Source organism: Arthrobacter sp. GW460-12-1-14-TSB2, from assembly GCF_059423525.1.
Window position 1 is genome coordinate 1 of the sequence record NZ_JBWKYC010000021.1, and the last position, 56,576, is coordinate 56,576.

General features: G+C 67.1%; 53 protein-coding genes (1 of these 53 running past the window's edge). 19 read left to right on the forward strand and 34 right to left on the reverse strand.

The annotated features are described in order from the left end of the window. On the forward strand, positions 1-765 hold a 765-nt coding region (locus tag AC07YR_RS19675), incomplete at its 5' end, for an HNH endonuclease signature motif containing protein (protein WP_494734972.1). Positions 766-894: 129 nt separating this feature from the next. Then, complete coding sequence (locus tag AC07YR_RS19680) at positions 895-1,962, forward strand: quercetin 2,3-dioxygenase (protein ID WP_494734973.1); 1,068 nt, start codon at positions 895-897, stop codon at positions 1,960-1,962. A gap of 115 nt (positions 1,963-2,077) precedes the next feature. Here the strand turns inward: AC07YR_RS19680 and AC07YR_RS19685 are convergent, their stop codons facing one another. From AC07YR_RS19685 to AC07YR_RS19745, 13 genes are all read right to left on the reverse strand, one after another. Further along, positions 2,078-3,322 carry a DUF3500 domain-containing protein gene (locus tag AC07YR_RS19685; protein ID WP_494734974.1) on the reverse strand — a complete coding sequence of 415 codons (1,245 nt, stop codon included), beginning with the start codon at positions 3,320-3,322 and terminating at the stop codon, positions 2,078-2,080. Beyond that, the gene (locus tag AC07YR_RS19690) at positions 3,300-5,117 is read right to left on the reverse strand and encodes an FAD-dependent monooxygenase (protein ID WP_494734975.1); all 1,818 of its coding nucleotides are present in this window, start codon (positions 5,115-5,117) and stop codon (positions 3,300-3,302) included. The genes AC07YR_RS19685 and AC07YR_RS19690 overlap by 23 nt, the downstream gene beginning before the upstream one ends. Continuing rightward, the gene (locus AC07YR_RS19695; RefSeq protein ID WP_436056396.1) at positions 5,117-6,004 is read right to left on the reverse strand and encodes a fumarylacetoacetate hydrolase family protein; all 888 of its coding nucleotides are present in this window, start codon (positions 6,002-6,004) and stop codon (positions 5,117-5,119) included. The genes AC07YR_RS19690 and AC07YR_RS19695 overlap by 1 nt, the downstream gene beginning before the upstream one ends. Before the next feature lie 73 nt (positions 6,005-6,077). Beyond that, positions 6,078-6,959: an alpha/beta hydrolase fold domain-containing protein gene (locus tag AC07YR_RS19700; protein WP_494734976.1), complete on the reverse strand. Its 882-nt coding sequence runs from the start codon at positions 6,957-6,959 to the stop codon at positions 6,078-6,080. Between the two features lie 101 nt (positions 6,960-7,060). Continuing rightward, on the reverse strand, positions 7,061-8,053 hold the full coding sequence (locus AC07YR_RS19705) for an alpha/beta hydrolase fold domain-containing protein (protein ID WP_494734977.1): 993 nt from the start codon (positions 8,051-8,053) through the stop codon (positions 7,061-7,063). Next, positions 8,050-10,677 carry a glycoside hydrolase family 78 protein gene (locus AC07YR_RS19710; RefSeq protein WP_494734978.1) on the reverse strand — a complete coding sequence of 876 codons (2,628 nt, stop codon included), beginning with the start codon at positions 10,675-10,677 and terminating at the stop codon, positions 8,050-8,052. Before AC07YR_RS19710 ends, AC07YR_RS19705 begins: the two co-directional genes overlap by 4 nt. Positions 10,678-10,779: 102 nt before the next feature. Then, complete coding sequence (locus AC07YR_RS19715; protein WP_494734979.1) at positions 10,780-11,139, reverse strand: VOC family protein; 360 nt, start codon at positions 11,137-11,139, stop codon at positions 10,780-10,782. Positions 11,140-11,191: 52 nt separating this feature from the next. Next, positions 11,192-12,151, reverse strand: a complete 960-nt coding sequence (locus AC07YR_RS19720; protein WP_494734980.1) for an alpha/beta hydrolase fold domain-containing protein — start codon at positions 12,149-12,151, stop codon at positions 11,192-11,194. Then, positions 12,148-14,877 carry an alpha-L-rhamnosidase gene (locus AC07YR_RS19725; RefSeq protein ID WP_494734981.1) on the reverse strand — a complete coding sequence of 910 codons (2,730 nt, stop codon included), beginning with the start codon at positions 14,875-14,877 and terminating at the stop codon, positions 12,148-12,150. The genes AC07YR_RS19720 and AC07YR_RS19725 overlap by 4 nt, the downstream gene beginning before the upstream one ends. A gap of 11 nt (positions 14,878-14,888) precedes the next feature. Next, on the reverse strand, positions 14,889-15,896 hold the full coding sequence (locus AC07YR_RS19730; RefSeq protein ID WP_494734982.1) for an oligopeptide/dipeptide ABC transporter ATP-binding protein: 1,008 nt from the start codon (positions 15,894-15,896) through the stop codon (positions 14,889-14,891). Continuing rightward, positions 15,893-17,932 (reverse strand): dipeptide/oligopeptide/nickel ABC transporter permease/ATP-binding protein, encoded by a 2,040-nt coding sequence (locus AC07YR_RS19735; RefSeq protein ID WP_494734983.1) that lies wholly within the window; start codon positions 17,930-17,932, stop codon positions 15,893-15,895. The genes AC07YR_RS19730 and AC07YR_RS19735 overlap by 4 nt, the downstream gene beginning before the upstream one ends. Next, entirely contained in the window at positions 17,929-18,882 is a 954-nt protein-coding gene (locus AC07YR_RS19740; RefSeq protein WP_436056387.1) for an ABC transporter permease, read from the reverse strand. The genes AC07YR_RS19735 and AC07YR_RS19740 overlap by 4 nt, the downstream gene beginning before the upstream one ends. Before the next feature lie 75 nt (positions 18,883-18,957). Continuing rightward, positions 18,958-20,511: an ABC transporter substrate-binding protein gene (locus AC07YR_RS19745; protein ID WP_494734984.1), complete on the reverse strand. Its 1,554-nt coding sequence runs from the start codon at positions 20,509-20,511 to the stop codon at positions 18,958-18,960. A gap of 290 nt (positions 20,512-20,801) precedes the next feature. On the opposite strand from AC07YR_RS19745, the gene AC07YR_RS19750 reads away from it, so the two are divergent. From AC07YR_RS19750 to AC07YR_RS19760, 3 genes are all read left to right on the forward strand, one after another. Then, positions 20,802-22,055, forward strand: a complete 1,254-nt coding sequence (locus tag AC07YR_RS19750; RefSeq protein WP_494734985.1) for a glycoside hydrolase family 1 protein — start codon at positions 20,802-20,804, stop codon at positions 22,053-22,055. Between the two features lie 136 nt (positions 22,056-22,191). Beyond that, complete coding sequence (locus AC07YR_RS19755) at positions 22,192-23,061, forward strand: IclR family transcriptional regulator (protein WP_055801697.1); 870 nt, start codon at positions 22,192-22,194, stop codon at positions 23,059-23,061. Continuing rightward, positions 23,058-23,186: a hypothetical protein gene (locus tag AC07YR_RS19760; protein WP_494734986.1), complete on the forward strand. Its 129-nt coding sequence runs from the start codon at positions 23,058-23,060 to the stop codon at positions 23,184-23,186. The genes AC07YR_RS19755 and AC07YR_RS19760 overlap by 4 nt, the downstream gene beginning before the upstream one ends. Before the next feature lie 107 nt (positions 23,187-23,293). Here the strand turns inward: AC07YR_RS19760 and AC07YR_RS19765 are convergent, their stop codons facing one another. Together AC07YR_RS19765 and AC07YR_RS19770 are read right to left on the reverse strand one after the other, a co-directional pair. Beyond that, positions 23,294-24,787, reverse strand: coding sequence for an FAD-dependent oxidoreductase (locus AC07YR_RS19765; RefSeq protein ID WP_494734987.1), 1,494 nt, complete (start codon positions 24,785-24,787; stop codon positions 23,294-23,296). Between the two features lie 74 nt (positions 24,788-24,861). Then, entirely contained in the window at positions 24,862-25,446 is a 585-nt protein-coding gene (locus AC07YR_RS19770) for an HhH-GPD-type base excision DNA repair protein (protein ID WP_494734988.1), read from the reverse strand. Positions 25,447-25,592: 146 nt separating this feature from the next. On the opposite strand from AC07YR_RS19770, the gene AC07YR_RS19775 reads away from it, so the two are divergent. Beyond that, positions 25,593-26,399 (forward strand): MBL fold metallo-hydrolase, encoded by an 807-nt coding sequence (locus AC07YR_RS19775; RefSeq protein WP_055801705.1) that lies wholly within the window; start codon positions 25,593-25,595, stop codon positions 26,397-26,399. Between the two features lie 5 nt (positions 26,400-26,404). Here AC07YR_RS19775 and AC07YR_RS19780 read toward each other — a convergent pair whose 3' ends face one another. From AC07YR_RS19780 to AC07YR_RS19825, 10 genes are all read right to left on the reverse strand, one after another. Further along, positions 26,405-27,457 (reverse strand): HoxN/HupN/NixA family nickel/cobalt transporter, encoded by a 1,053-nt coding sequence (locus tag AC07YR_RS19780; RefSeq protein WP_494734989.1) that lies wholly within the window; start codon positions 27,455-27,457, stop codon positions 26,405-26,407. Continuing rightward, positions 27,457-28,287 (reverse strand): urease accessory protein UreD, encoded by an 831-nt coding sequence (locus AC07YR_RS19785; RefSeq protein ID WP_494734990.1) that lies wholly within the window; start codon positions 28,285-28,287, stop codon positions 27,457-27,459. The genes AC07YR_RS19780 and AC07YR_RS19785 overlap by 1 nt, the downstream gene beginning before the upstream one ends. 83 nt (positions 28,288-28,370) lie before the next feature. Next, positions 28,371-28,988 (reverse strand): urease accessory protein UreG, encoded by a 618-nt coding sequence (ureG, locus tag AC07YR_RS19790; protein ID WP_390249295.1) that lies wholly within the window; start codon positions 28,986-28,988, stop codon positions 28,371-28,373. Between the two features lie 12 nt (positions 28,989-29,000). Further along, positions 29,001-29,702, reverse strand: coding sequence for an urease accessory protein UreF (locus AC07YR_RS19795; RefSeq protein WP_494734991.1), 702 nt, complete (start codon positions 29,700-29,702; stop codon positions 29,001-29,003). Beyond that, entirely contained in the window at positions 29,683-30,168 is a 486-nt protein-coding gene (ureE, locus tag AC07YR_RS19800; protein WP_436056374.1) for an urease accessory protein UreE, read from the reverse strand. Before ureE ends, AC07YR_RS19795 begins: the two co-directional genes overlap by 20 nt. 23 nt (positions 30,169-30,191) lie before the next feature. Continuing rightward, positions 30,192-31,937: an urease subunit alpha gene (gene ureC / locus AC07YR_RS19805; RefSeq protein WP_494734992.1), complete on the reverse strand. Its 1,746-nt coding sequence runs from the start codon at positions 31,935-31,937 to the stop codon at positions 30,192-30,194. Then, positions 31,934-32,278 (reverse strand): urease subunit beta, encoded by a 345-nt coding sequence (locus tag AC07YR_RS19810; protein ID WP_436056372.1) that lies wholly within the window; start codon positions 32,276-32,278, stop codon positions 31,934-31,936. The genes ureC and AC07YR_RS19810 overlap by 4 nt, the downstream gene beginning before the upstream one ends. Positions 32,279-32,288: 10 nt before the next feature. Next, a complete protein-coding gene (locus AC07YR_RS19815) occupies positions 32,289-32,591 on the reverse strand; it encodes an urease subunit gamma (protein ID WP_011690112.1) in 303 nt (100 codons plus the stop codon). Between the two features lie 112 nt (positions 32,592-32,703). Further along, a complete protein-coding gene (locus AC07YR_RS19820; protein WP_028270561.1) occupies positions 32,704-33,006 on the reverse strand; it encodes a DUF4193 domain-containing protein in 303 nt (100 codons plus the stop codon). Positions 33,007-33,137: 131 nt separating this feature from the next. After that, positions 33,138-34,175: a LacI family DNA-binding transcriptional regulator gene (locus tag AC07YR_RS19825; RefSeq protein WP_494734993.1), complete on the reverse strand. Its 1,038-nt coding sequence runs from the start codon at positions 34,173-34,175 to the stop codon at positions 33,138-33,140. Between the two features lie 236 nt (positions 34,176-34,411). On the opposite strand from AC07YR_RS19825, the gene AC07YR_RS19830 reads away from it, so the two are divergent. The 7 genes from AC07YR_RS19830 (at position 34,412) to AC07YR_RS19860 (ending at position 42,316) form a co-directional block, all read left to right on the forward strand. After that, complete coding sequence (locus tag AC07YR_RS19830; RefSeq protein ID WP_494734994.1) at positions 34,412-35,737, forward strand: extracellular solute-binding protein; 1,326 nt, start codon at positions 34,412-34,414, stop codon at positions 35,735-35,737. A 98-nt stretch (positions 35,738-35,835) separates the two neighbouring features. Continuing rightward, positions 35,836-36,681 carry a carbohydrate ABC transporter permease gene (locus AC07YR_RS19835; RefSeq protein WP_051628832.1) on the forward strand — a complete coding sequence of 282 codons (846 nt, stop codon included), beginning with the start codon at positions 35,836-35,838 and terminating at the stop codon, positions 36,679-36,681. A 2-nt stretch (positions 36,682-36,683) separates the two neighbouring features. Beyond that, positions 36,684-37,580 (forward strand): carbohydrate ABC transporter permease, encoded by an 897-nt coding sequence (locus tag AC07YR_RS19840; RefSeq protein ID WP_436056369.1) that lies wholly within the window; start codon positions 36,684-36,686, stop codon positions 37,578-37,580. A gap of 20 nt (positions 37,581-37,600) precedes the next feature. Next, a complete protein-coding gene (locus AC07YR_RS19845; protein WP_494734995.1) occupies positions 37,601-38,836 on the forward strand; it encodes a Gfo/Idh/MocA family protein in 1,236 nt (411 codons plus the stop codon). After that, positions 38,833-39,531 carry a ThuA domain-containing protein gene (locus AC07YR_RS19850; protein WP_494734996.1) on the forward strand — a complete coding sequence of 233 codons (699 nt, stop codon included), beginning with the start codon at positions 38,833-38,835 and terminating at the stop codon, positions 39,529-39,531. Before AC07YR_RS19845 ends, AC07YR_RS19850 begins: the two co-directional genes overlap by 4 nt. After that, complete coding sequence (locus AC07YR_RS19855) at positions 39,516-40,646, forward strand: Gfo/Idh/MocA family protein (protein WP_494734997.1); 1,131 nt, start codon at positions 39,516-39,518, stop codon at positions 40,644-40,646. The genes AC07YR_RS19850 and AC07YR_RS19855 overlap by 16 nt, the downstream gene beginning before the upstream one ends. Positions 40,647-40,870: 224 nt before the next feature. Continuing rightward, on the forward strand, positions 40,871-42,316 hold the full coding sequence (locus AC07YR_RS19860) for an HNH endonuclease signature motif containing protein (RefSeq protein WP_436059237.1): 1,446 nt from the start codon (positions 40,871-40,873) through the stop codon (positions 42,314-42,316). 60 nt (positions 42,317-42,376) lie between these two features. On the opposite strand, the gene AC07YR_RS19865 is transcribed toward AC07YR_RS19860, so the two are convergent. Together AC07YR_RS19865 and ilvD are read right to left on the reverse strand one after the other, a co-directional pair. Further along, positions 42,377-43,012 carry a DedA family protein gene (locus tag AC07YR_RS19865; RefSeq protein WP_494734998.1) on the reverse strand — a complete coding sequence of 212 codons (636 nt, stop codon included), beginning with the start codon at positions 43,010-43,012 and terminating at the stop codon, positions 42,377-42,379. Positions 43,013-43,070: 58 nt separating this feature from the next. Next, entirely contained in the window at positions 43,071-44,933 is a 1,863-nt protein-coding gene (gene ilvD, locus AC07YR_RS19870; protein WP_436056366.1) for a dihydroxy-acid dehydratase, read from the reverse strand. 75 nt (positions 44,934-45,008) lie between these two features. Here ilvD and AC07YR_RS19875 point away from each other — a divergent pair, with 75 nt between their 5' ends. Together AC07YR_RS19875 and AC07YR_RS19880 are read left to right on the forward strand one after the other, a co-directional pair. Further along, on the forward strand, positions 45,009-45,860 hold the full coding sequence (locus AC07YR_RS19875; protein ID WP_494734999.1) for a helix-turn-helix transcriptional regulator: 852 nt from the start codon (positions 45,009-45,011) through the stop codon (positions 45,858-45,860). 108 nt (positions 45,861-45,968) lie between these two features. Further along, positions 45,969-46,931, forward strand: coding sequence for a 1-phosphofructokinase family hexose kinase (locus AC07YR_RS19880; protein WP_055801751.1), 963 nt, complete (start codon positions 45,969-45,971; stop codon positions 46,929-46,931). Positions 46,932-46,969: 38 nt separating this feature from the next. Here AC07YR_RS19880 and AC07YR_RS19885 read toward each other — a convergent pair whose 3' ends face one another. The 6 genes from AC07YR_RS19885 to AC07YR_RS19910 form a co-directional block, all read right to left on the reverse strand. Next, positions 46,970-47,404, reverse strand: a complete 435-nt coding sequence (locus AC07YR_RS19885) for an SRPBCC family protein (protein ID WP_436056364.1) — start codon at positions 47,402-47,404, stop codon at positions 46,970-46,972. Positions 47,405-47,446: 42 nt separating this feature from the next. Continuing rightward, positions 47,447-47,776: a YciI family protein gene (locus AC07YR_RS19890; RefSeq protein WP_055801753.1), complete on the reverse strand. Its 330-nt coding sequence runs from the start codon at positions 47,774-47,776 to the stop codon at positions 47,447-47,449. Next, positions 47,773-48,255: an SRPBCC family protein gene (locus AC07YR_RS19895; RefSeq protein ID WP_494735000.1), complete on the reverse strand. Its 483-nt coding sequence runs from the start codon at positions 48,253-48,255 to the stop codon at positions 47,773-47,775. Before AC07YR_RS19895 ends, AC07YR_RS19890 begins: the two co-directional genes overlap by 4 nt. Before the next feature lie 40 nt (positions 48,256-48,295). Beyond that, positions 48,296-49,273 (reverse strand): TIGR03086 family metal-binding protein, encoded by a 978-nt coding sequence (locus AC07YR_RS19900; protein ID WP_494735001.1) that lies wholly within the window; start codon positions 49,271-49,273, stop codon positions 48,296-48,298. Then, positions 49,260-49,592 carry an ArsR/SmtB family transcription factor gene (locus AC07YR_RS19905; RefSeq protein ID WP_028270391.1) on the reverse strand — a complete coding sequence of 111 codons (333 nt, stop codon included), beginning with the start codon at positions 49,590-49,592 and terminating at the stop codon, positions 49,260-49,262. The genes AC07YR_RS19900 and AC07YR_RS19905 overlap by 14 nt, the downstream gene beginning before the upstream one ends. A gap of 100 nt (positions 49,593-49,692) precedes the next feature. Further along, positions 49,693-50,976 (reverse strand): MFS transporter, encoded by a 1,284-nt coding sequence (locus AC07YR_RS19910; protein ID WP_494735002.1) that lies wholly within the window; start codon positions 50,974-50,976, stop codon positions 49,693-49,695. Between the two features lie 300 nt (positions 50,977-51,276). Between AC07YR_RS19910 and AC07YR_RS19915 the strand changes: the two genes are divergently transcribed. The 4 genes from AC07YR_RS19915 (at position 51,277) to AC07YR_RS19930 (ending at position 56,169) form a co-directional block, all read left to right on the forward strand. Further along, positions 51,277-52,005 carry a GntR family transcriptional regulator gene (locus AC07YR_RS19915; RefSeq protein ID WP_436056361.1) on the forward strand — a complete coding sequence of 243 codons (729 nt, stop codon included), beginning with the start codon at positions 51,277-51,279 and terminating at the stop codon, positions 52,003-52,005. Between the two features lie 134 nt (positions 52,006-52,139). Continuing rightward, a complete protein-coding gene (locus AC07YR_RS19920) occupies positions 52,140-53,486 on the forward strand; it encodes an L-fuconate dehydratase (RefSeq protein ID WP_494735003.1) in 1,347 nt (448 codons plus the stop codon). Then, positions 53,483-54,955, forward strand: a complete 1,473-nt coding sequence (locus AC07YR_RS19925) for an aldehyde dehydrogenase (NADP(+)) (protein WP_494735004.1) — start codon at positions 53,483-53,485, stop codon at positions 54,953-54,955. Before AC07YR_RS19920 ends, AC07YR_RS19925 begins: the two co-directional genes overlap by 4 nt. Then, a complete protein-coding gene (locus AC07YR_RS19930; RefSeq protein WP_494735005.1) occupies positions 54,952-56,169 on the forward strand; it encodes a fumarylacetoacetate hydrolase family protein in 1,218 nt (405 codons plus the stop codon). Before AC07YR_RS19925 ends, AC07YR_RS19930 begins: the two co-directional genes overlap by 4 nt. On the opposite strand, the gene efeB is transcribed toward AC07YR_RS19930, so the two are convergent. Continuing rightward, positions 56,162-56,576, reverse strand: partial view of an iron uptake transporter deferrochelatase/peroxidase subunit gene (gene efeB, locus AC07YR_RS19935; protein WP_494735006.1) — the 3' end only. It continues 986 nt past the right edge of the window; the window shows 415 of its 1,401 coding nt (coding positions 987-1,401); its start codon lies beyond the right edge, outside the window; it ends in the stop codon at positions 56,162-56,164. The genes AC07YR_RS19930 and efeB overlap by 8 nt on opposite strands.

The following is a 56,576-nucleotide window of genomic DNA, read 5'->3' on the forward strand; positions in this document are numbered from 1 at the left end:
TTCCTCCGCCAGCCCCGCCGCGGACTCCAGCGGATGGAAATCCTCGCCACCACGGAGCAAACCGAACACCTGCTCACGGCGATGAACACCGCCACCAACCCCCGCACCCAACCAGGCGAGCAGGACCTGGACCAGCGGACCCGCCCGCAGCAGCTCCTCGACGGCCTCGTCGGCGCCTGCAAAGCAGCCCTGACCACCGGGGCGCTCCCGGCTGCGGGCGGGCTCCGGCCCCAGGTTATGGTCACCATCGACTACCGCGACCTCCTCGACCGGCTGAAGAACCTCGAGCACGCCACCTCGGCCTCAGGCACCATCGAGAGGACCGGCACCGCCCGCATCCCCGGCACAGGCTCGTTCACGTTCACCGGTCCCGTCACCGCCGCCACCGTCCGCAAGATCGCCTGCGACGCGGACATCATCCCCGTCCTCCTCGGCAGCCAGGGCCGGATCCTGGACATCGGCCGCACCACCCGGGTCTTCCCGCCCCACATCCGCAAAGCCCTCACCGCCCGCGACCAGGGCTGCGCCTTCCCCGGCTGCACCATCCCCGCCCCGTGGTGCGAAGCCCACCACATCACCTACTGGTCACACGGCGGAACCACCAGCACAGACAACGGCGCCCTGCTCTGCAGCCATCACCACCACCTGATCCACAAGGAACAGTGGCAGATCCACGTCAAAACCGGGATCCCCTGGTTCACCCCGCCACCCCACATCGACCCACGACAGGTCCCGCGAAGAAACAACTACTTCAGACTCGAGTGACCCTGTCGTGCTCTGACGGAGTGCCGAAATGTATTTCACTCATTGGAAAGCCTGACACCCCGACCCTTCGTTTGAGGGCATGCTGGTGACCACGCCACGGCGAAGCTCCGGACTGGAAAGAAGGAACCAATGTCCCTCAGCGTTGAGGAAATGAATACACAACTCCCGGTGGCGAACGCGCTGCCCGGCGAGGTTGTCCCCTACTACATGGCTTCCGGCGAGGGCGCCCGGTACGAAATCAACGGGCAGCTTGTCACCGTCATCGCCCGTTCGGCGGACACCGGCGGCATCTTCAGTGCCGCCTACGTCTCGGGCGGGATGGGGGCCGAATCTCCCTTCGTCAGCCACAAGGTGGAGCACAAGACCTTGTACGTCTTCGACGGCATCCTGCACGTCTGGCTGCCCGGCGAAAGCCGCATCCTCACGCCCGGCGACTCCGTAGTCATTCCTCCAGGAACCCCGCACGCCTACCGCATGGCCAGCCACTACACACGGTTCCTGAACTGGATGACCCCCGGCGGGGCCGAGGCCTACTACGAACGCGTCGGCACCCCCATCGATTCGCATGTTCCGCCGGTGCGCGCGGGCCACAAACGCAGCGCACAGGAGCAGACGGAAGTGGGGGCCGAGTTCGGCATCACGTTCCCGGACGTGCAGCGCGTTGCGCCTACCTTCCAGCAGGACGCCGGCCTTCCGCCCATCCAGAGCCCGTACTTCCTCAGTGCGGGCGAAGGTGAACGCCTGGTCAGCTATCAGACCATGTTCACCTACCTCTCAAGGCCGGCGAACACCGGCTCAAACTACTTCGCAGTGCACACCAAGGGAGCCAAGTCGCCCTACATTCCGCTGCACTTCCACTCGGAGCACACCGAGAACTTCCTGTGCACGGAGGGTCGGATGTGGCTCTACGCCAACGGCCGCGAGATGCTCCTGACCAAGGGCGACTTCGTGCATGCGCCGGCCGGAACCGTCCACTCCTTCGCGTTCGACTCCCACAACACCCAGATGGTGGGCTTCCTGACGCCGTCGGTCTTCAACGGCTTCTTTGAGTACTTCAACAAGCCCACCGAGGATTACATGTACACCGAAGGCGGGACACCGTACATGGACATGGAAGGCTTCGGCCGCGCCCAGGCGGAGATGGACCTGACCGTCGTCGGTCCCCCGCCGCAGCGTCGCACGGCCCTGGACATCTGAGAAGAACCAACGAACGCCAATGGCCCGGACTTCCGAAAGGAGGTCCGGGCCATTTCTGGTTCCGGGGGGTCATCGATTGCTCCGTACGCGCCTTTTTCGCCCCGGAAAACGGCTGTTACGGAGCAATCGATGGGTATTGGCGCACCAGTTCGCGGCCGTAATCGTTGCCGTTGGGCGTGCGCAGGACCGTGTGCATGTGGAACGGCGCCGGCTCGTCGTTGCTGAGGAAGACCCCCGTGTGGTGGTCCAGCTCCATCACCACCACCGGGCTCTGCAGCCGGAAGTAGAAGGCCTCCTGCCCCTGCCAGCCGCCGATCCAGCTGAACCAGCTCTCGCCGTAGTGCTCCCGGATCTCCCTGCGCCGCGCAGCCCTGGGTCCGTCCGGCAGGTATGCGATGAAATCCTCCACCACGTCATCCAGCACGGCTAGCGCCTCGGGCGGCATCGAGCCGACCGCAATGCCCTCATAGGGAATCACCCGGTTGTCCTGGAAGCAGCCGCCCAGATGGCGTTCATCCCCGGGGTGGATCCGACCCTCAGGCATGGCCGGGTCCACCATCGCGTCATACACCGTTGCTTCCTTTCGGAGCCTGTCCGGCAGGGCACCCATCAGTTTCCGGGCCAGCGCGATGCGTTCCTTGAAGACCTTGACGCCCCGGTGCGGACCGGCGTCGATGACGTCGGGTTCCGCTCCGAGGAACACGGGCGAGATCACCAGCTGCGTGCCCGCGACCAAACAGTTGAGCGCCACGTGGTGGCCGAAGAGCTGCCAGCCCCAAGGTTCCGTCTCGGACGGCTCACCGAACAGGGCGAAGTTGTAGCTGAACTCATTCATCAGCAGCGGAAGCTCCACCAGTTCACCCAGGAATCCGTTGATCCGCATGAGGTTCCTGGCTAGTTCGAAACCGGCAGGGCTCAGGCTCGCCTCCACCACGGCCAGCGCGGCATCCCGGACCGGGGCGTCCAGTTCATCAAGGCGCAGTCCGGTGTCGTGCTGCATGAACTCGGGGTTCGCCCAGCTCTGCCACTCGTGGGCGTACACGCCGTAGCTCAACCGGGAGACTTCATCGAGGGTTGCAGCAGACAGCAGCTTCCGGCCGGCTGCCACCATCGCCGCTGTGGGCGCTTCTTCGCCGGCCCTGGCCGGTTCGAGCGGATAGAGCCCCGAGCGTGGGACGCCGTCGTTCGTTATCCCCCTGAAAGGTTCCGGGTAGAGCACGTCCCAGCCCTTGATCATGGGGCCGGCAAAGGAGTCGGTTTTGGCCGCTTCGGCGTAGTCCCGGGCGGTGAGGCCGCGGATCCCTGCCACCCGCGGATGGTCCGGAGCGAACAGGAATTCACGGAATGACGGCGCTGACACGGGAGTCCCTTTCGGTGGGCTGCGATGGGTTGTGCTGCGATGGGTTGTGCTCGAAAGAATGCCGGGGCGCTGCGCTCCAGCCGGCGGCCACGGCTAGCGCTGCCGCGGCAGCCTCAGCGGACGTACCGCGCCAGGCAACGTGCTGGTCCGGACGGACCAGCACCGCGTCGGCTCCCCACAGGTCCGCCATCGGCGTCCCGTCGTCGGAAGGCCCGACGGCGGTGATGGTCACCGGGATGCCCTGCCGGGCCGCAGCATGGACGACCGGCGCAAAAACCTGAACCTCAGGCACACCGCCCAGGGCGGCGGCGTCGGCCAGGAGGGTGAAGCCTGTGCCAAGGAGGCTGTAGAGGGAGGTGGAGTCATCCAACCAGGCGTGCGGCAGCAGGGCCCCAGGGCTGGCCGAAGCGACGTACCGGATGGGGTCCTCAGCGGGAACCGGCGAACCGTCAGGCACCACGAGGGGCGAATCCGCGTAGGCGTAGCCGAGGACCAGTCCCAGCGAATCGAACTCGCTCTTTTTGACCGCGAGCGCCCCGTAAGCCGCCTGCCTGGCCTGGATGCCGTCGCCGCCGGCGCTGCGCAGGGCCGGATCAGCGAAATGGTAGGCGAGCGCCTCGCCGTTGGTGGCGGCGTCGCGGATGGTCCGCGCCGCCACCGGACGGCGTTCGAGCCCGTAACTGGCCAGGAGTTCCGGGCCGCCCCACCCTCCCAGGCTGGCCGCGATCTTCCACGCAAGGTTCGCTGCATCGCCGATGCACGTGTTGAAGCCGTGCCCGCCCCACGGTGGATTCAGGTGCGCTGCGTCGCCCACCAGGAACACGCCGTCGCGGCCGTAGTCGGGGGCAAGAAGCATGCGGGCGGTCCAGGGATCGGTGGCCACCACGTCGACGTCCACCTCTGTGCCCACCAGTTCGCGGACCATGGCGACGGCGGCGTCATCCGCCAGCGCGGCCGCAGCCTCTGCGTCCACGCCCTGCACGATGGCCCACCACGTATCGGCCAGGTCCATCCGGCCCACCATTCCGGCGGTTTCCCCTCCCACCACCCAGTACTGGACGGCAGGTGGCAGCGCGATCCTGGGGCCAAGGTCCTTCGAGCGGAACATGATGCTGATGTTGGACAGCTCCGCGGAACCGCCTTCCAGGCGGATGCCCAGGCCGCGGCGCACGGCGGAGGAACCGCCGTCGGCCCCGACCACAAAGTCGGCGGTGATGGTGCGGGTCCGTCCGGTATCGTCCGCGACCACGACGGCGGTTCCGGTACTGGCGGTTCCGGAAGGAACCGACCCTGAACTACCACTTCCGGAATTAACACTGACGTCCTGCACATGCCACCCGGTCAGCAAGGTAACCAACGGGGCCTCGGACACCGCAGCGCGGAGGACCTCCTCCAAAACGGGCTGCGGAACCTGCTGGCCGCATTCGGGCTGCGGCCCGTAGCGGCCCGGCACCAGCTGGAACGCGTGCCGGAACGTCCGGATTTCATGGGCCGCGGGACCGGCCAGGCCGGTGCAGAAGGTGACGTCCTGGGCGTAGTCCACGGGAAGCGGTGCCGCGGCGCGGAGTGCGTCCGCCAGCCCCAGCCGGCGGAGGTGCGTCATGGTGCGGGCGTTGGTGGTCTTGGCCCGGGTCCGGGCCGGATCCACGGTGGTCCGTGGCTCGATCACCGTGCTCGGGATACCGCGGGATGCGAGGTCCAGCGAGAGGAAGAGTCCACTGGGGCCGCCGCCGGAGATCAGGACCTGCACCTCCTCCGGCAGCGTGTCAGGAGAGGCGGTTTCCAGGGTGACCATCAGGCACGGCCACGGAGCGAGATGTCGCCGACGGGAGTAGTGAGCGTGCCGAGGCGGTCGATTTCCACTTCAACGGTGTCGCCCGGCTGCAGCAGCCACTGCGGTGTGCGGGCGTACCCCACACCCTCCGGGGTTCCGGTGGCGATCACATCGCCGGGATGGAGGGTGAGGGTCTGGCTGATCAGCGAGATGATGGCCGGCACGGAGAAGATCATGTCCCGCGTGTTGCCGTTCTGGACCTCGGTGCCGTTCACCCGCGTGCGGACCTGGAGGCCGTCACGGAGGTCGCCCACCTCGTCCCGGCTGACCAGCGGACCCAGCGGTCCGGTGAAGTCGCCGTTCTTGCCCAGGGTCCACTGCGTGGTGAGCTTCTGCGCCCGGCGGGCCGTGAGGTCGTTGAACGTGGAGTAGCCGAAGACCGCTTCGGCCGCTTCGGCCTCGTCCACGGATTCCACACGCCGGCCGACGTACGCCGCCACTTCGCCCTCCCAGTCCAGTCCCGCTTCGCCGGAGGGTACGGGCACGGGCACGTTCCCAACTGACAGCGAGGCCGTCCAGCGGCCGAACAGCGTGGGGCACGGAGGCAGGTCCTGGTCCTTGTAGCTGCCTTCCGCGGCGTGGGCTTTGTAGTTGAGGCCCACACAGATGATGCGGGCCGATGCGGGCACCAGCGGCACTTCGGTAACGCTGGCGCGCTCAAGCCAGCCGCCGTCGTCGGCTGCTGAAGCACCGGATGCTGAGGCGCCGGCAATCAGGGAGACAGACTTGTCTTGCCAGCCGGCGGCGTCCGCCCAGAACTCGCCTACGGGCGCCAGCGGGAAAACGCGGGAGTCCACCAGGGCCGCTGCCCAGGTTTCCCCGCTGTGGTTGATGCCGATGTACTGCATGTGGAGCCTTTCAGGTCTAGCCCGGGCACAAGGAATGCCGGTCAGGCTGGGGTCAAAGTCAGGAAGTGCCGGGTCAGGTGACCTGGGCTTGCCTGCGGAAGAAATCGATGGTGGCGTCCAGGACCTTCTGCGCCGCGGCCGGGCTTTTGTCCGGAAGCGACCACATGTGGTCGGCGCCTTCAATGAGGAGAAGTTCGACGTCGGCGCCAGCGGCTTCCAGCGCCGCGGCGAACGTGGCGGCCTGGGCTGGCGGGACGAACCGGTCGGCGGTGCCATGGGCCAGGAAGAACGGTGGTGCATGGCTGCCCACGTAACTCAGCGGGCTCGCAGCAGCCGCCATGCCCGGGGCATCCGCGGGCTGCGCTCCGAGGAGGAGCGCTTCGCGGGAACCGGGGTCGTCCGCCGTTGCCACGGCATCCGGCAGGGCCTGGCTGCCCATCCGGACAAGGTCGGTGGGCGGGTACCAGGCGGCGACGGCAGCAACAGGTTTCACACCGGACGCCTGGGCCCCCGCACCGGCGCCGGAACCGTCCGCCCCGAGGCCCACAAGACAGGCCAGATGCCCGCCGGCGGAATCCCCCCAGGCAAAAATCCTGCCCGGGTCCACGTTGAACTCAGCCGAGTGGTTCCGGAGCCAGGCGACGGCGGCTGTGGCATCCTCGAGCTGTGCCGGAAACACGGCCTGCGAGGACGGGCGATAGTCCGCCGACACCACGGCAAACCCTGCCGCGGCCAGACGCTCGAAGGGTGCCAGCGCAAAGGCGTCGGTCACCGGGCCGAGGGAGGAACGCTCCCCCATGCGCCAGCCGCCGCCGTGAAAATGTACGACGGCCGGCACCGGACCCCCGGAGCCGGCCCGGGAGGTTCCTGCCGCCGGCAGGTAGAGGTCCAGCAGCAACGGCAATCCGCCGGGACGTGAAAACTCGATCCCCCTCAGGACTTGTCCAGCAGTCATCAATGACTCCATCCGTTGCCATGGCCGGAATCAGGAACGATCCGGCATCTTCTTCCCTAAGCCTGCTGGACGGAAGCCCCGGCGGAAACGGGAAATTCCAATCATTGAAATGGCTTCGCCGACGCCACTTCATCGGCCAGGAACTGCAGGCCGCGCTGCACGATGCGCAGCCCCGCCGAGTGGTTGAGGTAGCCGTGCGTGGCGCCCGGTTCCACGCGCGCCTCCACGGCGATCCCGGCGGCCCGCAGACCGTCAACGAACAACTCGCCGGAGTAGCGCAGGTCATCGTATTCGCACACCAGGACGGCTGCAGGCGGCAGGCCGGCCGGGTCCGCATAACCGGGCATGGCATAGGAGGACGCCATCAGGATGGGACCTCCGATGTAGTTCTCCACCATGGCGCGGCAATCGTCCGCCGTGAAGCGGAGGATCCGCGGAAGACCGGCCATGGCCGCGGCCCCCGGATCCCCTGGCTCCGGCAGCTCCGCGTGCAGGAAGGGGTAGGCGAGCACCAGCTTCGCGGGCAGCCGGCCTCCCGCATCCTTCAGAAACAGGGCAGCCCCGACGGCAAGGTTGCCGCCGGCGCTGGCTCCGCCCAGGCAGAGGGTCCGGGGGTCAGCCCCCAGCTCCGCGGCGTGCTCCACGGCCCACAGCCAGGCTGCAAGGACATCCTCGTGCGGCACCGGAAAATGCACCCCGCCGCGGGCCAGCCGGTAGTCCACGGACAGCACCACCCCGCCCGTCCTGTCGGCCATTTCCCGCGCCAGCTGGTCCGCTTCGCGCATGTCCAGGCCGCCTCCGGCGAACCCGCCACCGTGAACCCATACGAGGGCCGGAAGTCCGCCGCCTGCAGCGGCTGGCAAGTCTGCTGAAGAGTCCGACGCCAGCCCGCCGTAGATGCGTACCGGCACCGGGCCGTTGGGGCCCGGCACGTCCACGGTCCGGACCGCGACGGCAGGCGCCGCATACGGGGACTCTCCCGCACTGAAGGCCTCCAGCCGTTCCATCCCGGAGGGATCGGCAAGGAGCTCGGCGAAGGAACCGGCGCCGGCCACGTGGTGCATTAGGGCAGCCAGTTCCGGATCCACGCTCATGGCCGTGCCGCGAGTTCGGGAGCCCTGAGGGCTTCGTCAGCCGGCGTCGCCACACAGCTGAACGAATGCGTTCCGGATCCAACTTCATGGGTGGTCTCGTCAGCATCCGGCAGCACCACCGTTGCGGTGCAACCCGCCGGCACCGTCACCTCCAGGGTGAAGTCCGCGCCCGCCAGGTTCCAGCTGACCTCGGCCACACCGTACGGGGTCTCGTGCCTGGCCCGTGCCCAGGCCAGCCCGCCGCCGGGCCGGGGCCGGACCAGCAGTTTCCGGTAGCCCGGTTCAGCCGGGGCCAGCCCCGCCAGGCTGCGGTGCATCCAATCGGCCACCGCACCCAGGGCGTAGTGGTTGAAGGACGTCATTTCACCCTCGTTGATGCTCCCGTCCGGAAGCATGGAGTCCCACCGCTCCCAGATCGTGGTGGCACCCATCGTCACGGGGTAGAGCCAGGACGGGCATTCCGTCTGGAGCAGGAGGCGGTATGCCGCCGTCGAGTAGCCGTGGTCGGTCAGTGCGTCGCAGACCAGCGGTGTCCCCACGAAACCCGTGGCGATCCGGTAGCTGTCGGCTTCCACTGCCTGAGCCAGCCCGTCGGCCGCGGCAGCCCGCTCCCGGCCCTCCAGCAGTCCGAAGCTCAGTGCGACGGCGTAGGCCGTCTGGGTCGGCGGCATCAGCAGCCCGCCGCGGGAAATATAACGCTCGCGGAATACTTCGGCAGCCCGCTGCGAGAGCTCGTCCAGAGCGGCCGGGTCCTCCCCCAGCAGCACCGCGGCCTGGCAGGCCACGCGGGCCGAGTAAGCCAGGTAGGCCTGGGCCACCAGCTGCCACGGCGTCCGGGCAGCGCCTGGTTCGTTCGGGGGCGCCGCCGGATCCAGCCAGTCACCGAACTGGAAGCCCTGTTCGAACCGCAGCTCCGGTCCGGCGGCCCCGGCAGCAGCCTCCAGCCATGCGATCATTCCCGGCAGTTGCCGTCGCAGGAACTCCAGGTCGCCGGTGCGCTGGTACAGCACCCAGGGAACCAGCACGGCCGCGTCACCCCACGCGGCCATCACCGGGCGGACAGGAAACGGCGGCTTGTCGAACGTTACTTCGGGGACAACCAGCGGCGGAGGTCCGTCGGTACCTTGCTCGGCGGCCAGGTCCTTCAGCCAGGACGCTGTGAAGCCTGGGATCCGGTAGAGGAAGGACGCCGTTGCTGCGAAAATCTGGAAGTCGCCCGTCCAGCCGAGCCGCTCGTTGCGCTGCGGGCAGTCCGTTGGCACATCAACGAAGTTTCCGCGCATGCCCCACACCACGTTGGAATGGAGCTGGTTGAGCATGGGGTCGGAACATTCGAAGGAACCGGTCCGCGCCAGGTCTGAGTGAACGACGACGGCGGTGAACGCGTCCGGGTCCAGGTCACCGGGCCAGCCGGTCACCTCCACATATCGGAAGCCGTGGATGGTGAACTCAGGCTCCCAGATTTCCTCGCGGCCGCCACGCAGGATGTACCGGTCGGTCTGCTTGGCGACCCGCAGTGGCCTGGTGCCGAGTTCTCCGTGTTCCAGGACCTCGGCGTGGCGCAGGACCACCTCCGTGCCGGCCTCTCCGCTGACCCTGATGCGGATGTGTCCCACGAGGTTCTGGCCGAAGTCCAAAATGGTCTTCCCGGACGGCGTGCCCAGCACTGCGGTCACGGGAAGCTCTTCCGTCGCGCGCACCGGCGGACCGTCCGGGGCCACCAGCACCGACGCATTGAAGTCCTCCACGGCTACAGGGCCGAGCCCGGCGTCCTGGGAGTCTGCCCAGCCGCAGTCCTGCAGCCGGGCGTCATACGTTTCGCCGTTGTAGAGATCGGCGCCGAGCACCGGGCTCCTGCCAGCCAGCCAGGAGCTGTCGGTTCCGATGACCGTGATCCTGCCGCCGGCGTCGGCGATTTCCAGTTGGGCGATCGCCGACGTGCGGTCACCGTAGGTGTTGCGCTTGTCTTGGAAGCCCAGGTTGCCGCGCCACCAGCCGTCGGCAAGTTCGAGTCCGACGACATTGGTGCCGGGCTGCAGGTAGTCAGTGACGTCGTGGGTCTGGTAGCGGAGGCGGTGGTGGTAGCTGGTCCAGCCCGGCGCCAGCCGCTCGCGGCCGACGCGCCGGCCGTTGATCCAGGCCACGTAAACACCGTGGGCGCTGGCGTAGAGGCGTGCGGAGGCCACGGTGCCCGTGACTTCGAACGTGCGGCTCAGCCGGGAGGCGGGCTCGGTGTCTTCGCTGGCTTCATGCCAGGCCGGCCGGATCATGGCCGCCTGCCAGTCTGCCGGATTCAGGAGCCCGGCTTCGACGTCGGTGACGGGGCTCCATTCGGAGGGACCGCCGTCGTCGTTGCCCCACACACGGACCCGGGCGGCAACACGCTGGCGGCTCCGCAGCGGCGGTGCCGGCCACGGCTGGAGGAGCTGCTCGGCGGAATCGGTTCGACCGTAGCTGACCAGGTGGTCTTCATCAGGGCCGAGCTCGAGTTCGTAGGCGGACTGGACCCAGCCCGGTGTTTCGGAGGTGACCTGCCAGGAGAGCCGCGGCCGCTCCTCGCCGATACCAAAGGGCTCCTCATGGTGTTCAAAGCGGAGGGCTGAGGGGCTGGATGGTTGAGTCAACGTCGGCTCGATTCGTCACGAAGGGGAAGTTCAAGGGCTTCCCCCAGCGTCCCGGAATCGCCGATGGGCCCGCTAGCGGAGTTTCATTGACTGAAACCAGTGTCAGCTCAGGCAGAGGCAGAACGGGTGGCCGGCCGGGTCCAGGAAGACACGGAAGGTGGTGCCGGGCTGCGTCTCCGCCTTGGTGGCGCCCAACCTGATGGCCTCTTTTTCGCCGTCGTCCAGATCCGCCACCACCAGGTCCATGTGCATCTGCTGCGGGTGGGTCTGGCCCGGCCACTCAGGGGCCTGGTAGCCGTCCACCTGCTGGAAGGCAATGCAGTTGCTGCCGTCGTCGGGCCGGATCTCGACCCAACCGTCATCGACCCTTTCGTTCCAGCCGAGCAGGGTACCGTAAAAGCCCGCAAGGGCTCTCGGATCGGGGCAGTCGATAACAAAGCTTGGGAAGCGTGCGATAGCCATAGCGGCATGCTACCGGCCCGCCGTCGGGCCTGTCCTTAAGGCCCGCGGATCCCTAAAGCTCGCTGGCGAAAAATTCAACTGCGGTGTTGAGGATTCCGTCCAAATGGCCCTCGGCACCGAAGAAGCAGTGGTCGGCGCCCTCGATGGTGACGAGTTCGTTGCGGACGCCGGCGTCCGTCAGCGCCGCGGCCAGCAGCTCGCTTTGGGAAAGCGGGACCAGGCCGTCGCTGTCGCCGTGGATGAGCAGGAACGGTGCCGCGCCGGGGGTGACGTAGCCCAGCGGGCTGGCCGCCGCCAGAAGGTCCGGATCGGCGGTGCCGCCCACCAGCATCGGCCCCGGCTCCATGGTCATCCCCGGCGGTACGTCGGCCACGAGCGGGCCGGACATGAGGCCAGCGGGCATATCCATCGGCGGCATGTCCGGCAGCGAGGACACGCCGTAGAAGTCCACGACGGCACTGACCGCGCTGGAGTGACCCGACGCTCCGAGTCCGCCTTCCAGGTCCTCCCGGGTCCCCGTGACACCGAGCAGGGCGGCGAGGTGCCCGCCCGCGGACTCGCCCCAGGCGCCGATGCGGCCCGGGTCGATGCCCAAGACGTCGGCGTGCTCCCGGAGGTACCGGACGGCGGCCTTGAGGTCATGCAGCTGCGCCGGGAAGGGCGCTTCCAGGGCATGCCGGTAGTCAACTGTGGCGCAGGCGATGCCGGCCTCGTTCAGCAACCGGAAGACCGAGTCCTTGGGAAAGGTGGGCGGCAGCTCGCGGCGGTCACCAAGCTGGAAGGCTCCGCCGTGGATCCACACCACCACGGGAACAGGTCCTGCGGTTTCGCGCGGCAGCCAGATGTCCATCGCCAGGCGACGGAAGCCGACGGCAATGGCGTAGCTCACTTCGCGGTGCACGGTGGACACCTCCGACGCCGGCTCAGGAGTTCCCGGCGCGTGGAAGGCCGGGAAGGGAGGCGGCGCAGGCATCCGTCGCGGGGTTTCAGTGGTGGCGGTTTGGGGGGTCATCGTGCGCTCCTTGCGAGGTCCGGGTGGGCGTCAATGCCGCTTGCGGAATCGACGGCGGGCATTGCGGCGGCAAAGGTATGGGTTCCGGGTCCGACGACGGCGCCCGGTTGTCCGGGCAGGCGGACCTCCGCCGTGGTCCCGGAGGGGACGGTGGCCGTGAGCGTCAGCACGCCGTCGTCAATGATCCACTCCACTTCGATGACGCCCTGCGGGCCCCGGTGCGAGGTGCTGGCGGACGTCAGCCTGGCGCCCGGCCGGGGCTCGATGATGATCCGTTCCCAGCCCGCACTCCCCGGCGCTTGGCGCAGCCCGGCGGTGTAGCGGTGTAGGAACGAGACCACGGCGCCCTTGCTGTAGTGGTTGAGCGAGCCCGTGGCGCTGCCGTCGGCCCCGATGCCGTTCCAGTCCTCCCACATGGTGGTGGCGCCGCGGTCCACCATCACCAGCCAGGAGGGCTCAGAGTCCTGCATCAGCAGCTCATAGGCGAGGCCGGGGTGGCCGTTGTCGGCAAGCACCGGAAGCAGGTACGGCGTGGCCAGGAAGCCGGTGCCCAGGTGGGTGCCCGCCGCCCTGACCAGGCCGGCGAGCTGGTCCGCGACGGCGGAGCGGGCAGTGTCCGGCACGAGGTCGAAGGCGAGCGCCCGCACGTAGTTGGCCTGGGTACCGCCGTCGAGCGTTTGGTTGGATACCGTTCCGTCAGCCCGCAGGTATTCCTGCTGCCACGCCCGGCGGACGTGCCCGGAAAGATCCCGAAGCCCGCGGGCTTCGTCATCCCGGCCCAGGACGTCAGCAACCCTGGCCATGACGGCGGAGGAGTGCCGGTAGTAGGCGGTGGCCACGATGCCGTTGTCCGCGGCGCGGGAGGCGAAGAGGTCCGGAGCCGGGCCGCCGGGTTCCATCCACTCCCCGAAATGGAAGCCGGTGTCCCAGAGGTACTGCTCATGCTCCCCGGGGCTGGGGCGGCCGGCTGCCCTGGCCGGGTGCCTGGTCCCCTCCGCGGCGCTTCGGATGAAGCCCAGCCAGCGGTTCATGGCGTCCCAGTTCTCTGCCAGGATGCCTGTGTCACCCGTGGCCAGATAAAGTTCCCAGGGCACCATGACGATCGCATCCCCCCACCCCGCGGACCCGTTGGTGAAGGCCATGAACTCGGCACCGGTGACGTCCGGTCCGGGCGACGGTGAGATGTTGGCGATCACCCCGTTGTCCCACTGGTCGGCACGGACATCGTTGAGCCACTTCCGCGAAAAGCCGGCCACGTCGTAGAGGTAGGCGGCTGTGGGCACAAAGAGCTGCCAGTCGCCGGTCCACCCGGCCTTTTCACGCTGCGGGCAGTCGGTGGGCACTTCGCAGGCGTTGTCCCGGAAGCTCCATTCGACGATCTCATGCAGCTTGTTGAGCCGGCCATCGCTGCAGCTGAAGGAGCCCAGGCGTTCCAGGTCCGTCTGGACCATGCAGCCCACGACGTCCGCCCGCTCCAGCGTGTCGGCCAGGCCGCGGACGGAGACGTAGCGGAAGCCATGGACGGTATGGCGCGGCTCGAAGACCCCGCCCGGAACACCGTCGGAGACCACCGAGTCCACCTGCCCGGCTGCCAGGAACTGGCCGGGCCTTTTGAAGTCGATGGGGCGGAGGTGGTCCTGGGTGACGTCGCCGTCGTCGTCGAGCGCTTCCCCATACACCAAAGTCACCTCGGCGCCCGGGGCGCCAAGCCGGCTCAGTCGCACCCAGCCGTTGATGTTCTGTCCCAGGTCCACGATCTGGTTGCCGCCGGTCAGGCGGGTGATGGACACCGGGGCGAGTTCCTCCACGATCCGGGTGGGCGGTGCCACCGGGCCGGTCAGAGTGCTGAAGCTGCCTTCCCGCAGGACGGCGGCCCGGGCGGCCTCACCCTGAACAGTCGCTGTCCGGAGGTCCACGCGCTGGCCTTCCATCAGGTCCGCAGAGAGGATCTCCGTCGCAGAAACAAGCCACGACCCGTCAGTGCCGATGACCGTCCGTCCTCCCCCGGACTCAATTTCCAACTGCGCCAGGAAAGCAGTCTGCGTTCCGTACAAGTCGGCGTCGCGCGTGAACCCGAACGCCCCGCGGAACCAGCCGTCCGTCAGGACCGACCGCACGGTGTTAGTGCCGGGGCGCAGCAGGTGCGCAATGTCGAACGTCTGGACCTGCAGGGTGGTGTGATAGCTCGTGGAGCCGGGGGTCAGCTGCTGGTCCCCCACCCGGTGGCCGTTGAGGAAGAGCTCATAGATGCCGTGCGCGGTGGCGTAGGCCCGCGCAAAGTCGGGTGCGGCGTCCAGGGTGAAGTCGCGGTGCAGGGCATACCCGGGGCGGCGGCCCGGTGCCGGAATCTCGGATTCATCGGGTCCGATCCACCGGGCGCTCCAGTCCGAGGCGTTCAACAGGCCCAGCTCCACGGCCACCGGTTCGGACCAGCCGGACAGTACCTCGGTGCCGTCCGCGGCCGCGTTCCAGCTCCGGACCCTCCAGTCGAAGCGGTCGCGGGAACCAAGGTCAGGCCCGCCGTAGGGCACGAAGCTGTGCAGGCTGGAGTCCACGCGCCCGGTGTCCCAGCCGTTGCTCGTGCTGAGCTGGTAGGCCGTCTGCCGGACCGTGCCGTGTGGCGGCGTCCAGCTGAACCGCGGGGCGGTGTTGGTGATGCCGAAGGCCTGGCTCAGATTTTCGGTCCGGAGGCGGGCGGGCTGAACGGATGCGTGATGTTTAGGCAACAGTGCCCCTTTCAGGCGTAATGGCAGGCGACGTCCGATGCACCGACGCGGCGGAGCGCGGGCCGTTCGGAGGTGCACAGCTCCGTTGCCAGCGGGCACCGCTGGCTGAAGGGACATCCGCCCGGCGACGCCGGCACCGCGGCGGCAGTGCGAACCCCAAGGGCCTCGCGGACAGCACGGCGTTGGGCCTGCTCTGCCGGCCTCGGCACGGGGGAAGCTGCCACCAGGGCCTGGGTGAACGGGTGTTTGGGCGCCTCCGTCACGGCGGCCGCAGGGCCGCTCTCCATCACCTGGCCGCGGTAGAGGACCACCACGCGCTGGGCCAGGAACTGCACCACCGAAATGTCGTGGGCGATGAACAGGTAGCTCAGGCCGCGTTCGTCCCGGAGGTCTGCCAGCAGGTTGAGCACCTGGGCCTGGGTGGAAAGGTCCAGGGCGCTGACCGCTTCGTCGCAGACCACCAGCCGGGGGTCGCAGATCAGGGCCCGCGCCACCGCGATGCGCTGGCGCTGGCCGCCGGAGAACTGGCTGGGATAGCGGTCCACTGCTTCGCGGGGCAGCCCGACGCGTTCCAGCATGGCCTCGGCCTTGTCCCGGGCTTCAAGGGCAGTGGCTCCGCGGAGTCGCAGCGGTTCGGCAAGCGAAGCACCAATGGTCTGGCGCGGATTCAGCGAGGAATTGGGGTCCTGGAAGACGGCCCGGAGTTCTCCGCCCAGGGCGCGGCGCTCTGCAGCTCCGGCGCGGGTGATGTCCTTGCCCTGGAAGGTGATGGTGCCGCCGGCGCTCTTCTGGAGGCCCAGAATGGCTTTGCCGATGGTGGACTTTCCGGAACCTGACTCCCCCACCAGGCCCACGGTCTCGCCGGGGAGGATGCTGAAACTCACCCCGTCCACCGCTGCCGGCACCGCCGCAGCTTTCCGCCCGCGGCCGTAGCGGACCACCAGGTCCTTGACTTCCAGCATGGGCTGCTCCGGCGCAACCGCCGCTGTGTCCTGCCGTTCTGCCGTCTCGATGCTCATGCCAGGTCCTTTTCAACGATTTTCAGTACTCGGTGCGTGGGCACTTCGGTGGCAAGCCACTCGAGGCCTTCCACGGCCAGTTCGTCGGCTTTGACGCAGCGGACCAGCCCGTCCTCCGAGCCGGAGGCCAGCAGCGGCACCGGGGTGGCACAGGCCGATCCGGCGAACTGGCAGCGGGCCGCAAAGCGGCAGCCGGCGGGCCAGTCCTTGGGCTGCGGCACCTGGCCGCTGATGGTGGCCAGCCGGTCAGGCATGTCAGCCGCGGAGTTGGCATGCGGGTCCGCGGCAAGGAGCGCCAGCGTGTAGGGGTGGCGGGGGTTGTCCAGGATGTTGGCGGTCCGGCCGCTTTCCACCACCTGGCCGGCGTACATGACGGCGACGTTGTCGCAGATGTCCGCCACGACGCCGAGGTCGTGCGTCACCATCACCACCGACATGCCGGTGTCCTTCACCAGCGAGCGGAGCAGGGACAGGATTTCCGCCTGGACCGTGACATCCAGCGCGGTGGTGGGCTCATCGGCCACCAGCAGCCGGGGCCGTCCGGAGAGGGCCAGGGCGATGGCCACGCGCTGGGCCATGCCGCCGCTGATCTGGTGCGGGTAGGTCTTGAGGATGCGTTCGGCATCCACGATGCCCACCTTTTCCAGCAGGGTGTGGGCTTCCTTCCGGGCGTCCGCCTTGCCCATTTTCCGGAGGCGCCGGATGGCGGAGGTGAGCTGGTAACCCACGGTGAACATGGGGTCCAGGGCCCGCATGGGTTCCTGCGAGATCAGTGCGATGTCACGGCCGCGGATGGCTTCCATCTCCCGGTCGGTGGCGGCAGCCAGGTTCTTGCCGTTCCAGAGGATCTGGCCGCCCGTTGCGGCCACCCCGGAGGGCAGCAGGCCGAGCAGCGACAGCGCGGTCATGGTCTTGCCGCACCCGGATTCGCCGACGAGCCCCAGGACGGTTCCCTGTTCGACGTCGAACGAGACGTCCGTGACCAGGCGAGGACCGCCGTCGACCCCTACTGACAGTTCGCGGACGCTGAGCTGTCCGTTCGCGGGTGCGGCGTCAGAGTCGGCAGCCGGATTAGCGGAGGGAGAAGTGGCGGCGCCAACGGCAGCGCCGACGGCGGCTACGGCACGAGCCCGCTGGCGGCGGGCTGCCGCCGACGGCAGGTGGGAGGCGGTGGTGTTGGGCGCCTTGCCCAGGCCGTTGCCGATAGCGTTGGCGGCCAGGACGGTGAGGGCCAGCACGGCGCCGGTGGGGACCATCAGCCACGGGGCATCGTAGACGTGCTGCGAGGCGCCCTGGATCATGCCGCCCCAGCTGGGCTGCGGAATGGGCGGGCCGAAACCGATGAACGCCAGGCCCGCCTGGATGAGCATGCCGACGGCGAAAATGAGGGCGGACTGCACCACGATGGTGTTCGTCAGGCCGGGCAGGACGTGCCGGAGGCTGATGCCCAGCGTGCTGACGCCGTCAACCTTGGCGGCGTCCACGTAGAGCTGGGACTGCAGGGACTTCGCCTGGCCGAGGATCACGCGGTAGATTCCGGCGGAGATGAGGATACCCAGGATCGCCATGATCAGCGGAATATTGGTCCCCACTGCGCCGATGACGGCCAGGATGATCACCGTGCCGGGCAGGGACATCATGATTTCGGTGACGCGGCTGATGACCGCTTCGACGCGTTCGCCGGCGGCGGCCGCCAGCATGGCTAGGACCGTTCCAAGCCCGACGCCGACAATCACCGTGATCAGTGAGGTTCCGAGGGTGCCTGCGGCGGCAGCGAAAATGCGGCTGAGGAGGTCCCGGCCGAGTTCGTCGGTACCGAGCCAGTGGGCCGCGGTGGGGCCGGACAGGACTGCGGTGAAGTCTTGGTCTTCGGTCTTGTACGGCAGCCACCACTGGGCAGTCAGCGATGCGGCCACCAGGGCCGCCAGCCAGAAAACGCCCGCCACGCCGCCCGGAGAAGCGAAGAGGCGGTGGGCGGAAAACCTGGCCAGGGCGTTCTTGCGCTGGAGCGGGGCGGGGGCGACGGAGGGGATCATGAGGCACGCAACTTCGGATCGAGGAACTTGGTGGCGAGTTCCAGCACCAGGTTCACGGCCACCACTACAACGGTGGCGATGACCACCACGCCCTGCACGGACGGGGCATCGTGGGTGCTGACGGAGTTCTGGACTGCCTGGCCCAGGCCCGGCATGGCGAACAGTTGCTCCGCGATGACGGAGCCCCCGAACAGTCCGATGAACTGCAGGGCGATGCCGGCCACGATGGGGAGGCTGGCGTAGCGGAGGGCGTGGATGTAGAGGATCTTCCACGTGGGCGTGGCAGTCGCGCGGAGCGTACGGATGTGTTCCTGCTGCAACGCCTCAAGCATGGAAGCCCGGGTCTGGCGGGCGATGAACGCCGCACCGCCTACGGCCAGGGTGATCACCGGCAGCGCCAGGGACATGGCCCAATCCTGGGGCGAGGCTTCGAAGGGAACGTAGCCGGTGGCGGGAAAGACCGAGGACTGGACGGCGAAGAGGTACACAAAGATGATGCCGATCCAGAACGCGGGCAGAGCCACAAGGAGCCCGACAAAGCCTCCAATGGCCTGATCCAGGAAGCCGCCGCGCACAGCGGCGGTCACGCCGAGGAGGATGCCCAGCACAGCGCTCAGGACAGTCGCGCCTGCCGCGAGCGACGCGGTCACCGGGAGCCTGTTGGCCAGGTCAGCGGACACGGAGCGGCCATCGATGAGGGAGACACCGAGATTGCCCTGGACCGCGTCACCCAGCCAGCGGAAGAACTGGACCAGAAGCGGATCGTTCCACCCAAGACGCCGGTTCACCTCATCAATCGCATCCTGGGAAGCTCCGGCCCCGAGCGAAACCGCTCCGGGACTGCCGGGCATTGCGTGCACCAGCAGGAATGCCAGCACCGCGACCACCAGCACGGTGGCGAGCGCCATCAGCAGGCGCTTGGTAATGAATAGTGCCATGGTGACCTCCATCGGTCAGGATCTGCCGGGGTGCCCTCCGTTGCGCGCGGGCACCCCGGCAGAGCCGGTAATCGGCAGGTTCGGGTGTTAGCTGGCCGGTGCGTAGGACGAGAGCAGCGGGTACGCGTTGGTACCGGCGAACTCCACCTGCTTGATTTTCTTGGTGTTGTAGCCCTGGTTAGTCAGTGCTTCATAGAGCGGGATCATCCAGCCGGATTCCACCAACCGGGTGTTCAGTTTGGTCAGCGCAGCCTTGCTCGCGGCATCATCCTTCGCGGCCGCAGCCTCGCCGGTGGCGGCGCTCAACTGGTCGTCGGTGGCCTTCTGCACGTTCGTGAATCCGTTGAGGATCGCTCCGTACATCACGCCCACCGGGTTGTCCCAGTTCAGCGGTGCGTAGCCCAGCGGAGTGGTTGCCACCGCGGCAAACGCTTCATCCGTGGAGGCGGCCATCTTGACGTTCATGGTGATTCCGACGGCGGCAAGGTCCTTCTGGACTGCCTGCAGGTCCGTCTGGGTCTGGGCGCTGGCGATGATGGTGAATTCGAACCCGTTCGCAAAGCCGGCTTCGGCCAGCAGGCTCTTGGCCTTCGCCGGATCGTAGGCGAACGCGGTCTCCAGGTCCTGGCTGAAACCTGCGGAATCCTTGGGCAGGGCATTCCACGCGGGGATATCACCCTTGTGCAGGGCATCCACCAGGGCCTTGCGGTTGATGGCGTGCTGGATGGCCTGGCGCACCTTTTCGCTGGCGAAGGCCGGGGCTGTCTTGCCGGTCTTGTCGAAGGAAATCATGGTGTTGACCGTGCCGCCGATCTGGGACACCCCAACACCCTTGGATTTCGCGAAGTCAACGGTAGATGAGGTCAGCATGGCGACGTCGGCCTGGCCGGAGACGAGGGCGTTGGCACGCGCCTGGGGATCCTGGATGACGCTGAAGATGACCTTGGTGAAGGCATATTTCGACGCGTCCGCGCTCTTGTCGTTCTTTACCAGCACGTACTTGTTGCCCTTCACCGTGGAAGGATCCAAGGTGTAGGGACCGGAGCCGTCCGGGGTTGCGGCCAGGCTCGCGGTGTCGGTGACGCCGGTCTTGCCAACGATCACGCCGGTGGTGGAGGCCAGGTTCTTCTCGAACCCTGGCTGCGCCTTCGCGAACGTGAGGGAGACCTGCGTGGGGCTAACGACGTCAACGGAAGTGATCTCCTGGGCGCCGCCCTTGGCGACTGCGGAGTATGCGCTCAGCGCGGGGTCGGACCGGCGGTCCAGGTTTGCCTTGACCAGGTCGGCGTCGAGCTTTGACCCGTCCGTGAACGTCACGCCGTCCTTGAGCGTCAGTGTCAGGACGGTGTTGTCTGCGTTGTAGCTGAACTCCTTGGCAAGTCCCGGTCCTGCGGAGCCGTCCGGCTGGAGGGTCATCAGGCTGTCGTAGAGGCCCTCGAAGAACTGCCGCTGGGCCGCTGAAACACGGAGCGGATCAAATCCGAACGATGCCGAGTCGCTATCGATGGCGAGCGTCAGGGTGCTGGTGTCCGCTTTGGCAGTTGCCTGGCTCGAGCCGCCGCAGGCAGTCAACGATCCCAGGAGGAGCGCTCCGGCCAGGACGGCGGAGCTCGCTCGTACAGTGGAGTTCAGAAGTTTCATGTAGTGCGCCTTTGCATTCTGATGTGACAACGGAGGAAGCAGTTATGGGGGCCAGGCGTGTGGCCGGCTCCCCTCAAGCATCAGCGCGCGCTGTTTGATGGAGACACGAGGATTTCATTGATTGAAATACTTCTGTGGCGGGCGTCACGACCGGCGCCCGGAAGGCCGGCAGCCCCGGCGAGGAGTCTTTCAACCAATGAAATCAACTGCCCCTGGCGCGGCATTGAGCGCCGAGGATGGACAGTCAGCCCCCTGCACAGTCGCTTGGGGCTCGCATCGAAAGGAACCAGATGACCGACTCTTTTGCCTTCCCGCAGGATTTCCTCTGGGGCGTCGCCACCGCAGCCCACCAGGTCGAAGGAAACAACGTCAACAGTGACTGCTGGTTCCTGGAGAGGCTCCCCGGAACGATCTTCGCCGAACCGTCCGGGGACGCCGTCGACCACTACCACCGGTACCGCGAGGACATCGCCCTGATCGCCGGCCTGGGGTTCACCAGCTACCGTTTCTCGCTGGAGTGGGCACGCATCGAGCCCGAGGAAGGCCACTTCTCGGTGGCGGAACTCAACCATTACCGCCGCATGCTTGAGGCCTGCCATGAGCACGGACTCACCCCGGTGGTCACGTTCCACCACTTCACCTCGCCCCTGTGGCTGCTGGCAGCCGGCGGCTGGGAGGACGCCCGCACCCCCGAACTCTTCGCCCGCTACTGCGACCGCGCCATGCGGCACCTGGGCGATCTCATCGGCGTCGCCTGCACCCTCAACGAACCCAACCTGCCGTGGCTGCTCAAGGAACTTGGCCTGGGCGGCGAGGCCCCGGAGCGCCGGGCGGACGTCCCGCTGTGGGCGGCAGCCGCGGACCGGCTCGGCATCGACGCAAGCCGCGTGGCGCCCTTCCAGTTCACGGTGTCCGAGGCCGGCTTCGACATCAAGCTCGCGGCACACCGAGCGGGCACGGCCGCCATCAAGGCGATCCGGCCGGAACTCCCGGTCGGGTGGACCCTGGCCAACACAGACATCCAGGCAGCCGAAGGAGGCCAGGACCGGGCGGACAGGATCCGCCGCGACGTCAACGAACGGTTCCTCCAGGCGTCCCGCGGAGACGACTTCGTGGGAATCCAGACGTACGGCCGGACGGTGTTCGGGCCGGACGGCGTCATGACCGCCCCCGAGGGTGCCGAGACCAACCAGATGGGCGAGGAAATCTACCCCGAGGCCCTGGAAGCGACCATCCGCGAGGCGGCCCGCGTCGCGGGCATCCCGGTCATCGTCACGGAGAACGGCCTCTCCACCGACGACGACTCCCAGCGGCTCGCGTACCTCCGCACTGCTGTAGCCGGCGTGGAGTCCTGCCTGGCCGACGGCATCGACGTCCGCGGCTACATCGCCTGGACGGCCTTCGACAACTTCGAGTGGATCTTTGGCTACGGCCCGAAATTTGGCCTCATCGCGGTGGACCGGGCCACACAGGAACGGACGCCAAAGGAGAGCGCCCGGTTCCTCGGCAGCCTGGCCCGAACCAGCGTCGCGCAGTCCGTCTGAACCGCGTCCGCCTGAAACGGCGCAGGTGACGCCCCACCCGATGAGTGCGGAGACCATGAAGCACCGGCTGGGAGTTTCATTGGATGAAACACTATTGTGGTGGGGGTCACTGGCGACGAAGAAGGAACGGTGTGAGATGACAGCAGTCCCGGACAGGAATCCGGACCTCGCCGGGCAGGCTCTCCCCTCTGCTGAGGTCCCGGCTCCCGCCCGCGGCAAGCGGCCGAAGCAGGGCGAACCGGTCATTGACCGTGCCCTCAGCCTCCTCGCGGTCTTCACTGACCGGCGTCGTGCGTTGACGCTTTCCGAAATGGCCAGGTACGCGGACATGCCGGCGCCAACGGCGCTGCGGCTCATCGCCCGGCTGGTGGCATGGGGTGCGCTGGAAAGGCTCGACGACGGGCGGTACGTGGTGGGCGTGCGGCTCTGGGAAGTCGCGTCACTGTCGCCCCGCGGCCACGGCGTGCGGGAGATTGCGTTGCCCTACCTTGAGGACCTCTTCGAAGTGACGCGCCACCACGTTCTGCTTGCAGTGCGCGACGGGAACGAGGCGGTGCTCATCGAGCGGCTGTCCTCGAAGGAGGCCACGGAGGTGGCTTACCGGGTGGGCGGCCGGGCGCCGCTCCGATCCACGGCCGTCGGCCTGGTTCTTCTCGCCGGCGCGGACACGGCCTTTCAGGACGCTGTGATCCGGCAGCCCGCTGACGTGGAGGCCGGCGTGGACGCCATGCCGGAGGGCCAGCTCCGACGCACGCTTTCGGACGTGCGCCGCACGGGCGTGGCCATGATCAGGAGGTCGGCGCCGTCCCGGACCGTGTCCGTGGCCTCGCCCATTTTCGACGCCCAGGGGGCCGTTGCCGCCGCACTTTCCATCGTTGTTCCCGACGGCGCCACTCCCCCGAACGTGCTGGCGCCGGCAGTCCAGGCCACGGCCAGGGCGGTCTCCCGAAACCTCGGGTTCAAAGCCGAGGCCAGCGCCGGAGTGCGGCACCTGGCCCAGGCGTGACCCTCAGGTGCTGCGCCCGTCCGTCCACGAACGTGGCCAGAACCCGGGCGGCAGCCAGGACATTCGGCTTCGACTTCGGCCTGGACGTGATCATTGGCGGACTCCGGGCCAAGCTGGCCGTGTAACGCCGCAGGGCAACGCCGGGGCAACGCCGGGGCAACACCATGGGGCAACGCCGTCGGAGGGCGCGTTCAAGGGCTGGTTCCGCGGCTCCGGGTCCGTCGGGCCGGGCTCAGCTCAGGTCGGCCGGGGCCGGGCTGGCCGCGAGGTTCCGGGTGGCGGGTCCCTGGATCACGGTGCCGTCGGTGCTGAACCGGGAGCCGTGGCACGGGCAGTCCCACGTCACCTCGGCCGCGTTGAACTCGACGGTGCAGCCCAGGTGCGTGCAAACGGCCGAAACGGCCCTGACGCCGCCCGCAGAACTGACGTAGACGGCAGTCTTTGCACCCTCCACGTCCACGACCCTTCCTTGACCTGGAGCGATCCCGGACGGTACAGCCGGTGCCTTCGGGGGAGTTACCTTCGGCTGCACGGCGCCTTGTGCGCGGACGGCCCTGGTGCTGTCAAACAAAGCCGCCCACGGGTTGGTGCGGCCGCAGAGAAGGTCCCGGAGGATCAGTGCGGCCGCGGTTCCGTTGGTCAGCCCCCATTTGCGCAGTCCGGTGATCACGTGGACATGCCGGAAGTCCGGCGACAGGCGCCCGACGTACGGCAGCCCGTCGGCGGGCATGGCGTCCTGGGTGGACCAGCGGAAGGCGATCTCTCCGGCGCCCAGACGGTCCCGCGCAAAGGCGGCGAGCCTGCCGAAGCGTTGGGCAGAGTCAACCTGCTCCGAGGCGGGGTGCCCTTCGCCGCCGGCCAGAACATAACTGACGCCGTCGACGTCGGTTGTCAGGATGGAGCGCATCGGCTCGTCCACACTGACGAAAGTGGAATCCAAAGGGGCCGCGCCGCTGCGGGCAGCAACGATGTACGAGCGGTGCGCATAGCATCGCTCGGCGAAGAATCCGGTGTCCCCGAACGGCATATTGGTGGCGACAATGATTTCCTTCGCGCGGACCGAGCCCTGCTCCGTCCCCACCACGGCCGGCGTTCCGTCCCGGAAACCCGTCGCGGGTGAGTCCTCGAAGACGAAGCTGCCGTCCCCGTCCACTGCCCGGGCCAAGCCCTGCACGTACCTGAGTGCGTGGATTTGCGCCTGATTATCGAAGCGGACCCCGCCCATGACCGCGAACGTCAGCGGCACATCCGTGGTGAAGGACGCGGGAAGGCCCAGCCTGCCGGCGAGCGCCGCTTCTTTCCGGACCAGGGCGAGGGCATCCTCCGATTCCGCGTAGGTGTAGTTGGAGACCCGCCGGAAGCCGCAGTCGATTCGCTCCGCGCCCACCGTTCCGGCCACGTGTTCAATCGCGGCTTCGTTGGCTTGCCCGTAAAGGCCGGCCGCCTCGGTGCCGTGACGGCCAGCAAGTTCGGTGTACGCCAGCCGGTGCAGGGACGTGACCTTGCCGGTGGTGTTCCCGGTGACTCCGGTGCCCACCCGGGCCGCTTCGAGCACGGCCACCGTCTGGCCCGCCTGCTTCAGGGCCAGCGCAGCGGTGAGGCCCGCGATCCCGCCACCGATCACGGCCACATCGACGTCAATGACCTCATCGAGGGCGTCGTATCTCGTGGATGCACTCGTGGCCGCCCAGAGGGAGGCGAACTTACCTGCAGGCTGCTCACTCACGGTCCCCGCCTCTCACGTAGCTGACTTCCCCACTAGTAGCCTTCCCGACCTGGAGCCTTACGGCGCCGTGGCCGTCAGTCCCCGGCGGACTTCGCAGCCTTGGCGGCGGCCTTGGCCGCCTGCTTGCTGGCGCGCACCTTGGTCAGCGACTCCGGATCCACGATGTCGGCCACGGACAGGTACGAGTCCTGCTCACCGTAGTGTCCGGCGGCCTCGCGCCAGCCTTCTGCCTGGAGTCCGCACTGCTTCCCCAGCAGCGCCAGGAAGATCTTTGCCTTCTGCTCGCCGAATCCCGGCAGGGCCATCAGCCGGCGCAGCACCTCCGGGCCGTCGGGATCGCCCTGCGTCCAGATGGCCGTGGCGTCCCCGTTCCAGTCCTGGTGCACCGTTTCCGCGAGGGCCTGGACACGTCCGGCCATGGACCCGGGGAACCGGTGGACGGCGGGGCGTTCCTTGAACATCTCGACGAAGTCCTGGGGGTTGTACCCGGCGATCGCCGCAGGGTCGATGGAGCCGATGCGCGTCCGGATCTTTTCAGGACCGGCAAATGCCGATTCCATGGTCACCTGCTGGTCGAGCAGCATGCCGGTGAGCAGCGCAAACGCGTCGTCGCTGAGTAGTTTGTCCGCCGCGGGGTCCCCTGTGATGTGCAGTTCCATGCGTCCTATCCTCCCACCCGGTCCTGCCCGCGTCATCGGTCAATCAGCCCCGGTCTCCGAAGACGATCCAGGGTGCTTGTCATCGACTACCGCCAGGTAATACCGTCCCAAGCAAGCGGTTGAAAACCACAAGCGGAAGGCATTTCATGCTGAAGCAAGTCGCTGCGGGCGTCCTCGTTCAGGAGAGCGGGTTCATCCAGAGCAATTCCGTTGTCGTGCAGGGCCGGGACGGCGTGTTGCTCATCGACCCCGGTATAACAGGCGACGAAATGGCGGCCCTCGCGAACGACCTTCGCGAGTTGGGCCAGCCCGTCGCGGCAGGCTTCTCGACGCATCCTCATTGGGACCACGTGCTCTGGCACGCGAACTTCGGCGGCGCGCCCCGTTACGGTACAGCCCGCTGCGCGGCCTCCATCCAGGATCTGCTGTCGCACGCGGATTGGGAGGCCCGCGTAGCCGAGGGGCTACCGCCGGAGTACGCCGACGCGATCCCGATGGATATGCTCGGTCTCATCACCGGCCTGCCCGCCGAAGCTGCGCAAATTCCTTGGGACGGCCCCAAAGTCCGCATCATCGAGCATCGGGCCCACGCCCCGGGCCATGCGGCGCTGCTGATCGAGGAGAGCCGCGTCCTCGTCGCCGGTGACATGCTTTCTGACACCCTGATGCCGTTCCTCGACCTGGAGGCCGCGAATCCGGTCGAGGACTACCTTGCAGCGCTGCGTCTGCTCGAGAGCGTGGCCGACGACGTTGATGCCGTCATCCCCGGTCACGGCTCAGTCGGCGGAGCCGGGCAGCTGCGAGCACGAATCGAACAGGACCGCGCCTATATTCAGGACCTGCGGGGCGGTATTACCGACGACCCGCGGGTCGGTCCATCGGCCCCGTTGGATTGGCTGCCCGACGTGCATCGTTGGCAACTACAGCGGCTCGCCCAGAGAGGGCAGGACTAGACGCCCTAGGCGGCTAGGGACCGGCCCTTCAACCGCCCCCGCCACGCGGCACCACCCCACACCGCCACCAGCACCGCGACCAACAGCAGGCCGGCCTCGCCCAGGTCCACCGCGCCCAGCCAGGTGGTGAGGGGATCTTCCAGGCCAAAGGCCGCATTGAAGAATCCGCCCAGCGTAATGGCCGAAATGAACAGGGCGGACACGGCGGAGATACCGGTGACCAGGGCGTTGAAACCGAGCTTCCGCTGCGGATGGTGGATGGCTGACCGGTACATGCGCATCATGGCCACACCATTGACCGTGTCGCACAGCGTCATGGCAGCCGTGAAGGCCAGCGGCAGCGCCAGCAGGGCCAGCGGGGAGACCCCGGCGAGGGACGCCGCCGTCGTCATCACCAAAAGCCCGATGGTGGTGGCGGTATCGAAGCCCAGCCCGAACAGGAAGCCGATCACGTAGATGTTCCGCGGCCGCTGCACCCTGGACAGCGGTTTGGCCAGCAGCCGTGCCACGAATCCCTGGGCCTCAAGGTCTCCGTCCTGCAGCTCTCCGCCGCCCTGCACGTTCCGGTACGCCCGCGCGGCCCGCAGGAACGCCGAGCCGTTGAACAGGCCCATGGCCAGCAGGAACAGCCCGGAGACGCCGCTGCCGATCAGCCCCAGGACCAGGTTTCCGGTGGTGCCGTCCTCCATGAACTGGCCCACCATCGCGGCGCCGCACACCACCAGGACTCCGGCCAGGATCACCACCGAGCTGTGGCCCAGGCTGAAGGCGAACCCCACACTCACCGGATCCTTGTGCTGGGCCACGAACTTCCGCGTCGAATTGTCGATCGCGGCGATATGGTCCCAGTCGTAGCTGTGCTTGATGCCCGCCAGGTAGGCGGTGAGAACCAGTCCGAGCGCCAGCGGTTGCGCGGCACCCGCCGAACTGACAAGCAACAGGACGACGGCGGCAAGATGCAAAGCGGCCACCGCACCCAGTGCGAACAGCAGTCGGGTCCGGAGCGGCAGTTGCTCCCGCTCCCGGTACATCGCGGCGAACTCGCTGAGCGTGGTCATCAGTACTTCCTCAGGTTTAGGGGTGACTGCCCGTACCAGCGTTCACGCAGCAGGGCAGTGCAGGTGCCCAGCAGCCGGTTGAGTTCCTCCGTGGAGTTGGACAGCGACCGCAGCACCAGGCCGGTGGTCCCGCCCACGCACGCGGTCAGGGACACCCCGGTATAGGCGTCGTGCCCGGCAGTGAGCGCGTGGAACTCGTCGGCGAGCGCCTGGTCCACCCGGGCGTCCACCACCACCAGCGAGCCCAGGTGGCTGAAGCCTTCCATGAATCCCATGCCGGTGACGTCGTTGAGGGGCGGCCGGATCAGCAGGTTGTCGAGCGCCAGCATTGTGGTGCCGGCCGGTGTCTCCACGTTGATCTCGTTGCGGAGCCGCAGTTCCTCGTACCGGAACGATGCCCCGTCCGGCGACCATCCCGGCGTCACCACTTCAGCCATGACCAGGCTCGACGTCGGCCGCACGGTGATGTGCGTGTTCTGCCGGTAGCTGGCCTCGCGGTATGCGATCAGCTGGTCCGGGGCCAGCTCCAGCTGTGCCCCTTCCCCCAGCCGAAGGGTCATGCGCTGCTCGGCGAACGACCCCGGGGTCCGGTAGATCTTCGTGGCGGACTGCGTGGTCAGCAGCAGCTTGGCCCCGTCACCCACCTCCACGTCGATGACGTAGAGGTCGGCCCCCAGATACGCCCCGCCAGGGTTGACGATGACGTAGCAGACCTGCCCCGAGTCATCGAGATAGTGCGGCCGCAAGATCCGCAAGGCGCCCCGATGGTATTGATGCGCGGCCACGGACCGTCCACCCCGCACGGCGACGACGAGCTCGAGCTCCCCCATCGGGGTTTCGACGGGCTCAACCGACGGGTTCGGTGATTGAGCCTGTCGGAATCCCGAAGCCGCCGGCCCCAGTCCAACAGCCGTCATTGGGCCAGGTCGAGCATCAGGACGTCGCGCCGCACCCATTCGATGACTGCATCGAGGCCTTCGTCCGTCTTCAGGTTCGTGAAGCAGAACGGCTTCTCGCCCCTGAACTCCTTGGAGTCCCGTTCCATCACGGACAAGTCCGCACCGACGTGCGGGGCGAGGTCCGTCTTGTTGATGATGAAGAGGTCGGACTTGATCATGCCCTGGCCGGCCTTGCGCGGGATCTTCTCGCCCTGCGCAACATCGATGATGTAGATCGAAAAATCGACGAGCTCCGGGCTGAACGTGGCCGACAGGTTGTCGCCGCCGGACTCCACGAAGATGACCTGCAGGTCCGGGTGGCGCTTCTTGAGTTCTTCGATTGCCGCGGTGTTCATCGACGTGTCCTCGCGGATGGCTGTGTGCGGGCAGCCGCCGGTTTCGACTCCGATGATCCGGTCCTCGGGCAGGATGCCGTTGGCGGCCAGGATCTTGGCGTCCTCGATCGTGTAGATGTCGTTGGTGATGGCGGCCATGGAGATCTCGCGGCTCATGTGGCGGGTGAGCCGCTCCACGAGCTGGGTCTTGCCGGCGCCGACCGGTCCGCCGATGCCGATCTTGATGGGTTCAGTCATGGTGTCCTCCTGCTAGCTCATGAACATACGGGCGCGTTGACGCTCGTGCCGCATCTGCGAAACTTCCAGTCCGGGGCTGACGGCCCCGAAGTCGTCCGGCGTCAGGGGCCCCACCCGCCCGACCGCGGCAGCGACGTCGTCGGACGCTTTCCGCAGCAGGCGCTGGCCGGCGTTCTGCCCCAGCGGAATGGCGCGGACGGCGTTCTGGGTCAGTGAGGTGACGGCAGCGAAAAGGTAGGCGGCGAGCGCTTCGGTGAGCGGCACACCCAGGGAACGGGCGACGACGGCGAACGCCAGCGGCTGATGGCCGGCGGCCCGGCCGGTGGTCACCAGACTGCGGTACTCTGCCAGCTCGCCTGACGGGAAGACCTCGGAACCGATCTCCAGCAGCCGGGTGCCCATCTTGGTGCTCGCCTCCCGCAGCTGCCGCGGCAGGAGCTGCGCAGTCAGCAGCGCATCCAGCTCAGCAACGGGAACGCCGTCATAGAGGAACCTGATGGCCAGGCCGTCGGAGTACGTGAGCTGCTGCCCGATGAACGCGGACAGCCACACCCCGAAGGACCCCTCATCATGGACCAGGCCGCGCTCGATGTAGGTCTCGAACCCCAGCGAGTGCGCAAACGCCCCGGTGGGCAGGGCGGAGTCGGTCAGCTGCTGCAGGGCGAGCTGATAGCCTCCGGCCACGGCCACCGCCTCAGTGCGAGTGTTCGGCATGGCGGAAGGGAACAGGCATCACGCGTTCCTGGCGGTCGTAGGGCACTCCGACGTGCTTGAGGTAGTCCTCCACGGTGTGGTCGTACTGGCACACCATCACCTCTGCCGCGTACTCGGAGGCGGCGTCGAAGAACTGGGCCTGCAGGTGCCGGTTTCCGAGCGAGTGCGCCACCACGCCCATTTCGTGGATGGTCCGGGGAGCCACCACCAGGACGTCGGTGGGCAGCACGGACACCACGATCAGGTTGGTTTCGGCCACGTGCAGGATGTCGCCGTCGCGGAGGTCCCCGGAACCGGACGGCAGCCGGATGCCGAGCTCCTTGCCGTGGTCCGTGGTGACGCGCTGGATCCGCTTGACCAGCTGGGTGCTGGGCAGCACCACCTTCTCCCGGTGCAGCCCGGCGAAGGCTGCGGTTTCAGCGGCAGGGAGGTCGTGCAGGTTGCCGAGGATCTTTTCGATAATCACGGGGTGCTCCGGTGCTCGGGAGGTTAGAAGAGGAAGTAGCGCTGGGCCATGGGCAGCACGTCCGCCGGTTCGCAGGTCACGTCCTCGCCGTCCACCGTCACCTGGTACGTTTCCGGGTCCACCTGGATGTCCGGCGTGGCGTCGTTGAACTTGAGGTCTGCCTTGGACAGCGTGCGGATCCCCGAGACCGGCCGGATCACCTTCTGCAGGCCCAGCTCCGCCGGCACCCCGGCGTCGATGGCGGCCTGGGACAGGAAGGTGATGGAGGACTGCTGCACGGCTTTGCCGAATGCGGCGAACATCGGGCGCATCGTCCGCGGCTGCGGCGTGGGGATGGAGGCGTTGGCGTCGCCCATCAGCGCGTAGGCGATCTGCCCGCCCTTGAGCACCAGCTCCGGTTTGACCCCAAAGAACGCAGGATCCCAGAGCACCAGGTCAGCGAACTTGCCTTCCTCGACGGAGCCGATGGAGTCGGCCATGCCCTGGGCGATGGCGGCGTTGATGGTGTACTTCGCCACGTAGCGCTTGAGCCGGAAGTTGTCGCTGTCCGAACCGGAGCCGTTGGGAGCGCCATGAGCACCGCCGGCAGGGTCCTTCAGGACGCCGCGCTGCTTCTTCATCTTGTCCGCCACCTGCCAGGTGCGGGTGATCACCTCACCCACCCGGCCCATGGCCTGGGAGTCGGAGGAGGTGATGGCGAAGATGCCCATGTCCTGCAGGACGTCCTCGGCGGCGATGGTTTCTGCGCGGATGCGGGAATCGGCGAACGCCACGTCTTCCGGGATGTCCGGGTTGAGGTGGTGGCACACCATCAGCATGTCCAGGTGCTCTTCGATGGTGTTGCGCGTGTACGGCAGGGTGGGGTTGGTGGAGGCGGGCAGGACGTTCGGGAGCCCGGCGATCTTGATAATGTCCGGGGCGTGTCCGCCGCCGGCTCCCTCGGTGTGGAAGGTGTGGATCACCCGGCCGCCGATGGCCCGGATGGTGTCCTCCACGAAGCCGCACTCGTTGAGGGTGTCGGTGTGGATGGCCACCTGGACGTCGTATTCGTCCGCCACTTTCAGGGAGTTGTCGATGGACGAGGTGGTGGATCCCCAGTCCTCGTGGACCTTGAGCCCGATGGCACCGGCCCGGATCTGCTCGGCCAGCGGTTCGACGGCGGAGGCGTGCCCCTTGCCGAAGAGGCCGATGTTGATGGGCATTCCTTCGGCGGCCTGGAGCATCCGCTGGATGTGCCATTTCCCTGGGGTGACGGTGGTGGCCTTGGTGCCTTCGGCCGGCCCGGTTCCGCCGCCCACCATGGTGGTCACTCCGCTGGCGAGGGCAGTAGGCACCTGGTCCGGGGAGATGAAATGGATGTGCGTGTCCACGCCGCCGGCCGTGAGGATCTTCCGCTCTCCGGCGATGATTTCGGTGCTGGCGCCGATGACGATGTCCACGCCGTCGGTGATCTGCGGGTTGCCCGCCTTGCCGATCTTGAAGATGTGGCCGTCCCTGAGCGCGACGTCGGCCTTGTAGATGCCGGTGTAGTCCAGGATGACGGCGTTGGTGATGACGGTGTCCGGGACGTCTTCTTCCCGGGTCACCTGGCCGTTCTGGCCCATGCCGTCGCGGATCACCTTGCCGCCGCCGAAGACCACTTCCTCGCCGTACACGGTGAGGTCTTTTTCGATCTCCAGGAAAAGTTCAGTGTCCGCAAGGCGGATGGCGTCGCCCGTCGTCGGGCCGTACAGGTCCGCGTACTGCCTGCGGGTCAGTTCGAAGCTCACTTGGCGTCCCCCTTTCCTGCTCCGGGATCAGCGGTGGCCAGCTTGCCGTTCACTGCGTTGCTGAGGCCGTACACCTCGCGGCTGCCGGCCAGTTCGATCAGCCGGACGGTCTTGCTGTCCCCCGGTTCAAACCTGGCCGCAGTGCCGGCCGGGATGTCCAACCGCCGGCCGTAGGCGGCCTGGCGGTCAAACTCAAGGGCGGCATTCGCTTCGGCGAAGTGGTAGTGCGAGCCCACCTGCACGGGCCGGTCACCGGTGTTAACCACGACGACGTCCACCGCCTCGCGTCCGGCGTTCACCACTACGGGCCCTGAACCGAGAACGTACTCACCTGGAATCATCGCCTGCCCCTTAGCGGATCGGATCGTGGACGGTGACGAGCTTGGTGCCGTCCGGAAATGTGGCCTCGATCTGGACGTCATGGATCATTTCCGGCACGCCCTCCATCACGTCGTCGCGGGTCAGCAGCGTGGTGCCGTAACTCATGAGGTCAGCGACCGTGCGGCCGTCCCGGGCACCCTCGATCAGTTCGTAGCTGATGATCGCCACGGATTCCGGAAAGTTCAGCTTCAGGCCGCGGGCCTGGCGGCGCCGGGCAAGGTCGGCAGCGACCACGATCATGAGCTTTTCCTGCTCACGGGGCATCAGGTGCATCGGAATCCCTTCAACGTACTGCTTTGTGACAACAGTAGGCCGGTCACGTTTCCGTGAGATTTCAGGGGCCCGTCTCCCGGTTCAGGGGCAGCGGGAGACGGCGTGGCGGCCCTTAGCCTTCGCAATCAACGCAATACGCGTGACCGTTCTTTTCGCGGGCGATCTGGGACCGGTGCCGGACCAGGAAGCAGGAGTAGCAGGTGAATTCATCCTGCGCCTGGGGGATGACCTGGACCACCAGTTCCTCGGCGACGAACTCCCCGCCGGGGACCATGCCGTCGTCCAGTGCGTCGGTCTCATCCAGTTCCCGGACAACGCTTCGCGCGTCGGGTGCGTTGGCGGACTGGAGCGCCTCCAGGGAGTTCTCCTGGGATTCCTTGACGTCGGATCGTACTTCGTCGTAATCGGTTGCCACTTTGGGTGTTTCTCTTTTCTGATGTTCTTGCCCTGACGGGAATGCAACCTACACCATCGCACCCTTATTCCCGATACACCACAACGAACTAAGTCGAAGTGGTGTAATGTTCGGCACGCTGCGGGAAGAAATCAGCCGGCGGGCGCTGCCGTGGAGTCCCTGACCACCAGCTGGGTGGCCAGTTCAACATGGGTTGACTCCAGCGCTTCCCCGTTGGCCAGCCGCAGGATGGACCGGAGCGCCGTGCGCCCCATCTCCTGCAGCGGCTGGGCCACGGATGTCAGTCGTGGCACGGATTGTTCAGTGATGTCGGTCCCGTCGAAGCCCACCAGGCTCAGGTCCCCGGGGACGCTGATCCCCTGCGCGCGTGCTTCGTCCAGGACACCCAGCGCTATCGCGTCGTTGCCGGCAAATATGGCGGTGGGCCTGTCCGCAAGGGCGAACAGCCGGCGTGCACCGGCGACGCCGAAGTAGCGCTGGAACTGGCCGGACACAATGTAGTCCGGATTGGCCGGAATGTTGTTGGCACGCAGGGCCGCCAGGTAGCCGTGGAGCCGGGCAACGCTGCATTCCGCGGCTTCCGGGCCGCCCAGGAAGGCAATCTTCGTGTGGCCCAGGGCGATCAGGTGCTCTGCGGCTTCCTTGCCGCCCGCCCAGTTGGTGGCGCCGACGCTGACAAAGCCGGAACGGGGAGGATTAAGCGGGTCGATCACCACCACCGGAATGCTCCGGCGCCGGAAGGATTCCAGCTGGACGGGAGTGATTTCGGAGGTCACCAGGATGAGGCCCTTGCGGCCGGCGTCGAAAAGCCGCTGGGACCACTGCTCATGGTCCGTGTTCTTGAGTTTGTCCGGAGTCACGCTGCTCAGGACCACCTCCACACCTTCCTCCGCGGCGCAGGCCACGATCCCGGACATCACTTCCAGGGAGTACGAACTGTCCAGCCCGTCAAAGACCAGGTCGACGAGGACAGGGCCGGCGGACCTGACCCTGCGCTGCATCGGCGACTCGTAGCCAAGCTTCACGAGGGCCTTCTGGACGCGGACGCGCGTTGCCTCGGCAACGTCGTCGCGGCCGTTGATGACCTTGGAAACGGTGGGAGCGGACACCCCGGCCAGCGCCGCGACGTCGGCCAGGTTCAGCTTGGCCTTCGGTGTCTTTGCAGGCATCAAAGCAACTTTCTCGAAAAATTTCGGTAGCAGAAGTCTGCACCAGCCGTGGCATGGCCGTCAATATTTGGGCAACAACCCTTGACGCTGAGGCGTAAACGGCGCTAACTTCTATCTCAGTCAACGAATTAGTTGCGAAATATTTCGAAAGCCTCTGTTCATTGCTGGTACCGCCCGCCCCGGGCGGCACCGCCACCAGCGCCGCAATGCCGCGGCTCTTTTCAATGGAGATCAGAATGGAATCACGTCTTTCCTCACGCAGGTCATTCCTTGCCCTTGCAGCCCTCACTCCCCTGGCAGCCTGGACGGTGACCGCCTGCGGCACCTCGGGCCCCGGCACGGCACCGGCAGGCGGCGCCACGTTCTGGTCCCTGACCGGAGAACCCAACGAGTCCATCCGGAAAAAGAGCCTGGATGCTTTCAACGCAGCCAACCCGGATTCCAAGATCGTCGCCACCGTTTTCCAGAACGATGCCTACAAGACCAAGATCAAAACGGCCATCGGCGCGGGCCAGGCGCCCACCATCATCTACGGCTGGGGCGGCGGAACGCTGAAGACCTACGCGCAGGCGGGCCAGGTGGAAGACCTCACCGGCTGGTTCGATGCCAATCCCGACGTCAAGGCCAAGCTCTTCCCGTCCTCCTTTGGTGCGGCCACCGTTGACGGAAAAATCTATGCCGTGCCCACGCAGACCGTGGCGCCGATTGTCTTCTACTACAACAAGGAACTCTTCGCGAAGGCCAACGCCCAGCCGCCCAAGACCTGGGACGAGCTGATGGCCTTGACCAAGACCTTCAATGACATGGGCGTGGCCCCGTTGTCGCTCGGCGGCCAGTCGCGCTGGACGTCCATGATGTGGCTGGAATACCTGCTGGACCGGATCGGCGGCCCGGAAGTCTTCCAGGCGATCTTCGACGGCAAGGCCAAGGCCTGGTCCGATCCGGCAGTGCTGGAAACCTGTGCCAAGATCCAGGAACTGGTGTCCGCCAACGGCTTCATCAAGGGCTTCTCCTCCATCACGGCGGACAGCAACGCGGACCAGGCACTCCTGTTTACCGGCAAGGCAGCCATGATGTTGCACGGGGCCTGGACCTATGGAGGCATGAAGCACGACGGCGGCACGTTCGTGAAGGACGGAAAGCTCGGCTGGTTCGACTTCCCCGCCGTCAGCGGCGGCAAGGGTGATCCGCTGAACACCGTGGGCAACCCCGCCCAGTACCTGTCCATCTCCGCCAAGGCCAGCGACGCTGAAAAGGAGGCCGCCAAGAAGTTCTTCAAGGACGGCCTGCTGACCACGGACGAGATCACCGCGTACATTTCCTCCGGTGCAGTGCCCATCGTGCAGGGCATCGAGGACAAGCTCGCCTCCAGCGAGGACAAGGACTTCCTGAAGTACGTGTACACGCTGAGCAAGAACGCGCCCAGCCTGCAGCAGTCCTGGGACCAGGCCCTGAGCCCCACCGCCGCCGAGGCGCTGCTGAGCAACATCGACCAGCTGTTCCTCAAGTCCATAACCCCGGCGCAGTTCGCCGAAAACATGAATGCGACGCTTGGGAAATGAGCGCCGGAGCACTCACTGCCCGCGAGCCGGCGGAGCAGCAACTTGCCGAGCAACACAGCACCACAGGCATTAAGGCCCGCCGCGGATCGCTGGGCTGGATGGTCCTGCCCGCCCTGCTGTTCTTCGCAGTCTTCGCCGTCCTTCCGCTCCTGGGCGTCGTTGCCCTGAGCTTCACCAACTGGGACGGCATCGGCGCGATCAGCGTGGCCGGGATGGACAACTGGCTCGCCGTCCTGTCCGATCCCGTGATGTACAACGCGGTGTGGCTGACGTTCGTGATCATGGTGGTGTCCTGGCTGGTGCAGACGCCCATCAGCCTGCTGCTGGGCACCTTCACGGCCGGCAGCCAGAAGTACCGGGCGGTGCTGGCGGTGCTCTACTTCCTGCCGCTGCTGCTCTCCTCCGCAGCCATTGCCATCGCCTACAAGGCGCTGCTCGACCCCAACTTCGGACTGGCGGAAGGCCTGGGCCTGCCGTTCCTGGCCCAGGACTGGCTGGGACAGCCGCAGCTGGTGCTGTTCCTGGTGATCTTCGTGATCGCCTGGCAGTTTGTCCCGTTCCACACCCTGATCTACCAGGGCGGTGTGCGGCAGATCCCCAAGTCGCTGTACGAGGCTGCCGAGATCGACGGCGCCGGCCGGGTCAAGCAGTTCTTCTACATCACCGTGCCGCAGCTGAAATACACCATCATTACCTCCTCCACCCTCATGGTGGTGGGATCGCTGACCTACTTCGACCTCATCTTCGTGCTCACCGCCGGCGGGCCGGGCAACTCCACCAGGATCCTCGCCCTGGACATGTACCTGACCGGATTCCGGGCCAACCTGATGGGGCCCGCCAGTGTCATCGCCGTCATCCTGGTGGTGGTGGGACTCGGCCTGGCCCTGCTGCTGCAGCGGCTGGGCGGCAAGAACGCCGGCGGCAGCCAGCTGGAAGGACTCTGACCATGAGCGCCACCCTCACCAAAGCAACGCCCGCGGCCCTGAAGCCCGCGGAGCCGGCGCCCAATCGCGGTCTCGGCCGCCGGATCCGGAAGCTGAACCTTCCCGGCGGCCTGGCCGGCTGGATCTGGCTCGCCGTCATCATCATTCCGATCTATTACATCGTCATCACGAGCTTCAAGAGCCAGGCGGGATACTTCAGCGAAAACCCGCTGGCGCCGCCGTCGAACCCCACGCTGGACAACTACCGGATGGTGCTGGAAGCCGACTTCGCGCGGTACTTCCTCAACAGCGCGCTGGTGACGGCGGGGGCCGTACTGCCCACGGTGCTGTTTTCCTTCATGGCCGCGTTCGCGATTGTCCGAGGCCGCGGGAAGTTCCTGAAACTCGTCAACGGCCTGTTCCTGATGGGCCTGGCCATTCCGCTGCAGGCCACCATCATCCCGGTGTACCTGCTGATCATCCGGCTGAACCTCTACGACAGCCTGCTGGCCCTGATCCTGCCATCCATCGCCTTCGGCATCCCGCTCACCGTGCTGATCCTGGCCAACTTCATCCGGGACGTACCGGACGAACTGTTCGAGTCCATGCGGCTGGACGGCTGCAACGAATGGCAGACCATGTGGCGGCTGGCGCTGCCGCTGGTGAAGCCCGCGATCGTCACCGTGGCCATCTACAACGGCCTGGGCGTGTGGAACGGCTTCCTGCTTCCGCTGATCCTCACGCAGAGCCCTGAACTGCGCGTGCTTCCGCTGGCGCTCTGGACCTTCCAGGGCCAATACAGCGTGAACATCCCCGCCGTGCTGGCCTCCGTGGTCCTCACCACCCTGCCCATCCTTGTCCTGTACATCGTGGGCCGCCGCCAGCTGCTGAGCGGCCTCACCGCCGGCTTCAGCAAATGACCTCAATGGAGAAATTGCACATGGGTACGCCCGAATCGCTTACGGCCACAAATGCCCCGCCGATCCGCATCGGCATGGTGGGCCACGCCTTTATGGGCGCCGCCCACTCGCATGCGTGGCGCACGGCGCCACGCTTCTTCGACCTTCCGCTGGTGCCCGAGCTGAGTGTGCTTGCCGGCCGGGACAGCGTCCGGGTGGCCGCCGCCGCCCGCCGCCTGGGCTGGGCCGGCACCGAAACGGACTGGCGGGCGCTGGTGGAACGCGACGACATCGACCTCGTGGACATCTGCACACCCGGCGACACCCACGCGGAGATCGCCATCGCCGCGCTGCGGGCCGGCAAGCACGTGCTGTGCGAGAAGCCGCTGGCCAACAGCGTTGCGGAGGCCGAGGAAATGGCGGAGGTTGCCGCCGAGGCCGCAACCCGCGGGGTTTTCGCCATGTGCGGTTACTCCTACCGGCGCACCCCAGCCCTGGCACTGGCCCGGAACATGGTCCGGGACGGCAAACTCGGAACCATCCGCCAGGTGCGCGCGCAGTACCTGCAGGACTGGTTGTCGGACGAGAACGCTCCGCTGACCTGGCGGATGGACAAAGCGAAATCGGGGTCCGGCGCCCTCGGCGACATCGGCGCACACAGCATCGACGCCGCCCAGTTCGTCACCGGCCAGAGCATCACGGGCGTCTCGGCCATCATGGAGACCTTCACCAAGGAACGTCCCGTAGGCGGCGACTTCGTGGGCCTCGGCGGCAGCGGCGCGGCGGGTGCCGACGTCGAGCGCGGTCCGGTGACCGTGGACGATGCGGTGATCTTCAGTGCACGGTTCGACGGCGGCCCCATCGGCGTTTTCGAGGCAAGCCGGGCGGCGCTCGGCAGGAAGAACGCCATGCGCCTGGAGGTCAACGGCTCACGCGGGTCGATCGCCTTCGACTTCGAGGACATGAACTACCTGAACTACTACGACGGCGGCAGCGGCGCCGACCCGTATTCGCTTGGCTTCCGCCGCATTAACGTCACGGAGGCCCACCACCCGTACACCGGGAACTGGTGGCCCGTGGGCCACGGGCTCGGCTACGAGCACGGCTTCACCCACCAGGTGGTGGACCTGCTGACGGCCGTCGGGGCCGGAACCCAGCCCACGCCGTCGTTCTCCGATGCCCTTCAGGTGCAGCGGGTGCTGGCGGCAGTGGAACACAGCGCAGGCAAGGATTCCCGCTGGACCTCAGTGGACGGACGAGAAGGACAAAAACAATGACTGCTACAAAGAACGCCTTGGTGGTGCGCGGCGGCTGGGACGGACACCAGCCCGTCGAAGCCACGGATCTTTTCATCCCGTTCCTCAGCGAACAGGGCTTCACCCTCCGCGTGGAGGAGTCGACGGCGGTGTACGCGGACGCCGCGTACATGGCCGGCGTGGACCTGATCGTGCAGTGCAACACCATGACCACCATCGAAAAGGCCGAGTTCGAGGGGCTCCGCGCCGCGATCGAGGCGGGCACGGGAATGGCCGGCTGGCACGGCGGCATTGCCGATTCCTACCGGAACAATTCGGACTACCTGCACCTGATCGGCGGCCAGTTCGCCTGCCATCCGGTCAAGGACCACGGCGAGCTGCACGAGGATGCCACGGACAACTTCCGGACGTACACCGTCAACATGCTGCCGGCCGCGGCGGAGCATCCGGTCACTGCGGGGATCGGCGATTTTGAGCTTTTCACCGAGCAGTACTGGGTGCTCTCGGACGACTACATCGACGTGCTGGCCACCACCACGCTGCCCGCCCGGGACAAGGACGCGTGGCACCGGGACGTGGTCTCGCCGGCGGTATGGACGCGTTCGTGGGGCGAAGGCCGGATCTTCGTGGCCACACCCGGGCACAGCGTGGAGATCCTCAAGGACAACAACGTCCGAACCATCATCGAAAGGGGCATGCTGTGGGCCAGCCGCTAGGAACCACCGACTTGGAGTCACCGCAGGAATCACCGCTGCGGATCGGCGTGGTGGGCTGCGGCAACATCATCGCCGCCTACCTGGCCACGTTTCCGCGGCTGACCACCGTCAAGCTGGTGGCGGTTGCGGACATCGATCCCTCCCGGGCGGAGGCCGTGGCGGCCGGGCAGCCGGGGGTGCGGGCGCTGGGCGTGGACCAGCTGCTCGCGGACCCGGAAGTTGACCTGGTCCTCAACCTGACCATCCCGGCAGCCCACGCGGACATCGCCCTGCGTGCCGTCGCCGCCGGCAAGGCGGTCTACGGCGAAAAGCCCCTGGCTGCCACGACTGACGAGGCACGCAAGGTGCTGGAGGCAGCAGCGGCGGCGGGCGTCGTCGTCGGCTGCGCACCGGACACGGTCCTGGGAACCGGCATCCAGACGGCCCGCAAGGCGATCGACGACGGCCTGATCGGGGCGCCGATCTCGGCGACGGCCACGATGGTGACTCCCGGGCATGAGCGCTGGCATCCGCAGCCGGACTTCTACTACGTCCCCGGCGGCGGTCCGCTGCTGGACATGGGGCCCTACTACGTCTCGGCGCTGGTGACGCTGCTGGGTCCTGTGGTGTCCGTGATCGGGGCGGCGAGCCATACGCGCGGCACCCGGACCATCGGCGCCGGACCGCGCGCCGGCGAGACCGTGCCGGTCAGCACGGACACCCATGTGACGGGGGTGCTGGTGCACGAATCCGGCGCGCTGTCCACGCTGGTGATGAGCTTCGACGCCGTGGCGACTCAGTCGGCCAATCTGGAGATCCACGGCGAAACGGGGTCGCTGGTGGTGCCCGACCCCAACCATTTCGACGGCGACGTCAAGCTGCGCAGCCTGGGCGGCGAGGGGTGGGAGGTTCTTCCCGTCTCAGCCGGCTACGTTGGCTCCGCCCGCGGCTACGGCCTGCACGACCTCGCCCGGAGTCCGGCCGGTACGGAGCCCCGGGCCGGCGGGGAGCTGGCCTTCCACGTGCTGGAGGTGATGGAATCCGTGCTGGAGTCAGCGGCCCTGGGGCAGTCGGTGAAAGTGGCCAGCCGGTGCGAACGGCCCGAGGCGGTGCCGCTGACCGACCTCGGCGGTTAGCGGCCCCGGCAGTTAGCAACCCCGGCGAGGCACCGGCGAATCCGCCAGCCGCCGTCGTACGTGCCAGGTGACCAGGGCGGCCGCCGCCACTGCGGCGACAACGACGGCGGCGGCGCTGCCGGCAGTGCGCGCCAGGGCACCTCTGATGCAGGCCTTTAAATGTCGGTGCCTGCTGACATGCTGTGGGTGTGGAAAGCAGTGCGGTTGCGGAGACGTTGGAGGCCATGGCGGCCTCCCTTTCTGCGCTGGCTGCCTGTGCCGGTCGCCTGGATGGAAACGCTGCCGGGAACGTGGCCCCGGCCGGTGCTGACCCGCTCCAGGACGAGGCGGACGCGTGCCTGGACGGCCTGGCTGTTGTGGGCAGCCTGGAAGCCAGGATGGCCGCGCTGAAGGTGCACTTTGCCGCCGGATACGCCCACGCTGCCGCGGCCTTGGCGGCCCCGGCCGGTTCCCCGCAGGGGTGCACCGCCCAGGAAATGGCGGTGACAGCAGAGGTGGCCTGTGTCCTGACGGTGAGTGAACGGTCGGCAGCCGCGCTCCTGGCGGATTCAGCCACCCTGACCGAGGACTTGCCGCTGACGCTGGCTGCGCTGGGGGCAGGGACCATTTCATGGCAGCACGCTCGGGTGATGTGCGATGAAACATCCGGTCTGGACCCCGCCGCGGCCGCCGCCCTCGAGGCTCACTTCCTGGACCCCGAGGCCCCCTTTGCGGCGCGTGGCTGCCCGGCCGGGGAGCTGGTGCCGGGCAGGTTCCGGGCTAAAGCGCGCAGCTGGCGCGAACGGCACCATCCCGTGAGCATCGAAGCCCGCCACCGCAAGGGTGCGAAGGAGCGCCGGCTGGAACTTGTCCCGGACCGGGACGGCATGGCCTGGCTCTCCGCCTACGTGACTGCCGATGTGGCGGCGGGTGTCTGGTCCCGTGCCACGGACGCGGCGCGCGCCCTGCAGGGGCCGGCCGAAGCCCGGACCCTGACCCAGCTCCGTGCCGACGTCGCCACATCCTGGCTGCTTGGAGGCGACGCGGAAGGAATCCCGTCACCCAAAGCGCAGGTCCTGGTGACCGTTCCGGTGTTGTCGCTTCTCGGGGTAGCGAACGAACCGGCCACGCTGGACGGCTACGGACCTATACCTGCCAGCATGGCCCGCCGGCTTGTCGCGGACGGCGCCACATCGTTCCTGCGCGTCCTGACGGATCCGCGCAGCGGAGCGCCGCTGGAGATAGGACGCACCAGCTACCCGGTTCCGAAAGCGATGCGCCAGTGGTTGCGGCTTCGGGATGGCCGCTGCCCTTTCCCCGGCTGCAGCAACCACTCCCTGGACAACGAGGCGGACCACCTCCTGGCGTGGTCGGACGGAGGCGGCACCGGAATCTCGAACCTTGGCCAGCCCTGCCGCAAACACCACCGCCTGAAACACAGCTCACGCTGGAAACCTGTTGGCGCCACCAAGGATCAGCCGCCCGGCTGGATCTCACCTTCAGGACGCTCATATCCCAGCGAACAACAGGACTGGGAACCACCACACTGGCCGGACCACCCCGGCCACACGGGCGAAGATCCGGAGAGGGAGCCGCCCACAGGGCCGGACGGACTTCCCGGTGCCCCCGGTCCCGGGCCACCATTACCGATGGATCCCTTCCCTGACTGGGCACTCTTCATCGCGGCCTAGGATCACCCGCGACTCTGCTGCTGCCCGGTCACCCTTGGTGAGCAGTCTCTGCCCTGGGGGTCACCGTTGCGGACGCGCGCTGCTGTCTGCAGCCGTCGCCTGCCGGTGCCGGCGGATCCGCCAGGTGACCAGAACGCCGACCGCCACTGCTGCGACAACGACGGCGGCGGCGCTGCCGGCAGTGCGCGCCACCTCGTCGTAGAGGTTCCCGGCCAGGTACCCTAGGGTTACGAAGAGGCTCCCCCAGAGCACGCCGCCGGTGATGTTCCAGAGTGCGAAGCGCCGGTAGGGCATGCCGCTGAGTCCGGCCAGTGCCGGCATCACGGCGCGGAAGAAGGCGGTGAAGCGGCCCAGGAAAACGGCCTGGCCTCCCCGCCGCCTGAGGAACTCCCGGGCTTTCTCGAGTTGGGGCCGTTTCCGGTCAAAGATCTTTCGGGTAACCAGCCGGGGGCCCAGGTGTTTGCCGATTTCGTAGCCCACCGTGTCTCCCAGGATCGCGGCGGAAATCACCACGGCAATCATGGCTGGCAGCGGGAAGCCTCCCTTTCCGGCGATCACCCCGCCCACCACGGCGGCGGTTTCGCCCGGAATGACGAAGCCGATGAAGAGGGCGTCCTCGGCGAAGACCAGGGCGAACACAACACAGGCCACCAGCAGCGGGCTGGCGTTGAGGAGTCCGTCGAAGAATGCCTGCATCAGGAACAGTGTGGCAGTTGAGGCGGGCGGGCGTCAGCCTGCCCGCCTCAACAAGTTGTTAGATGCGCTCCAGCAACGACACGTCCCGGACGGCACCCCTGTCTGCGGAGGTGGCCATCGCGGCGTAGGCGCGCAGCGCGGCGGAAACCTGGCGCTCCCGGTCCTTGGGCTTGAACCCGCCGTTGACCAGCAGTTTCTCACGGCGTTCGGCGAGGACCTCGTCGGAGACCTCCAGATGCAGGGAGCGCTGACTGATGTTGATGCTGATGATGTCGCCGTCCTCCACCAGGGCGATGGTGCCGCCGGAGGCAGCTTCCGGGGAGATGTGCCCGATCGACAGGCCGGAGGTGCCGCCGGAGAAGCGGCCGTCCGTGATGAGGGCGCACTTCTTGCCGAGGCCGCGGCCCTTGAGGAACGACGTCGGGTAGAGCATCTCCTGCATGCCCGGACCGCCCTTGGGGCCTTCGTAGCGGATGACCACCACATCGCCTTCCGTGACGCCCTTGTTCAGGATCTTCTCCACGGCTTCATCCTGGGACTCGCACACGACGGCCGGGCCTGAGAAGGTCCAAATGGACTCGTCCACCCCGGCGGTCTTCACCACGGCGCCGTCCAGTGCCACGTTTCCGCGGAGCACGGCCAGTCCGCCGTCCTTGGAGTAGGCGTGCTCCACGGAGCGGATGCAGCCTTCCGCAGCGTCGGTGTCCAGGGAGGTCCACTCGTTCGACTGGGAGAACGCGGTGGAGGAGCGGACGCCGCCGGGAGCCGCGTGCCACAGGGCCTGCGCCTCTTCGGTGGCCTTGCCGCCGCGGATGTCCCAGTCATCGAGCCAGCCGTCCAGGTCACCGGAGTGCACGGAATGGACGTCCTTGTGCAGGAGGCCGCCCCGGTTCAGCTCGCCCAGCAGGGCGGGGATGCCGCCGGCGCGGTGAACGTCCTCCATGTAGTAGGTCTTGTCCTTGGCGACGTTTGGGGCCACCTTTGCCAGGCAGGGCACCTGGCGGGACTTGGCGTCCATCTCGGCCAGGCCGTAGTCCACGCCCGCCTCCTGGGCCGCGGCCAACAGGTGCAGGATGGTGTTGGTGGAGCCGCCCATGGAGATGTCCAGGGCCATGGCGTTGTCGAAGGCCTTCGCAGTCGCGATGGAGCGCGGCAGCACGGAGTCGTCGTCGCCGTCGTAATAGCGCTTCACGAGATCGACGACGGTGGCGCCGGCCTTCTCGTACAGCGCCTTGCGGGCGGTGTGGGTCGCGAGCACGGAGCCGTTGCCCGGCAGGGCCAGGCCGATGGCCTCGGCCAGGCAGTTCATGGAGTTGGCGGTGAACATACCCGAGCAGGAACCGCAGGTGGGGCAGGCGTTCTCTTCAATGAGGTTGATGTCCTCGTCGGAGATGGACTCGTCCACGGCGTCGGCGATCGCGTTCACCAGGTCCAGGGAGCGCACGGAGCCGTCGGTCAGGGTCACGCGGCCGGCCTCCATGGGACCGCCGGAGACGAACACAACCGGGATGTTGAGGCGCAGCGCGGCCATGAGCATGCCCGGGGTGATCTTGTCGCAGTTGGAGATGCAGACCAAAGCGTCGGCACAGTGGGCGTTGACCATGTACTCCACGGAGTCGGCGATCAGGTCGCGGGACGGCAGGGAGTAGAGCATGCCGGAGTGGCCCATGGCGATGCCGTCGTCCACGGCAATGGTGTTGAACTCGCGCGGCACGGCGCCGGCGGCGAGGATCGCGTCGGAGACGATCCGGCCCACGGGGGCGAGGTGGGTGTGGCCAGGAACGAACTCGGTGAAGGAGTTGGCCACGGCGATGATCGGCTTGCCGATGTCCGAGTTGGCGACGCCGGAGGCGCGCAGCAGTGCGCGGGCGCCGGCCATGTTGCGGCCATGGGTGACAGTACGTGAACGAAGAGGAGGCATGGTACCGATCATGCCGTCCCGGGCCGCACGGCGGAAGACAGAACTGATACTAGTAGTAGGAGTACCAGACTACTAGTGTTGGTGACTGTGAAAGAGGCAGGCGAGAGGCGCAAGGAACTGGGACTCTACCTGCGGGCACGCCGCGAGCAGGCGCTGCGGTCGGAGTACGGACTTCCGCCGGTGGCGCGCCGGCGTGAACGCGGACTGCGGCGGGAAGAGATTGCCTTCCTTTCCGGGGTCAGCGTCACCTGGTACACATGGCTGGAGCAGGGACGGGACATCCGGCCCTCGCGGGAAGTGCTTGAGGCTGTGGCCCGCACCCTGCACCTCTCAGAGGCCGGCCGCTCCTATGTCCTGTCACTGGGCGGCTATTCCGTACCGGTGTCGGCCGGCCCGGCGGCCGTTGATGCGCCGGCCCACATCCAGCGGCTCCTCGACGCACTGGGCCCCAACCCCGCCTTCGCGCTGGCCCCCGACTGGAGCGTCACGGGCTGGAACCGGGCCTACGCCGCGCTGTATCCCAATATTGCGAACGTGGCTGCAGCGGAGCGGAACCTGCTGTGGCTGGTCTTTACCGATCCCTACGTGAAGGAACTGCTGCCCGACTGGGACGTCACCAGCAGGCGCTTCCTGGCAGAATTCCGGGCAGAAGCCGGGCAGCGGCTGGGCGATCCGGACGTGGCCTACCAGGTGGAGCGGCTCAGGGAAACGAGTCCCGGGTTCAAGGAGGGCTGGGACCGGTACGACATCCTCGGCTTCGAATCCCGCGAACGGCTGTTCCGCCACCCGGCGGTGGGCGTCCTGAGGCTGGAGCACCATCAGGTCTCACCGTCGGACCGGCCGGACCTCCATATTGCGGTCTACACTCCGGTACCGGGCAGCGATGCCGCGGAGCAAATCGAGCGGTTGCTGGCCGCCGGCCGTTAGCTGCCCCGGATCTCAGGCCACGCTGCGGGCAGGTGCCCGGCCAGGCCCCTACTAAAGACGTGAGGCGGCGGAACCCCGAACGGTTCCGCCGCCTCCTATGCTTGGGCCATGGAAGCCGCACAGCAGTTGGGCAGCAAGCCGATACTCACCCTGACGGTGAACCCGGCGTTGGACATCAGCACCTCGACCGAACAGGTCAGCAGCGGCCACAAGCTCAGGTGCGGCGCGAGCCGGCTCGACCCGGGCGGCGGAGGCGTCAACGTGGCAAGGGTCATCCAGCGCCTCGGCGGCCACACCTTGGCCGTGTACACCGCAGGCGGGCCGACCGGTGAGGCCTACCGCCGGCTCATCGAAGCGGAGCGCATCCCGACGCTGGCCGTACCGATCCAAGGAAGCACACGCCAGGACTTCACCGTTGATGAGACGTCCACCGGGAAACAGTTCCGGTTCGTCCTTCAGGGCCCGGAGCTCTCGGAACCGGAGTGGCAGGCCTGCCTGGACCGTGTTGCCGGGGCGATGCCGGTGGGCGGCTACGTGGTGGCCAGCGGCAGTCTCCCGCCCGGGGTGCCGGATGATTTTTATGCGAGGGTTGCCCGGCTGGCGCGGCAGTCCGGTGCCCACTGCATCGTTGATGCCTCCGGACCGGCCCTCACCGAGGCGCTTGCCGAGGGCGTGTTCCTGGTTAAACCAAGCCTCCGCGAACTGGGGGCGCATTTCGGCGCGGCCCTCGACAGCGAGCAGAGCCAGGTGGACGCCGCCTCGGCCCTCGTGGCTGACGGGGCCGCGGAACACGTCGCACTGACTCTCGGCGAGGCTGGAGCCTTGCTCGCGTCGAAGTCGGGCCTGATCCGGTTGGCCGTGCCGGACGTGCCGGTGGTCAGCACGGTCGGGGCCGGCGACAGTTTTCTGGGCGCTTTTGTGCTCCGGCTCGCGCAGGGCCGCCCGCTTGAAGCGGCGTTCCGGGCTGCCGTGGCCGCCGGAAGTGCCACGGTCATGACGCCTGCCACCGAACTTTGCCACCGCGCCGACGTCGAACGCCTGGAGGCTGAGCTCTCCAGCGCAGTGCCCTGACCGACCGCAGCGGCTTCCGGCAGGGACACCCAGTCTGCCTACCGTGCCTCGAGAACGGCCTTCAGCATCCGGAGCTGGGCAACCTCGCCCTGCATGGTTTTGGTGACGAGCCCGTCCAGGACTTTCATGAGACCGGGGAGCTTTAGGTCCAGGACAAAGCGGACGGTGGTGCGGCCGTCGGCTTCGCTCAGGATGTACTCGCCGTGTGGCCGGGCCGGACCGGCGACCACGTCGAAAGCCAGCAGACGTCCGGGCTCCGCCGCCGTGATCCGGTAGTCCCCCTGGATCGGTTTTCCCCGGGGACCGGTGAGCGTCTGGCTGTAGACAGCCCCGAGCTGGCCGGCGTCGCCGCTGGCCAGCCCGATGTCCTTGACGCCGCTGCGCCAGGCCGTGTTATTCAGCCCGTCGGCCAGGAAGTCATAGACTTCCGCGGCGGTTCGGTCGATGGTGATTTCGTTTTCGGCGTGGGCCATTCAGTGCCTCTCGTGTGGCTCCCGGAAGGCGGGGGCAACTTACTACATCTGCATATCGGCGAGCTCGAAGATCTCGAGCCTGAACTTACCACTGCCTTCGGACAGGAATGGGTGGCCGTCCGCGAGCGCCTTCGCTCCGTCGAGGTTTTCGGCCTCCACAATTGAGTAGCCGTTCAGGTCGGAGGCCTCCGCGGCGGATCCGTCGTCCACCATCGAGGTGCCTGCGGCGAACGGTGCGCCGGCGTCCAGCAATGCCGGGCCCAGCTTCTCCATCCAGGCACCCCAGGCGGCCATTTGTTCAGCGGACTGCTCCGGCGTGAACTGGTCCATGGGCGTGGCCGGTCCCTTGTAGAGGTAAATGAACTTGCTCATGACTTGTCCTTTCGTTGTGTTTTTTCCTCTGTGGCCCGCGATCCGTCCCCTTCGAGCAGGGACTTCAGCTTCGCGAGGTCCTTCCGCATGGCCCGGCGCATCATCGGGGCCATGACGAGGCCGGCAACTGCGGAGAAGCCGGCCGGTGTGCCGGCGTTGCGCAGGGTCATCCGGGTGTAACCGGAGTCGGCCGCCGACCAGGTGTAGGTGGTCTGCATGGGGAACGGCCCCTGGGCCGTGCGCATTACCAGCCTCCTGCCAGGGTCCAGCTCGGTAAATTCGTAGACGTATTCCAAGGTCCGTCCGAGGAACTGTGCCTTGAACGCCACCCTGGAGCCCACGGCCAACGGCGGGGCCGTTTCCCAGCTGACTGCCTTGATGTTGCTGTACCAGGCCGGCGCATTATCCGGGTTGGCCGCGTAAGCGTAGACAGCTTCGGGCGGTCGGCGGATCTCTGTTTCCGTCACCACATCAACCATTTCCGGCACCTTCCGCGGGTCTCGTTCCCTCTCGACGACGCTAGAGCCCGGCAACCTGCCGGCCGGTGAAGGCAACCAGGCGTTCCAGGCTTGCCGCCGATTCATCAACAAGGGTTTCCTCGGCAAAGCTCTTGCCGCGCATCTGCGGGCTGATGGTGTCCCGGGCGAGGCCAAGGACGTAGTCGGAAAGGACCGGCGAAACGCTCAGCTCCTGGCCGGTTGCCCGGGCGAAGTCCCACGCGTGGACCAGCAGTTCCAGGTTCAGGATGTTGGCAACGATGGTTGCCGGCAGTTCGGCGAAGCCCATGTCCACGGTTCCCTCCGTGCCGCGGGCGCGGAATGCCTCCAGGGTGGCCTGCGCAGCATCCGCAATCCGGACCTCCGGCGTCGCAGCCGACTGGTCAGGCACGATCACACCGAGGGCCTTGCCGATCGATGCGATCGAACCAAAGAGATGGTCCAGGAGGGCGTCAACGGTGAAGTCCTCGCACGGCGTCGGTGAACCCAGGTCTGATTTCCCCACCCCGCGGAGGACCCGCTGCGCAACAGCCAGGGCCGCCTCGGCGCTGGAAAGTTCGTCGACGGGGTCCGGGGCTGCAGCCCATTCGTCCGGGCCGGCATCTCCGTTCGCGGCAAGCTGCACGAGCCTCTCAAGGAAATGGTTCCAGCCTTCGGCGTGGCCTACCTCCTGCTGTTCCGTCAGTCCCTCGTGAATGAGCTGGACCGTGGTTCCGCCTTCGACAGCCTCCAGGTTCACGGTCACGGTCGACGCTCCCGGCGGCAGCCCGGCGTCGCCCTCCCATCCCCAGGTGTAGACGATCCGCTTTCCCGGCTCGATTTCGGTGAAACTTCCCATCGCCGAGTGCCCCGGCGTAATGGTCCACCGGTATTCCCCGCCCACGCGGAGGTCCACCCGCGCCGCCACCGTCTTCCAGCGCCGCAACCGCTCCGGTTGCGTGATGAGCTCGAAGGCGGCGTCCGGGTCAACCGGAATGAATACTGTCTTATTGAATGTCATCAGAATTCCCTTGTGATGGTTGCTGGCCCAGCCGGCCGGCGTCGGCCACCAGCAGGTCCAGTTCGGTTGTCCAGAAAGCCTCGAATTGTTCACGCAGCCGGACCATCCCGGCGCCGTCCAGGCGGTAGTACCTGTTCCGGCCGTCTTTCCGGGCGGTCACCAGCCCCACTTCCGAGAGAAGCAGCAGGTGCTGGGAAATGGCCGACCTGCTGACCGGAAAATGGCCGGACAGCTCGGTGACCGTCTTCTCCCCCTCCGCCAGCAGCCGAAGCAGCGCCCGCCTGTTGGGCTCCGTCGCGACTTCCAGAAGATCAGGCACAGAAAATACGTTAGTCGCCACTAACGCATTAAGCAAGGGGTAGGCCGGGCATGGAAAAGGGCGGCGGCAACCCTTCCGGGTCGCCGCCGCCCACTTGCAGTTATGCGACCGCTACGGACTCTTTGACCTTCAAGGGTTCAATCTTCCCCATGACGAACAGGTAGTTGGCAGCGCCCACGAGCGAGACGGCTCCGATGACTGCCAGCGGCGCCACGAAGGAACCGGTCTGATCCACCAGCACGCCGATCAGGATCGGCGTGAAGATCCCGGCCAGGTTGGAGGCGAAGTTCTGCAGGCCGCCGATGGATCCGACATGCCTGGAGCTCGGCGCAACGTCCGCGGGCAACGACCAGATGCCGGTTGCTGCGACGGTGAGGCTCGAGTAGGCGACGGAAAGCAGCGCCAAGGCCATCCAGGCTTCCGGCACGAGGGCGGCGAACATGATGACGGAGCCGCCCGCGAGGCCGCCGGCGATGGCGGTCTTGCGGACCCTGGTGACGGATGCCCCGGCCCGTACCGCGCGGTCGGCCAGGTATCCGCCCAGCCAGCCGCACAGAACCGCGCAGATGCCGGGAATGGCACCGAAAAAGCCCAGCTTGAGCAGGTCGAATCCGCGTTCCTTGACGAGGTAGCTGGGGAAGAAGGTGATGAAGAAGTAGATGGCGCTGTTCAGGCAGAAGAAGCCGAACATCATGCTCAGGATGGTGCGGTACTTGAAGAGTGAGCGCCAGGGCAGCTTGGCTGCGTCGGCGTCGTCGCTGCCTTCGCCGCGGGCACCGCCTTCTTCGATGTAGGCCACTTCGGCGGCGTTCGCGCCGGGGTGCTCCTGGGGGCTGCGGTACACCTTCCACCAGACGGCGGCCCAGATAAGGCCGGCGACGCCGATGATGATGAACACTGCATGCCATGAGGTCAGCGCCACGATCAGGGTAACGATGGGCAACGCGATCACGGCCCCCACGCGGGATCCCGAGTCCCAGATGCTGGTGGCGAATGCCCGTTCACGGACCGGGAACCACGTGGCCACCACTTTCGCCGCAGTGCTGGGCGCAGGGCTTTCGCCGACACCCAGGAGGAAGCGCGCTGCGAACAGGGACCAGAAGTTCGTCGCCGCGGCGGTCACCATCGTGAAGATGGACCACCAGACAGCCGCCAGCGAGAACGACCTGCGCGGCCCCACCTTGTCCACGTACCAGCCGGCCGCCAGCTGGCAGAAGTCGTAGGCCCAGAAGAAGGCGGCAAAGATCAGGCCCTGCTGGGTGGCGGTCAGCTCGAAGTCCTTGCCCATGAACGGCAAGGCAACGCTCAGGCTGGAGCGGTCAAGGTAATTGATGCTCAGCCCGATGAAAGCAAGCCAAATGATGACCCAGCGCTTCCGGGTCATTATTCGGGGATTTTTGGTCGATGACGTACTGGCAACTTTACTTCCGAGCGCAGTCATGTGGTCTCCTTCGACGTGAACATGGCTTCGGGCGCCTGTGGCGCCGGGGGAAGACACCGAAGATATCGATGCCAAATCATATAGGAATCTGGTTAATCATATAGAAAATGTGATCCGGATCAAGCCCCCTTGAAAAATCGCCCGCAGCAGCCCCCTCCGGGGCGGCTGAAGGTCCGGTGGAATATGATTCCCCCAGCGACTCCAACCCGGACACCACCCCAACCAGCACTAAGAGGTCAGCGCGTGCCCCCACGTCAGTCTTCCGATATCTCCCGAGGCAAAGCCGCCGTCAGCGATGTGTATGCGTCGATGCGCGCCTCCATCCTCGAAGGTGAGATCGCGCCCGGCACCAGGATCAACATCGACGCCGTTTCGCGAAGTTTGGGCGTTTCGCAGACGCCGGTGCGTGAGGTGCTGCAGCGGCTGGAAGGCGACAACCTGGTGGTCTACAACCCCGGCAAGGGCTACAGCACCACTCCCCTGCTGGACCTGGCCGAACTGCGCTCCCTCTTTGAATTCCGGCTGCTGGTGGAACCCTGGGCAGCGCGGTCTGCGGCCGTAGACCGGTTAGCCAACCCGGCCGCGGCCCTCGAGAAGGAAATTAAGGCATTCCGCGGGGCCATGAAGTCCGAAGGCGACCTCCGGCAGGACCTGGTGGCCCATGACACCAGGTTCCATGACACCATCCTCGCCGCCGCCGGCAATACCGTGGTCCGCCACGCCTTCGCCCAAACGCACTGCCACCTGCATACCTTCCGCCTCTACCCGGCCGACGTCGACGGCGCCATCACCGTCGCGGAACACTCGGCCGTCCGCGAGGCCATCCATGCCTGCCGGCCGGAACAGGCCGAAGCAGCCATGGCGGAGCACATCCGAAACTCCTTTACCCGCTTCGCCCAGGCCTTCGAAGGACACGCCGACCTCGCGCCACTGGAGGACAGCGGGCCGCCCAGGCGGCACATCGTGGATTAGAACCCAACCCCGGCCCCGCGGCCGGGGTTTTCTTTTTGCCACGGACTTGATCTGGATCACGTTTCATATATGATTACTGAAATTCATATAGGAAATCATGCCCACCTTCCACAGCAATCCGAGAGAAGAGATCCATGCCTTCCATCACTTCCATCACCACCCAGGACGTCCGCTTTCCCACGTCGCTGGAACTCGATGGCTCCGACGCGGTCAACGTTGACCCCGACTACTCCGCCGCCTACGTCGTCATCCGCACCGACGCGGGGGACGAAGGCCACGGCTTCGTCTTCAGCTGCGGCCGCGGCAGCGAGATCCTCACTGCGGCCATCGAGTCCTACGCGGGGCTTCTGCGGGGCCGGGACATCGACGAACTGATCTACGACCTGGGCAACGCTTCCAAGCGCCTCATCCACGACTCGCAGCTCCGCTGGCTCGGCCCGGAAAAGGGCGTCACGCAGATGGCCGCCGGCGCGCTGGTCAGCGCCCTCTGGGACATCCGCGCCCGGCGCGAGAACAAGCCGCTCTGGCTGCTCCTGAGCGAAATGTCCCCGGAGGAGATCGTGGACGTTGTGGACTTCACCCACATCCGCGACGCCCTGAACCCGCAGCAGGCATTGGAAATCCTCCGCGCGGGCCAGGACGGCAAGTCGGCCCGCATCGCCAGCCTCCGGGCTCACGGCTACCCCGCGTACACCACCTCACCCGGATGGCTGGGCTACAGCGACGAAAAACTGGTCCGGCTCAGCAAGGAAGCGGCGACGGCCGGTTTCTCGATGATCAAGCTCAAGGTGGGCGGCGACATCGCTGACGACCGCCGCCGCATGGCCCTCGCACGGCAGGCCGTGGGAGACCTCCCCATCGCCATAGACGCCAACCAGCGCTGGGAGGTGTCCGAAGCGATCGAATGGGTCAACCAGCTCGCAGAGTTCAACCCGTACTGGATCGAAGAGCCCACCAGCACTGACGACATCCTCGGGCATGCGGAGATCCGGAAGGGAGTCGCTCCGGTCCGCGTCGCCACCGGCGAGGCCGTGGCCAGCCGGATTGTTTTCAAGCAGCTGCTGCAGGCAAGGGCCATCGACGTCCTGCAGCTCGACTCCACCCGTGTGGGCGGGGTCAATGAGAACATCGCCAACCTGCTTCTGGCCGCCAAGTTCGGCGTCCCGGTCTGCCCCCACGCCGGCGGCGTTGGCTTGTGCGAGCTTGTCCAGCATTTCTCCTTCTTCGACTTTGCCGCCATCACCGGAAGCCAGGACGGCCGCATGATCGAATATGTGGACCACCTCCACGAGCACTTCGCCGAACCGGTCCGGATCGTTGGCGGACGCTATGCCGCCCCGGAACTCCCTGGCACTGGGGCGGAAATGCTCAGCGCTTCCCGGACGCGCTGGGAGTTCCCGTCCGGTGCGGGCTGGCTTGAAGTGGGCGACCGTGCGGCCGTTACCGGCGGCAGCCTTGCACCCGCGGGAGCCGGCCGATGAACAGCACCGCAGCCGAGCTGGACGCATCCGTCGAGGCCGCCCACGCGGCCTTCGAAAAGGCCCGGCTGGCAGGTCCCGGAACCCGGGCAACCTGGCTCGAGGCGGTAGCCGCCGGCCTGGAAGACGACGCCGCGGCCCTTGTTGATCTTGCGGTCGCCGAAACCCATCTCGCGGAACCGCGCCTCCAGGGCGAGCTGAAGCGCACCGTCTTCCAGCTCCGGCTTTTCGCTGACGAAATCCGCCGCGGCGAGCACTTCGACGCGACGATCGACCATGACGATGCCGCCTGGGGCATGGGGCCGCGGCCCGACCTTCGCCGGTACAACGTTCCGCTCGGCGTCGTGGGGGTCTTCGGGGCGTCCAACTTCCCCTTCGCCTTCAGCGTGATGGGCGGCGATTCCGCGTCGGCACTGGCGGCCGGCTGCGCCGTCGTTCACAAGGCACACGACGGCCACCGGGAGCTCGCGGTCCGCACCGCCGAAACGGTGACCGCCGCACTGGAGTCCGCCGGGGCGCCGTCGGGCCTCTTCTCCCTGGTCACCGGCCGCCCGGCTGCGGAAGCGCTGGTTGACCACCCGCTGGTGAAGGCCATCGGTTTCACGGGTTCGACGGCGGGCGGCCGGGCATTGTTCGACCGTGCGGCCGCGCGGCCGGAACCGATCCCCTTCTTCGGGGAACTGGGCGGCATCAATGCCGTCTTTGTCACCGGCAACGCCTGGGCTGCGCGCCGGGAGGAGATCCTCACTGGCTATGCCGGCTCCTTCACCCTGGGCATGGGGCAGTTCTGCACCAAACCCGGCGTGCTGTTCGTCCCTGCCGGGCAAACGGACGAGGTCCGGGACATTCTCCGGAATGCCCTCGAGGACTTCGCTCCGGCGCAGCTGCTCAGCGCACGGCTGCACGAAGGGTTCCGGCAGGCAGTCGCCGGGCTGCGGGACACGGCGGGCGTCCGGGTGCTGCTCGACGGCGACGTCGCCGAGGCTCCGGCACCCACCGTCCTGCTGACCACCTCCGAAGCGGTCCGCAGCGACCCCGGAATCCTCCGCCAGGAGATGTTCGGGCCCGCAAGCCTGGTGGTGGAGTACAGCGATGAATCCGAGCTCACTGCCTTGGCCGGGCTCCTGGAAGGCCAGCTGACCACCACCTTGCAGGCGGAAGTCGAGGACGACGTCGCGGAGCTTGCCGGCAGGCTCGCGGACATCAGTGGGCGTCTGCTCTGGAACGGCTGGCCCACGGGAGTGACCGTCAGTTACGCCCAGCACCACGGCGGCCCCTATCCGGCCACGACGTCGGGCACCACCTCTGTGGGGACGGCCGCCATCCGGCGGTTCCTGCGGCCGGTGGCCTTCCAGTCCTTCCCGCAGCCGCGGCTGCCGGAGCCGCTGCAGGATGCGAACCCGTGGGACGTTCCGCAAAGGGTCGACGGCGTCTGGCGGCGCCCGTCCGCACAGCCGGAGGGTCGGCTGTGACGGCGCTGCCGGTGTCGGTCGCGGCCGTGCTCCCGAAGGACGCGGAGGACGCCCTGCTCATTGGCCGTCTCTGGGACGTGGAAACCTCCGGTCCCCGGGTTGTGGCGGTTCAGGGCGGGGACGTGTTCGACCTGCAGCACCTCGCCGCCACAGTGTCGGAACTGCTGGAACGTTCGGACCCCGCTGCAGACGTCCGTTCCGCCATGACTGTGCCGCGCTGGAAGACGGCGGACGTCGTCGAAGCGTCCCTGGCGCAGGACACTTCCCTTCCGCACTTGCTGGCGCCCGTTGACCTCCAGGTCGTCAAGGCCTGCGGCGTGACTTTCGTGGACAGTATGATCGAGCGCGTCATCGAGGAGCGCTGTGGCGGAGATGCCGGCAGGGCCACTGAAATGCGTGAACTCGTAGGCAGGGCACTCGGCGGCAGCATCGGCGACGTACGTCCGGGCTCGCCCGAGGCTGCCGAGGCCAAGCGGGTGCTCATCGCCGAAGGGCTGTGGTCGCAGTACCTTGAGGTGGGCATCGGCCCGGACCCCGAGGTCTTCACCAAGGCGCCTGTGCTGTCCTCCGTAGGCCTGGGTGCCGGCGTCGGGATTCCCGCGTTCAGTTCCTGGAACAACCCGGAACCGGAACTCGTCCTGATTGTCACGTCCGCCGGCAAAGTTGTGGGCGCCACACTCGGCAACGACGTCAACCTCCGCGACGTCGAAGGGCGGAGCGCCCTGCTGCTGGGCAAAGCCAAGGACAACAACGCATCCAGCGCGCTGGGGCCGCTGATCCGGCTGTTCGACGGCGACTTCACCCTTGAGACCCTGCGGCAGGAGGAGATCCTGCTCCGGGTGGAAGGATCAGGCGGGTACCTGCTGGAGGGCCGGAACACCGTGGCACGGATCAGCCGCCCGTTCGAGGAGCTGGTGGCGGCTACCTTCGGCAAGCACCACCAGTACCCGGACGGCTTCGCGCTGTTTACCGGCACGCTGTTCGCACCCACGCAGGACCGGGACGAACAGGGCCAGGGCTTCACCCACAAAATGGGGGACGTCGTCACCATCCGCAGCCGCCACCTCGGCGCCCTGGTCAACCCCGTGGGTGCCGCCGAGGAGCTGCCGCCGTGGCGTTTCGGGCTGCGTCAGCTGTTCACCTACCTTGCAGTGCAGGAGCGGTCCGTTTCAGTTGTGGGCGCAGCAGTTGTGGGCGCGGCCAGCCTCAGCTGAACAGTCCCTCGCCGATGTAGCCGCCGGGTTTGGTGCCCGGCGGCACAGCGGCCAGGGCGGAGCCGGTGTGCTTGAGGTACTCCACGGCCAGGGTGTCCTGCTTGGCCATGGCCATCTGCATCGGCACGTAGTGCGTGCGCGGGTCCTTGACGAAGGCGATGAAGAACAGGCCGGCGTCGAGGTGCCCCAGCCCGTCGGAACCGTCCGTGTAGTTGTACCCGCGGCGCAGCATCCGGACGCCGCCGTTCTGGTCGGCGTGGGCCAGCCGGACATGTGAATACATACCCATCAGCGGCTCGCCGTCCTTGCCCTTGATGGTGAAGTCCGGGGCGGTGAATTCCTTGCCGCCGGACAGCGGAGCGCCCTCGGCCTTGGTCCGGCCGATCAGGGCTTCCTGCTCGCCCAGC

What these genes read in the sequence shown, in the direction of transcription:
- AC07YR_RS19680 (WP_494734973.1), top strand. Translation starts at nt 895, where the DNA reads ATGTCCCTCAGCGTTGAGGAAATGAATACACAACTCCCGGTGGCGAAC.
- AC07YR_RS19690 (WP_494734975.1), bottom strand. Translation starts at nt 5,117, where the DNA reads ATGGTCACCCTGGAAACCGCCTCTCCTGACACGCTGCCGGAGGAGGTG.
- AC07YR_RS19695 (WP_436056396.1), bottom strand. Translation starts at nt 6,004, where the DNA reads ATGCAGTACATCGGCATCAACCACAGCGGGGAAACCTGGGCAGCGGCC.
- AC07YR_RS19700 (WP_494734976.1), bottom strand. Translation starts at nt 6,959, where the DNA reads ATGACTGCTGGACAAGTCCTGAGGGGGATCGAGTTTTCACGTCCCGGC.
- AC07YR_RS19705 (WP_494734977.1), bottom strand. Translation starts at nt 8,053, where the DNA reads ATGAGCGTGGATCCGGAACTGGCTGCCCTAATGCACCACGTGGCCGGC.
- AC07YR_RS19715 (WP_494734979.1), bottom strand. Translation starts at nt 11,139, where the DNA reads ATGGCTATCGCACGCTTCCCAAGCTTTGTTATCGACTGCCCCGATCCG.
- AC07YR_RS19720 (WP_494734980.1), bottom strand. Translation starts at nt 12,151, where the DNA reads ATGACCCCCCAAACCGCCACCACTGAAACCCCGCGACGGATGCCTGCG.
- AC07YR_RS19730 (WP_494734982.1), bottom strand. Translation starts at nt 15,896, where the DNA reads ATGAGCATCGAGACGGCAGAACGGCAGGACACAGCGGCGGTTGCGCCG.
- AC07YR_RS19735 (WP_494734983.1), bottom strand. Translation starts at nt 17,932, where the DNA reads ATGATCCCCTCCGTCGCCCCCGCCCCGCTCCAGCGCAAGAACGCCCTG.
- AC07YR_RS19740 (WP_436056387.1), bottom strand. Translation starts at nt 18,882, where the DNA reads ATGGAGGTCACCATGGCACTATTCATTACCAAGCGCCTGCTGATGGCG.
- AC07YR_RS19745 (WP_494734984.1), bottom strand. Translation starts at nt 20,511, where the DNA reads ATGAAACTTCTGAACTCCACTGTACGAGCGAGCTCCGCCGTCCTGGCC.
- AC07YR_RS19750 (WP_494734985.1), top strand. Translation starts at nt 20,802, where the DNA reads ATGACCGACTCTTTTGCCTTCCCGCAGGATTTCCTCTGGGGCGTCGCC.
- AC07YR_RS19755 (WP_055801697.1), top strand. Translation starts at nt 22,192, where the DNA reads ATGACAGCAGTCCCGGACAGGAATCCGGACCTCGCCGGGCAGGCTCTC.
- AC07YR_RS19770 (WP_494734988.1), bottom strand. Translation starts at nt 25,446, where the DNA reads ATGGAACTGCACATCACAGGGGACCCCGCGGCGGACAAACTACTCAGC.
- AC07YR_RS19775 (WP_055801705.1), top strand. Translation starts at nt 25,593, where the DNA reads ATGCTGAAGCAAGTCGCTGCGGGCGTCCTCGTTCAGGAGAGCGGGTTC.
- AC07YR_RS19780 (WP_494734989.1), bottom strand. Translation starts at nt 27,457, where the DNA reads ATGACCACGCTCAGCGAGTTCGCCGCGATGTACCGGGAGCGGGAGCAA.
- AC07YR_RS19785 (WP_494734990.1), bottom strand. Translation starts at nt 28,287, where the DNA reads ATGGGGGAGCTCGAGCTCGTCGTCGCCGTGCGGGGTGGACGGTCCGTG.
- ureG (WP_390249295.1), bottom strand. Translation starts at nt 28,988, where the DNA reads ATGACTGAACCCATCAAGATCGGCATCGGCGGACCGGTCGGCGCCGGC.
- AC07YR_RS19795 (WP_494734991.1), bottom strand. Translation starts at nt 29,702, where the DNA reads ATGCCGAACACTCGCACTGAGGCGGTGGCCGTGGCCGGAGGCTATCAG.
- AC07YR_RS19810 (WP_436056372.1), bottom strand. Translation starts at nt 32,278, where the DNA reads ATGATTCCAGGTGAGTACGTTCTCGGTTCAGGGCCCGTAGTGGTGAAC.
- AC07YR_RS19815 (WP_011690112.1), bottom strand. Translation starts at nt 32,591, where the DNA reads ATGCACCTGATGCCCCGTGAGCAGGAAAAGCTCATGATCGTGGTCGCT.
- AC07YR_RS19825 (WP_494734993.1), bottom strand. Translation starts at nt 34,175, where the DNA reads ATGCCTGCAAAGACACCGAAGGCCAAGCTGAACCTGGCCGACGTCGCG.
- AC07YR_RS19830 (WP_494734994.1), top strand. Translation starts at nt 34,412, where the DNA reads ATGGAATCACGTCTTTCCTCACGCAGGTCATTCCTTGCCCTTGCAGCC.
- AC07YR_RS19835 (WP_051628832.1), top strand. Translation starts at nt 35,836, where the DNA reads ATGGTCCTGCCCGCCCTGCTGTTCTTCGCAGTCTTCGCCGTCCTTCCG.
- AC07YR_RS19840 (WP_436056369.1), top strand. Translation starts at nt 36,684, where the DNA reads ATGAGCGCCACCCTCACCAAAGCAACGCCCGCGGCCCTGAAGCCCGCG.
- AC07YR_RS19845 (WP_494734995.1), top strand. Translation starts at nt 37,601, where the DNA reads ATGGGTACGCCCGAATCGCTTACGGCCACAAATGCCCCGCCGATCCGC.
- AC07YR_RS19850 (WP_494734996.1), top strand. Translation starts at nt 38,833, where the DNA reads ATGACTGCTACAAAGAACGCCTTGGTGGTGCGCGGCGGCTGGGACGGA.
- AC07YR_RS19860 (WP_436059237.1), top strand. Translation starts at nt 40,871, where the DNA reads ATGGCGGCCTCCCTTTCTGCGCTGGCTGCCTGTGCCGGTCGCCTGGAT.
- AC07YR_RS19865 (WP_494734998.1), bottom strand. Translation starts at nt 43,012, where the DNA reads ATGCAGGCATTCTTCGACGGACTCCTCAACGCCAGCCCGCTGCTGGTG.
- ilvD (WP_436056366.1), bottom strand. Translation starts at nt 44,933, where the DNA reads ATGCCTCCTCTTCGTTCACGTACTGTCACCCATGGCCGCAACATGGCC.
- AC07YR_RS19880 (WP_055801751.1), top strand. Translation starts at nt 45,969, where the DNA reads ATGGAAGCCGCACAGCAGTTGGGCAGCAAGCCGATACTCACCCTGACG.
- AC07YR_RS19885 (WP_436056364.1), bottom strand. Translation starts at nt 47,404, where the DNA reads ATGGCCCACGCCGAAAACGAAATCACCATCGACCGAACCGCCGCGGAA.
- AC07YR_RS19890 (WP_055801753.1), bottom strand. Translation starts at nt 47,776, where the DNA reads ATGAGCAAGTTCATTTACCTCTACAAGGGACCGGCCACGCCCATGGAC.
- AC07YR_RS19895 (WP_494735000.1), bottom strand. Translation starts at nt 48,255, where the DNA reads ATGGTTGATGTGGTGACGGAAACAGAGATCCGCCGACCGCCCGAAGCT.
- AC07YR_RS19900 (WP_494735001.1), bottom strand. Translation starts at nt 49,273, where the DNA reads ATGACATTCAATAAGACAGTATTCATTCCGGTTGACCCGGACGCCGCC.
- AC07YR_RS19910 (WP_494735002.1), bottom strand. Translation starts at nt 50,976, where the DNA reads ATGACCCGGAAGCGCTGGGTCATCATTTGGCTTGCTTTCATCGGGCTG.
- AC07YR_RS19920 (WP_494735003.1), top strand. Translation starts at nt 52,140, where the DNA reads ATGCCTTCCATCACTTCCATCACCACCCAGGACGTCCGCTTTCCCACG.
- AC07YR_RS19925 (WP_494735004.1), top strand. Translation starts at nt 53,483, where the DNA reads ATGAACAGCACCGCAGCCGAGCTGGACGCATCCGTCGAGGCCGCCCAC.